61 protein-coding genes, 1 pseudogene and 1 riboswitch (2 of these 63 cut by a window edge) are annotated in these 57,671 nt (G+C 39.3%); of the genes and pseudogenes, 22 read left to right on the top strand and 40 right to left on the bottom strand.

Going from position 1 to position 57,671, the window contains the following annotated elements:
- Nucleotides 1-299, bottom strand: the 5' end (the start) of a protein-coding gene (locus KW850_RS17560) for a 2-hydroxyacid dehydrogenase family protein (RefSeq protein ID WP_218348918.1). It extends 685 nt beyond the left edge of the window; the window shows 299 of its 984 coding nt (coding positions 1-299); its start codon is at nt 297-299; its stop codon lies off the left edge, out of view.
- Between the two features lie 230 nt (nt 300-529).
- Here KW850_RS17560 and KW850_RS17555 point away from each other — a divergent pair, with 230 nt between their 5' ends.
- Complete coding sequence (locus KW850_RS17555) at nt 530-616, top strand: YjcZ family sporulation protein (protein WP_218349015.1); 87 nt, start codon at nt 530-532, stop codon at nt 614-616.
- 114 nt (nt 617-730) lie between these two features.
- Here the strand turns inward: KW850_RS17555 and KW850_RS17550 are convergent, their stop codons facing one another.
- The 3 genes from KW850_RS17550 to mgrA form a co-directional block, all read right to left on the bottom strand.
- Complete coding sequence (locus tag KW850_RS17550; RefSeq protein WP_218348916.1) at nt 731-1,135, bottom strand: disulfide oxidoreductase; 405 nt, start codon at nt 1,133-1,135, stop codon at nt 731-733.
- A gap of 2 nt (nt 1,136-1,137) precedes the next feature.
- A complete protein-coding gene (locus KW850_RS17545; protein WP_218348914.1) occupies nt 1,138-1,842 on the bottom strand; it encodes a DsbA family protein in 705 nt (234 codons plus the stop codon).
- 139 nt (nt 1,843-1,981) lie between these two features.
- Nucleotides 1,982-2,974 (bottom strand): L-glyceraldehyde 3-phosphate reductase, encoded by a 993-nt coding sequence (mgrA, locus tag KW850_RS17540; RefSeq protein WP_218348912.1) that lies wholly within the window; start codon nt 2,972-2,974, stop codon nt 1,982-1,984.
- Nucleotides 2,975-3,263: 289 nt separating this feature from the next.
- On the opposite strand from mgrA, the gene KW850_RS17535 reads away from it, so the two are divergent.
- The 9 genes from KW850_RS17535 (at nt 3,264) to KW850_RS17495 (ending at nt 15,225) form a co-directional block, all read left to right on the top strand.
- Nucleotides 3,264-4,316, top strand: coding sequence for a lactonase family protein (locus KW850_RS17535; protein ID WP_218348907.1), 1,053 nt, complete (start codon nt 3,264-3,266; stop codon nt 4,314-4,316).
- Nucleotides 4,317-4,438: 122 nt separating this feature from the next.
- The gene (locus KW850_RS17530) at nt 4,439-5,143 is read left to right on the top strand and encodes a DUF421 domain-containing protein (RefSeq protein ID WP_218348906.1); all 705 of its coding nucleotides are present in this window, start codon (nt 4,439-4,441) and stop codon (nt 5,141-5,143) included.
- Between the two features lie 91 nt (nt 5,144-5,234).
- Nucleotides 5,235-5,349, top strand: a riboswitch (SAM riboswitch).
- 82 nt (nt 5,350-5,431) lie between these two features.
- Nucleotides 5,432-6,544 carry a methionine biosynthesis PLP-dependent protein gene (locus KW850_RS17525; protein ID WP_218348904.1) on the top strand — a complete coding sequence of 371 codons (1,113 nt, stop codon included), beginning with the start codon at nt 5,432-5,434 and terminating at the stop codon, nt 6,542-6,544.
- Nucleotides 6,544-7,737, top strand: a complete 1,194-nt coding sequence (gene metC, locus KW850_RS17520; protein WP_218348902.1) for a cystathionine beta-lyase — start codon at nt 6,544-6,546, stop codon at nt 7,735-7,737. Before KW850_RS17525 ends, metC begins: the two co-directional genes overlap by 1 nt.
- The gene (locus tag KW850_RS17515) at nt 7,734-9,599 is read left to right on the top strand and encodes a bifunctional homocysteine S-methyltransferase/methylenetetrahydrofolate reductase (RefSeq protein WP_218348900.1); all 1,866 of its coding nucleotides are present in this window, start codon (nt 7,734-7,736) and stop codon (nt 9,597-9,599) included. Before metC ends, KW850_RS17515 begins: the two co-directional genes overlap by 4 nt.
- Nucleotides 9,577-13,026: a methionine synthase gene (metH, locus tag KW850_RS17510; RefSeq protein WP_218348897.1), complete on the top strand. Its 3,450-nt coding sequence runs from the start codon at nt 9,577-9,579 to the stop codon at nt 13,024-13,026. Before KW850_RS17515 ends, metH begins: the two co-directional genes overlap by 23 nt.
- Before the next feature lie 238 nt (nt 13,027-13,264).
- On the top strand, nt 13,265-13,687 hold the full coding sequence (locus KW850_RS17505) for a MarR family winged helix-turn-helix transcriptional regulator (RefSeq protein ID WP_218348896.1): 423 nt from the start codon (nt 13,265-13,267) through the stop codon (nt 13,685-13,687).
- Between the two features lie 5 nt (nt 13,688-13,692).
- Nucleotides 13,693-14,904 (top strand): MFS transporter, encoded by a 1,212-nt coding sequence (locus tag KW850_RS17500; RefSeq protein ID WP_218348894.1) that lies wholly within the window; start codon nt 13,693-13,695, stop codon nt 14,902-14,904.
- A gap of 117 nt (nt 14,905-15,021) precedes the next feature.
- Entirely contained in the window at nt 15,022-15,225 is a 204-nt protein-coding gene (locus tag KW850_RS17495) for a hypothetical protein (RefSeq protein WP_218348892.1), read from the top strand.
- Here the strand turns inward: KW850_RS17495 and KW850_RS17490 are convergent.
- From KW850_RS17490 to pxpB, 9 genes are all read right to left on the bottom strand, one after another.
- Nucleotides 15,222-15,686: a hypothetical protein gene (locus tag KW850_RS17490; RefSeq protein ID WP_218348890.1), complete on the bottom strand. Its 465-nt coding sequence runs from the start codon at nt 15,684-15,686 to the stop codon at nt 15,222-15,224. The genes KW850_RS17495 and KW850_RS17490 overlap by 4 nt on opposite strands.
- Before the next feature lie 17 nt (nt 15,687-15,703).
- Complete coding sequence (locus tag KW850_RS17485; protein WP_218348889.1) at nt 15,704-16,684, bottom strand: ABC transporter ATP-binding protein; 981 nt, start codon at nt 16,682-16,684, stop codon at nt 15,704-15,706.
- Nucleotides 16,677-17,681 carry an ABC transporter ATP-binding protein gene (locus KW850_RS17480; protein ID WP_218348888.1) on the bottom strand — a complete coding sequence of 335 codons (1,005 nt, stop codon included), beginning with the start codon at nt 17,679-17,681 and terminating at the stop codon, nt 16,677-16,679. Before KW850_RS17480 ends, KW850_RS17485 begins: the two co-directional genes overlap by 8 nt.
- 18 nt (nt 17,682-17,699) lie before the next feature.
- The gene (locus KW850_RS17475) at nt 17,700-18,554 is read right to left on the bottom strand and encodes an ABC transporter permease (protein ID WP_218348886.1); all 855 of its coding nucleotides are present in this window, start codon (nt 18,552-18,554) and stop codon (nt 17,700-17,702) included.
- Between the two features lie 3 nt (nt 18,555-18,557).
- The gene (locus KW850_RS17470) at nt 18,558-19,514 is read right to left on the bottom strand and encodes an ABC transporter permease (protein ID WP_218348884.1); all 957 of its coding nucleotides are present in this window, start codon (nt 19,512-19,514) and stop codon (nt 18,558-18,560) included.
- Between the two features lie 143 nt (nt 19,515-19,657).
- Nucleotides 19,658-21,235 carry an ABC transporter substrate-binding protein gene (locus KW850_RS17465; RefSeq protein ID WP_218348882.1) on the bottom strand — a complete coding sequence of 526 codons (1,578 nt, stop codon included), beginning with the start codon at nt 21,233-21,235 and terminating at the stop codon, nt 19,658-19,660.
- A 211-nt stretch (nt 21,236-21,446) separates the two neighbouring features.
- Nucleotides 21,447-22,391: a 5-oxoprolinase subunit C family protein gene (locus KW850_RS17460; RefSeq protein WP_218348880.1), complete on the bottom strand. Its 945-nt coding sequence runs from the start codon at nt 22,389-22,391 to the stop codon at nt 21,447-21,449.
- Nucleotides 22,391-23,155 carry a LamB/YcsF family protein gene (locus KW850_RS17455; protein ID WP_218348878.1) on the bottom strand — a complete coding sequence of 255 codons (765 nt, stop codon included), beginning with the start codon at nt 23,153-23,155 and terminating at the stop codon, nt 22,391-22,393. Before KW850_RS17455 ends, KW850_RS17460 begins: the two co-directional genes overlap by 1 nt.
- The gene (gene pxpB / locus KW850_RS17450) at nt 23,152-23,886 is read right to left on the bottom strand and encodes a 5-oxoprolinase subunit PxpB (protein WP_218348877.1); all 735 of its coding nucleotides are present in this window, start codon (nt 23,884-23,886) and stop codon (nt 23,152-23,154) included. The genes KW850_RS17455 and pxpB overlap by 4 nt, the downstream gene beginning before the upstream one ends.
- 166 nt (nt 23,887-24,052) lie before the next feature.
- Between pxpB and KW850_RS17445 the strand changes: the two genes are divergently transcribed.
- The 4 genes from KW850_RS17445 to KW850_RS17430 all read left to right on the top strand — a co-directional run bounded on the left by KW850_RS17445 (nt 24,053) and on the right by KW850_RS17430 (nt 28,098).
- Nucleotides 24,053-24,616, top strand: coding sequence for an NAD(P)/FAD-dependent oxidoreductase (locus KW850_RS17445; protein WP_218348876.1), 564 nt, complete (start codon nt 24,053-24,055; stop codon nt 24,614-24,616).
- Nucleotides 24,617-24,642: 26 nt separating this feature from the next.
- Nucleotides 24,643-25,026 carry a VOC family protein gene (locus tag KW850_RS17440; protein WP_218348874.1) on the top strand — a complete coding sequence of 128 codons (384 nt, stop codon included), beginning with the start codon at nt 24,643-24,645 and terminating at the stop codon, nt 25,024-25,026.
- Nucleotides 25,027-25,249: 223 nt separating this feature from the next.
- Nucleotides 25,250-26,761 (top strand): MDR family MFS transporter, encoded by a 1,512-nt coding sequence (locus tag KW850_RS17435; RefSeq protein ID WP_218348872.1) that lies wholly within the window; start codon nt 25,250-25,252, stop codon nt 26,759-26,761.
- A 362-nt stretch (nt 26,762-27,123) separates the two neighbouring features.
- A complete protein-coding gene (locus KW850_RS17430; RefSeq protein ID WP_218348871.1) occupies nt 27,124-28,098 on the top strand; it encodes a nuclease-related domain-containing protein in 975 nt (324 codons plus the stop codon).
- Between the two features lie 256 nt (nt 28,099-28,354).
- Here KW850_RS17430 and KW850_RS17425 read toward each other — a convergent pair whose 3' ends face one another.
- From KW850_RS17425 to KW850_RS17390, 8 genes are all read right to left on the bottom strand, one after another.
- Nucleotides 28,355-28,753 (bottom strand): cytosolic protein, encoded by a 399-nt coding sequence (locus tag KW850_RS17425; protein ID WP_218348870.1) that lies wholly within the window; start codon nt 28,751-28,753, stop codon nt 28,355-28,357.
- A 102-nt stretch (nt 28,754-28,855) separates the two neighbouring features.
- Entirely contained in the window at nt 28,856-29,023 is a 168-nt protein-coding gene (locus KW850_RS17420) for a hypothetical protein (RefSeq protein WP_218348868.1), read from the bottom strand.
- A 105-nt stretch (nt 29,024-29,128) separates the two neighbouring features.
- Nucleotides 29,129-29,281, bottom strand: a complete 153-nt coding sequence (locus KW850_RS17415; RefSeq protein WP_218348866.1) for a hypothetical protein — start codon at nt 29,279-29,281, stop codon at nt 29,129-29,131.
- Between the two features lie 19 nt (nt 29,282-29,300).
- Nucleotides 29,301-30,521, bottom strand: coding sequence for a tetratricopeptide repeat protein (locus tag KW850_RS17410; RefSeq protein ID WP_218348864.1), 1,221 nt, complete (start codon nt 30,519-30,521; stop codon nt 29,301-29,303).
- Nucleotides 30,522-30,665: 144 nt separating this feature from the next.
- Complete coding sequence (locus KW850_RS17405; protein ID WP_218348863.1) at nt 30,666-31,928, bottom strand: S8 family peptidase; 1,263 nt, start codon at nt 31,926-31,928, stop codon at nt 30,666-30,668.
- 160 nt (nt 31,929-32,088) lie between these two features.
- Nucleotides 32,089-33,027 (bottom strand): magnesium transporter CorA family protein, encoded by a 939-nt coding sequence (locus KW850_RS17400; RefSeq protein ID WP_218348861.1) that lies wholly within the window; start codon nt 33,025-33,027, stop codon nt 32,089-32,091.
- A gap of 229 nt (nt 33,028-33,256) precedes the next feature.
- On the bottom strand, nt 33,257-34,153 hold the full coding sequence (locus tag KW850_RS17395) for a cation diffusion facilitator family transporter (protein ID WP_218348860.1): 897 nt from the start codon (nt 34,151-34,153) through the stop codon (nt 33,257-33,259).
- Nucleotides 34,154-34,270: 117 nt separating this feature from the next.
- On the bottom strand, nt 34,271-34,408 hold the full coding sequence (locus tag KW850_RS17390) for a hypothetical protein (protein ID WP_218348859.1): 138 nt from the start codon (nt 34,406-34,408) through the stop codon (nt 34,271-34,273).
- A gap of 100 nt (nt 34,409-34,508) precedes the next feature.
- Between KW850_RS17390 and KW850_RS17385 the strand changes: the two genes are divergently transcribed.
- Nucleotides 34,509-34,715: a YozQ family protein gene (locus tag KW850_RS17385; RefSeq protein ID WP_218348857.1), complete on the top strand. Its 207-nt coding sequence runs from the start codon at nt 34,509-34,511 to the stop codon at nt 34,713-34,715.
- Between the two features lie 54 nt (nt 34,716-34,769).
- Here the strand turns inward: KW850_RS17385 and KW850_RS17380 are convergent, their stop codons facing one another.
- A complete protein-coding gene (locus tag KW850_RS17380) occupies nt 34,770-35,525 on the bottom strand; it encodes a yteA family sporulation protein (protein ID WP_218348851.1) in 756 nt (251 codons plus the stop codon).
- A 235-nt stretch (nt 35,526-35,760) separates the two neighbouring features.
- Between KW850_RS17380 and KW850_RS17375 the strand changes: the two genes are divergently transcribed.
- Together KW850_RS17375 and KW850_RS17370 are read left to right on the top strand one after the other, a co-directional pair.
- Entirely contained in the window at nt 35,761-35,922 is a 162-nt protein-coding gene (locus KW850_RS17375; RefSeq protein ID WP_218348850.1) for a hypothetical protein, read from the top strand.
- A 16-nt stretch (nt 35,923-35,938) separates the two neighbouring features.
- The gene (locus tag KW850_RS17370; RefSeq protein ID WP_218348849.1) at nt 35,939-37,294 is read left to right on the top strand and encodes an amino acid permease; all 1,356 of its coding nucleotides are present in this window, start codon (nt 35,939-35,941) and stop codon (nt 37,292-37,294) included.
- Nucleotides 37,295-37,327: 33 nt separating this feature from the next.
- On the opposite strand, the gene KW850_RS17365 is transcribed toward KW850_RS17370, so the two are convergent.
- The 4 genes from KW850_RS17365 to KW850_RS17350 all read right to left on the bottom strand — a co-directional run bounded on the left by KW850_RS17365 (nt 37,328) and on the right by KW850_RS17350 (nt 41,204).
- Nucleotides 37,328-37,954 (bottom strand): LysE family transporter, encoded by a 627-nt coding sequence (locus KW850_RS17365; protein ID WP_218348848.1) that lies wholly within the window; start codon nt 37,952-37,954, stop codon nt 37,328-37,330.
- Between the two features lie 112 nt (nt 37,955-38,066).
- Nucleotides 38,067-38,501: a GtrA family protein gene (locus tag KW850_RS17360; RefSeq protein ID WP_256358309.1), complete on the bottom strand. Its 435-nt coding sequence runs from the start codon at nt 38,499-38,501 to the stop codon at nt 38,067-38,069.
- Nucleotides 38,467-39,507 carry a glycosyltransferase family 2 protein gene (locus tag KW850_RS17355; RefSeq protein ID WP_218348845.1) on the bottom strand — a complete coding sequence of 347 codons (1,041 nt, stop codon included), beginning with the start codon at nt 39,505-39,507 and terminating at the stop codon, nt 38,467-38,469. The genes KW850_RS17360 and KW850_RS17355 overlap by 35 nt, the downstream gene beginning before the upstream one ends.
- A gap of 20 nt (nt 39,508-39,527) precedes the next feature.
- Nucleotides 39,528-41,204 (bottom strand): DUF6044 family protein, encoded by a 1,677-nt coding sequence (locus tag KW850_RS17350; RefSeq protein ID WP_374226346.1) that lies wholly within the window; start codon nt 41,202-41,204, stop codon nt 39,528-39,530.
- Nucleotides 41,205-41,462: 258 nt separating this feature from the next.
- Here KW850_RS17350 and KW850_RS17345 point away from each other — a divergent pair, with 258 nt between their 5' ends.
- Together KW850_RS17345 and KW850_RS17340 are read left to right on the top strand one after the other, a co-directional pair.
- A complete protein-coding gene (locus KW850_RS17345; RefSeq protein ID WP_218348843.1) occupies nt 41,463-42,731 on the top strand; it encodes an MFS transporter in 1,269 nt (422 codons plus the stop codon).
- A 17-nt stretch (nt 42,732-42,748) separates the two neighbouring features.
- Nucleotides 42,749-43,336, top strand: a complete 588-nt coding sequence (locus tag KW850_RS17340; protein WP_218348841.1) for a winged helix-turn-helix domain-containing protein — start codon at nt 42,749-42,751, stop codon at nt 43,334-43,336.
- Between the two features lie 89 nt (nt 43,337-43,425).
- On the opposite strand, the gene KW850_RS17335 is transcribed toward KW850_RS17340, so the two are convergent.
- Nucleotides 43,426-43,587, bottom strand: a complete 162-nt coding sequence (locus KW850_RS17335) for an aspartyl-phosphate phosphatase Spo0E family protein (RefSeq protein ID WP_218348839.1) — start codon at nt 43,585-43,587, stop codon at nt 43,426-43,428.
- 206 nt (nt 43,588-43,793) lie between these two features.
- On the opposite strand from KW850_RS17335, the gene KW850_RS17330 reads away from it, so the two are divergent.
- On the top strand, nt 43,794-44,816 hold the full coding sequence (locus KW850_RS17330) for a potassium channel family protein (protein ID WP_374226347.1): 1,023 nt from the start codon (nt 43,794-43,796) through the stop codon (nt 44,814-44,816).
- 70 nt (nt 44,817-44,886) lie between these two features.
- Here KW850_RS17330 and KW850_RS17325 read toward each other — a convergent pair whose 3' ends face one another.
- The 6 genes from KW850_RS17325 to yugI form a co-directional block, all read right to left on the bottom strand.
- Nucleotides 44,887-45,294: a YugN-like family protein gene (locus KW850_RS17325; RefSeq protein WP_218348836.1), complete on the bottom strand. Its 408-nt coding sequence runs from the start codon at nt 45,292-45,294 to the stop codon at nt 44,887-44,889.
- Nucleotides 45,295-46,078: 784 nt separating this feature from the next.
- Nucleotides 46,079-47,425, bottom strand: a complete 1,347-nt coding sequence (locus KW850_RS17320; protein ID WP_218348835.1) for a glucose-6-phosphate isomerase — start codon at nt 47,423-47,425, stop codon at nt 46,079-46,081.
- A 110-nt stretch (nt 47,426-47,535) separates the two neighbouring features.
- Entirely contained in the window at nt 47,536-48,699 is a 1,164-nt protein-coding gene (locus KW850_RS17315) for an iron-containing alcohol dehydrogenase (protein ID WP_218348834.1), read from the bottom strand.
- A gap of 117 nt (nt 48,700-48,816) precedes the next feature.
- The gene (locus KW850_RS17310; protein WP_218348833.1) at nt 48,817-50,100 is read right to left on the bottom strand and encodes a Glu/Leu/Phe/Val family dehydrogenase; all 1,284 of its coding nucleotides are present in this window, start codon (nt 50,098-50,100) and stop codon (nt 48,817-48,819) included.
- A gap of 186 nt (nt 50,101-50,286) precedes the next feature.
- Entirely contained in the window at nt 50,287-51,492 is a 1,206-nt protein-coding gene (locus tag KW850_RS17305) for an ornithine--oxo-acid transaminase (protein WP_218348832.1), read from the bottom strand.
- Nucleotides 51,493-51,702: 210 nt separating this feature from the next.
- Entirely contained in the window at nt 51,703-52,089 is a 387-nt protein-coding gene (yugI, locus tag KW850_RS17300) for a S1 domain-containing post-transcriptional regulator GSP13 (RefSeq protein ID WP_218348831.1), read from the bottom strand.
- Between the two features lie 336 nt (nt 52,090-52,425).
- Between yugI and KW850_RS17295 the strand changes: the two are divergent.
- Nucleotides 52,426-52,620, top strand: a pseudogene (locus tag KW850_RS17295) (helix-turn-helix domain-containing protein); the annotation flags it as partial.
- A gap of 162 nt (nt 52,621-52,782) precedes the next feature.
- On the opposite strand, the gene KW850_RS17290 reads toward KW850_RS17295, so the two are convergent.
- The 7 genes from KW850_RS17290 to KW850_RS17260 form a co-directional block, all read right to left on the bottom strand.
- The gene (locus KW850_RS17290; protein ID WP_218348828.1) at nt 52,783-53,046 is read right to left on the bottom strand and encodes a DUF1871 family protein; all 264 of its coding nucleotides are present in this window, start codon (nt 53,044-53,046) and stop codon (nt 52,783-52,785) included.
- A 50-nt stretch (nt 53,047-53,096) separates the two neighbouring features.
- Nucleotides 53,097-53,474: a PH domain-containing protein gene (locus KW850_RS17285; protein WP_218348826.1), complete on the bottom strand. Its 378-nt coding sequence runs from the start codon at nt 53,472-53,474 to the stop codon at nt 53,097-53,099.
- 381 nt (nt 53,475-53,855) lie between these two features.
- Nucleotides 53,856-55,055, bottom strand: coding sequence for an alanyl-tRNA editing protein (locus tag KW850_RS17280; protein ID WP_218348824.1), 1,200 nt, complete (start codon nt 55,053-55,055; stop codon nt 53,856-53,858).
- A gap of 141 nt (nt 55,056-55,196) precedes the next feature.
- Complete coding sequence (locus KW850_RS17275; protein ID WP_218348823.1) at nt 55,197-55,616, bottom strand: polyadenylate binding domain-containing protein; 420 nt, start codon at nt 55,614-55,616, stop codon at nt 55,197-55,199.
- Nucleotides 55,617-55,781: 165 nt separating this feature from the next.
- Nucleotides 55,782-56,330: a superoxide dismutase family protein gene (locus tag KW850_RS17270; RefSeq protein WP_218348821.1), complete on the bottom strand. Its 549-nt coding sequence runs from the start codon at nt 56,328-56,330 to the stop codon at nt 55,782-55,784.
- A 96-nt stretch (nt 56,331-56,426) separates the two neighbouring features.
- Nucleotides 56,427-56,636, bottom strand: coding sequence for a hypothetical protein (locus KW850_RS17265; protein ID WP_218348820.1), 210 nt, complete (start codon nt 56,634-56,636; stop codon nt 56,427-56,429).
- A gap of 74 nt (nt 56,637-56,710) precedes the next feature.
- Complete coding sequence (locus KW850_RS17260) at nt 56,711-57,454, bottom strand: peptidylprolyl isomerase (protein WP_218348819.1); 744 nt, start codon at nt 57,452-57,454, stop codon at nt 56,711-56,713.
- 167 nt (nt 57,455-57,621) lie between these two features.
- Between KW850_RS17260 and kapB the strand changes: the two genes are divergently transcribed.
- Nucleotides 57,622-57,671, top strand: the start of a protein-coding gene (gene kapB / locus KW850_RS17255) for a kinase-associated lipoprotein KapB (protein WP_218348818.1). Its footprint extends 337 nt past the window's final position; only the first 50 of its 387 coding nucleotides appear in the window; it begins with the start codon at nt 57,622-57,624; the stop codon falls past the right edge of the window.

Below are 57,671 nucleotides of genomic sequence, written 5' to 3'. Positions count from 1 at the left end.
GTTGATGCGATTGGTGTATTGGTGGTTGGAATTCCTTTAGATGCTGCATGTTCAAAATCAATATTATTAAAACCAGCTCCATAGTTTGCAATGATTTTTAAATGAGGGGCCTGGTCAATTACTTCTTTTGATACTGGGGTAGATAATAAGCTTAGAAGAGCATCCTTATCTTGGATTCGCTCTTTTAATTCAGTTTCAGTAATCAATTTCACTCCTGTAAATACTTCCACCTCGTGATCTTCTAATAACATCTCTAATCCCTTTTGCGGGATCTCACCTGCTACTAAAATTTTTGCCATTGCCTAACACCTCTTCAAGTAAAATGACTGTCTTTTCCATTAATCCAAATAACTGTATTTTATTATACTATAATAATATGTTCTATAAAATTATTTATTTATTAAAATTCTTCAAACCGTCTTTCCAATAATAATTTGACCTATATTTTTTCTTTTAGTCAACGTTTGTCCGTTTCATCTCACCCCCTTCAAGCATACATTGTAATAATTCAGAAGAGGAGGTGATTTTTATGGGACATGGAAGTAGCAGCAGCTTCGCGTTAGTTGTTGTGTTGTTTATTTTATTGATCATTGTTGGAGCATCCTTTATGTTCTAATTGGTAATCTACTAAATTTACCAATAATTAACATTGGTAGATTTAACAAAGGCTTTCAACAGAAAAGAGCGGTAAACCTATTGGTTTCACCGCTCTTTATAATTGATAAATTCTTTACTTTTTGTCACGCGAGATTATGATTAAGCAGACAGTAATAATCGTAAATGCAATAAAAGCTAATAACGGAATGGTAACAAAACCAAGCCAGTTAATGTAATCCTTGGAACAGGGTACACCCGTTGTACACATTTCAAACTGCTGTAAATACGGAATTTTTTGTAATAACGTATGGTATCCAGCAATTAAGAGGCCAATAATGGATAATGGTAGCGCATATTTATAGATGCCTTTATCATTCCGGTAAACCGCCACTCCCAGGATAATGGCTAGTGGATACATGAATATTCGTTGGTACCAACAAAGTGTACATGGAATGTAGTGCATAACCTCACTAAAATATAGACTACCTAGTGTGGCAATGATGGCAGCAATCCAGGCGAGAAGTAAGGATTTATTCATACTTATTCACCCTTTGCGGCTTTTTCTACCATGTCTTTTAAGTCATCAATAGTTTGTCCATCAAACTTTTCCCCATTAACGAAGATGGTTGGGGTTCCTGTAACACCTAGTTTTTCAGCGTAATCCATATCTTTGTTCCACGCATTATCAGACTTCTTTGCTTGGAAGTTTTTCACAACCTTATCGACGTCACTACCGCTAGCAACTTCCTTCAATGTATCTACGAGGAATTCTTCAGTAAACAAATCTATTTTTTCATACTTGGTGTCTACTGGCTGCTTTTCATATAAAAGTTCATGGAATTTCCAAAACGTTTCATTGCCAAGCTCTTGGAATACTGATTCTGCAAATTTAGCAGATCGTGTAGAGTCCACGTTAATAAACGAATCATTCATAAAGTAAAATTTTGCTTTCCCAGTATCAACTAGTTCTTTCTCGATAATTGGTACTACATCATTAGCAAAGTTTTTGCAATTCGGGCATTTATAATCACCGAATTCAATGATCGAAACAGGAGCTGATTCCTTACCTTTGTATGGCTGATTGCTATAATCAATTTTTATTGCTGTAGTTTTATCTTCTTGTTTGGAATGATTGCCTAAAAAAATGAATCCTAAAATAAAAACCGCAACCAATCCAATCATCCAAAAAGTAAAGGCAGATGATGATTTTGCTTCTTTTTTCCTATTGTTATTATTTTTTGCCATGATAGTCTCCTTTTTATAGATGCGCGTTTTCGTAGATAGTATAAATATCACTTATCCGCCTGAATAATGCAAATAAAAGAACCTCCATTATATAAGAAAAATGCCATTTTTAAAATGGCATTTTTAAACTTTATCTACACTAGCTATTAAGAATATCCTCAATCCTTGCTAATTCTTGATCAGAAAAATCAAGGTTATTCACTGCAGCAACATTTTCCTCAATTTGACTCACTCTGCTTGCACCAATTAGGACAGAAGTAACCATTCCTTTGCGTAAAACCCAGGCAAGAGCCATTTGAGAGAGACTTTGTCCGCGCTCAACTGCTATTTCATTTAACTTTTGAACACGCTCCACAACCTCAGTTGTTACATGATCCTTACTTAGGAACCCAGTTGGTTTTGCTGCACGAGAATCTGCTGGGATCCCTGTTAGGTATTTATTGGTTAATAAACCTTGTGCTAATGGACTAAAGGCAATCGAACCTACACCGTTTTCCTGCAGAACGTCCTGCAAGCCGTCCTCAATCCAGCGGTTAAACATGGAATATTTTGGCTGGTGGATCAACAATGGTGTACCTAGCTCATTTAAGATTTTAATTGCTTCAGCTGTTTGCTCAGCACTATAATTGGAGATCCCAACATACAACGCTTTACCTTGACGAACAATTGAATCTAATGCTCCCATGGTTTCCTCAAGCGGTGTATTTGGATCTGGACGGTGAGAATAGAAAATATCGACATAATCAAGTCCCAATCGTTTTAGACTCTGATCTAGACTTGAAACCAAGTATTTTCTTGAACCCCAATCTCCATACGGTCCTGGCCACATGTAGTAGCCAGCTTTGGTAGAAATAATCATTTCATCTCGGTAGGGAGCAAAGTCTGTCTTTAAGATTCTACCGAACATTTCTTCAGCAGACCCCGCTGGCGGGCCATAATTGTTGGCCAAATCAAAATGAGTAATTCCTAAATCAAACGCCCTTCTCAGCATTGCCCGGCCATTTTCATAGGTGTCGACTCCGCCAAAGTTATGCCATAGTCCAAGTGAAACGGCTGGTAGTATTAACCCTGAACGTCCACTGCGATTATATTTCATTGATTCATAACGATTTTCTGCTGCTTCATAAACCATGTATTCTTCGCCTCTTTTCATGAATTTATAATAGATTGAGTTCCAATTATAAGACTTGCCTTTTTTTCATTGATTTCTTCAATCCCATCATAGTTTTAACCACGTTGAGTTACAACTTTTTTATACTATCATTTCATCAAATGTCTAGAAATTTATTTAAAAACAAGAAACATTTTAAGATGCTTTATTTTTTGCTTCTATCTTAGCAGAAGTCGTTATAATAAATAATCTTCCCATCTTTTGTTAAAATAGAAAGGAACTAATTTTGAATACAAGGAGCTAATTCATTATGACCAAATTTTTTGGCTACATAGGAACGTACACAAAAGGAGACAGTAAAGGGGTTTACTCGTTTTCTTTTGACACTGATTCCGCAAAAATATCGGATATTAAAGCCGTGGCAAACTTAGAAAATCCTACATATGTAACCATTAGTAAGGACAATCAGTATCTTTACGCGGTAATGAAAGAAGGAGACGAGGGCGGTGTCGCAGCGTATTCGATTAATAAAACGTCAGGAGAACTAACACCGATTAACAAACAGCTATTACCAGGATCATCCCCTTGTCATGTTAGTTTAGATTCAACCAGGAAGTATTTATTCAGTTCAAATTACCACAAGGGCTCGGTTGAATCCTATTTACTAAATCCAACTACAGGGGCACTTAATCCCCCCGTTTCAATTATGAAACACGAGGGGGCCGGACCAGATCCTAGACAAGAAAAACCACATACTCATTTTGCAGGGGTCACACCAGACGAAAAGTACGTTGCAGTAGTTGAGTTAGGAATCGACTGTTTGATTACCTATCAAATTGGCGATGATGGCTCTCTTGAAGAGGTTAGCCGCTTACCATTAAAAGGCGGCAGCGGACCAAGACATCTTACTTACCATCCAACCAAAAACCTTGCTTACATCATGACCGAGTTTAGTTCCGAAGTGATTGTTTTAACCTACCACCCAGAAAATGGCCATTTCACAGAGAGACAATATATTTCTACTCTTCCTGACGATTTTAACGAGAATAACCAAGGAAGTGCGATTCATATTTCTTCTGATGGACGGTTTGTATACGCTGGTAACCGCGGCCATAACAGTATTGCAGTGTTCCGTGTTGATCAAGAAACCGGCGAACTAAGCTTTGTTGAGCGTACATCTACTGAAGGTGACTGGCCGAGAGACTTTATGTTAGACCCAACCGAGAAATTCATCATTGCTTCCAATCAAGAGTCCAGCAATATTGTGTTGTTTTCACGGGATCTGAATACCGGAAAACTTACATTATTACTGTCGGATATCGAAGTGCCGCATCCCGTTTGTATCAAATTCTTACATGTGTAATATCAAGACAGGATTAGCGATGAGCTTATCCTGTTTTTGTTTTTTTACCGAACAAAGGTAGAAAATTGATGAACTGTGCCAATACTAAGTGAGATGTTTTTTATGAAAAGGATGTGTCTTCATTGGATTTTTTTCATAGCCAAGAAACACTTAGTTCTATTGAGTGGATATTAAGATCTATTATTGCGTTCTTCTTTTTGCTGATTGTTGCAAAAGTCATGGGCCAACGTGCTATTTCCCAATTAAGATTATTAGATTTTGTTATCACATTAGTCCTCGGTAATATCATTGCTCATCCATTATCAGATCAACGGCTTGGAATGAAGGGTTCGATGATTTCAACCATTGTATTGGTGGTCTTGTACACAGCAAGTTTATTCATCAGCCTAAAATCGAACCGTATTGAAAAGTTCTTGGATCCAGCACCATATCCGCTTATAAAAAATGGTGAAATCAACTATAAAGGCTTAAAGAAAGCGAGAATTTCTATTGATCATTTATTAGCAGAGTTACGCAAAGAAAAAGTAGAAGATCTGAAAAAAGTCGCTTTGGCATTGTGGGAATCAGATGGCAAGATCTCAATATTTTTGGATCCACAATATGTGGCTTTGACACCGGCAAATTATCAAATGACCGTAGAGCCATTTGATCTCCCCAAAACGGTGATACGAGAGGGCAAGATAGATTATTCTGCCCTAAAAGAAATAAACGTAATGGAAGACTGGCTTGTTAATACACTTGTCAACTTTCATAAGGTTGAAATAAGTAACGTATTGCTCTGCACAATCGACAGCCAAAATAACATCCAAGTTTTTTTATTTAAATAAGAAAGGTATCAACTGATCATGTTGACATAAAAAAACTATTGACTCCACCTATACAGTTGTAGTAAATTTTATAAATAATCTAAATATTGTTTTCTTATCAAGAGAGGTTGAGGGAATGGCCCTGCGACACCTCAGCAACCATCAATGGCTCGCCATTGAAAAGGTGCTAAGTCCTGCAAATTATTTTCTAATTTGCGAGATAAGAAGAATGACGCTTTGGTCGTACTTACAAAAGTCTTCTTCTTATAGAAGGCTTTTTTTATTTTTATAAAACAAGGAGAGTGCATTATGTACAAAATTGATACGAAACTTGCCCAAATTGGAAACCGCAGTGAAACAACTACTGGAACCGTTAATCCGCCTGTATACTTTTCAACGGCCTTTCGCCATGAGGGAATTGGCCAATCAACTGGTTTTGATTATATCCGAACAGGGAATCCAACCCGCCAACTTCTAGAAAAAACAATTGCGGATTTAGAAGGCGGAGATCAAGGTTTTGCCTGTAGCTCTGGTATGTCAGCTATTTTAACGATTCTTTCATTATTTGAATCCGGTGATGAATGGCTTGTTAGCGAAGATTTATATGGAGGAACCTACCGTCTATTAGAAAAAGGCTATCAAAAATGGGGCTTGAAGAGTCAATATGTCAATACCTGTTGTCCGGTAGAAATTGAAAAGAAAATTACTTCGCAAACGAAAGCTATTTTCCTAGAGACACCCACTAATCCTTTAATGCAGGAATCCGATATTGCCGCTGTATCAAAGATTGCCAAGGAACATGGCCTTTTGCTAATTGTCGACAACACATTCTATACACCACTATTACAGCAGCCAATAGCTCTAGGTGCTGATATTGTCATTCACAGTGCAACAAAATACCTTGGAGGCCATAATGATGTCCTAGCCGGGCTCGTTGTGGCAAAAGGAAAAGAACTTTGTGAAGCATTGGCCTTCCATCATAACGGTGCCGGAGCGGTCTTAAGTCCATTTGATTCTTGGCTATTAATGCGCGGAATGAAAACATTGTCACTACGAATGGAACGCCATGAAAAAAATGCAAAGGCGATTGTCGAATTCCTTGCTCAGCATGATGCCGTAACAGATGTCCTTTACCCGGGACGTGGTGGAATGGTTTCTTTTAGAATAAAAGACGAAGCTTGGGTGAATCCATTTTTACAGAATTTAAATTTAATCAGTTTTGCAGAAAGCTTAGGTGGAACAGAAAGCTTCATTACTTATCCAGCAACGCAAACACATATGGATATCCCAGAAGAGATTCGCATTCAAGCAGGCGTTTGCAATCGTTTATTACGTTTTTCCGTTGGACTTGAGGATTCACAAGACATAATTGAAGATTTGGAAAAAGCTTTTGCCCATGTCCAAGAAGGAGTGATTGCATAATGGCACACGATGAATATACGTTTGAAACCAGGCTCCTTCATAATAAGCACAAAATTGATCCCACAACTGGAGCCGTTAGTGTACCCATTCAGCATGCATCTACCTTCCACCAATCTGATTTCGATCAGTTTGGCAAGTACGATTATGGCCGGAGTTTAAATCCGACAAGAGAAGCACTTGAAGATGTCATTGCAGAACTCGAAGGCGGATTAAAAGGATTTGCCTTTTCATCTGGTATGGCTGCGATTTCAACATCCTTCCTCTTGCTTTCTGCAGGTGATCATATTGTAATAACCGAGGATGTCTATGGGGGTACATTTCGGATGGTTACTCAGGTCCTCACTCGGCTCGGAATCGAACATACCTTTGTCGATATGACTAATCTAGAGGAAGTAAAACAAGCGATTCAGCCGAATACGAAGGCGTTTTATGTGGAAACTCCTTCGAATCCTTTAATGAAAGTAACGGACATACATGCGATAAGCAATCTCGCTAAGGAGACGGGCGCACTAACCTTTGTTGATAACACATTCCTCACACCTTCCCACCAAAAGCCATTGGAGTTAGGAGCAGATGTTGTCCTGCATAGTGCTACGAAATTCCTATCCGGTCATAGTGATGTGGTTGCTGGACTTGCTGTCGTTAATGACGAAGACTTGGCGAAAAGATTAGGCTTTTTACAAAATGGGTTTGGGGCCATCTTAGGTGTTCAAGATGCATGGCTCGTTTTAAGAGGGATCAAGACGCTTCACGTTCGATTGGAACAATCACAAAAATCAGCTATTAAACTTGCGGAATATTTAGATGCTCACCCGCTTGTTGATAAGGTTCATTATCCGGGGCTCGAAAGTCACCCGCAATATCAAATTCAGAAAGAGCAAGCAGCTGGTCCTGGAGCAGTCTTATCATTTGAATTGGCGAATGAAGATGCGCTTCGAACCTTTCTTGCAAACGTAAAAATACCTGTATTTGCTGTCAGCCTCGGAGCAGTTGAATCCATTCTTTCCTATCCATCGAAAATGTCCCATGCGGCAATGCCTCAAGAGGAGAGAGAAAAGCGTGGGATTACAAATAGCCTAGTTCGCTTATCGGTTGGGCTCGAAAATCCGGATGATTTGATTAAGGATTTTTCACAGGCACTTGAGCAAGTTCGCGATAAACATTTGGTATTACATCAAGGAGAATCATCATGAGCTTTTTAGAAAAATTACAAAATCAAATCTTAATTGCAGATGGTGCAATGGGTACTCTCTTGTATTCCTACGGTAAGGATAGCTGTTTGGAGGAATTGAATCTTTCCCAGCCAAACCACATCCAATCGATCCATAAAACCTATATTGATGCGGGAGCAGATGTTATTCAAACCAATACCTATGCGGCAAACTACCTAAAGCTGCAGCGGTATGGTTTAGAGGATTCCGTAAAGGAAATTAACAGTGAAGCCGTCCGATTAGCTAAAAAGGCAGCTTCTCAAACTAATACGTACGTCCTTGGAACTATTGGAGGCAATCGAGGAATAAAACCCGATTCCATTTCTATAGAAGAATTAAAACGAAGTTTTCGTGAACAATTGTATTGTCTCCTCCTAGAAGGAGTAGATGGCCTATTGCTTGAAACCTTTTACGATCTTGAAGAACTCGAGACCATTCTAACCATTGCCAGAAAGGAAACAAAACTGCCAATCATCGCTCAGGTCTCCCATCAGGAACCAGGATTTTTACAAGATCGTACACCTGTCAATGACGCCTTAAAACGACTGGAAGCGCTCGGGGCTGATGTAGTAGGACTTAATTGCCGTCTAGGTCCCCATCATATGCTATTAGCCTTGGAACAAATCGAATTACCTGAACATGCTTTCTTATCTGCTTATCCAAACGCTAGTCTCCCTGCTTATACGGACGGTAAATTTCATTACGAGGGAGATGCTGATTATTTTCGAAATTCAGCAAGAGCTTTCCGGAACCAAGGTGTTCGGTTACTTGGGGGCTGCTGCGGTACAACGCCAGACCACATTAAAGCCTTTGCTGCTGAATTAAAGAATAGTTTCCCAATTACTGAAAAAATAGTAAAATTAAAACCAAAGAGCATCATTGTTGATCGCCTTACTCCACAAAGGGAGTTCGCTCCCCTTCAGGAAATTGTGAAGGAAAGACCCTCGGTGATCGTAGAATTAGACCCACCTAGAAAACTAGACACGACAAAGTTCTTCGAAGGAGCCAAAGCCCTAAAAGAAGCAGGTATTGACTCCATTACTTTAGCGGATAATTCTCTTGCTACGGTGCGGATATCCAATGAATCTTTAGGATATTTGGTAAAAGAGAAATTAGGAATGCGGCCGCTGATTCATATTGCCTGCCGTGACCGCAATATTATTGGCTTACAGTCCCATTTAATGGGTCTTCATACGCTTGGGATGAATGATGTCTTAGCGATCACTGGTGACCCTGCAAGAGTAGGCGATTTTCCGGGAGCTTCTTCTGTTTACGATGTGTCTTCTTTTGAATTAATCCAGATGATTAAGCAATTGAATGAAGGTTTATCTTTTTCCGGAAAAGATTTGGGACAAAAAACCGCTTTTAGCATTGCCGCTGCCTTCAACCCAAATGTCCGTTCAGTTGAAAAAGCTGTAAAGAGGTTGGAGAAAAAGATACAATACGGAGCAGATTACTTTATCTCCCAGCCTGTTTTTTCGGAGGAAAAATTAATCGAAGTCTATGAAAATACCAAACATCTTGATGCACCAATTTATATTGGCCTTATGCCGCTGACAAGCAGTAAAAATGCCGAGTTCCTTCATAATGAAGTGCCGGGGATCAAAATTGCTGATTCCATTCGAAACCGAATGGCAAGCTTAAACGACAATCCCCTTCAAGCCGCACGGGAAGGAATTGAAATTACAAAATCATTAATAGATACCGCACTTGATTTATTTAACGGTATTTATTTGATTACACCATTTTTACGCTATGAACTAACAGCTGAGCTGGCTCTATACACGCGCCAGCGTGCAAGTGAAGTGAGGGGGAACAACATTGCTGAAAACATCATTTACTGATCAGTTAAAGAAACGAATCCTCGTTATGGACGGAGCAATGGGAACGATGCTTCAACGAGTAAACCTTACCGCTGACGATTTTGGCGGCGAAGAATATGATGGCTGTAACGAACACCTTAATTTAACGGCTCCCTCTGTTATTGCTAATATTCACCGTGAATATTTAGAAGCTGGAGCAGACATTATCGAAACCAATACGTTTGGAGCTACAAGCATTGTCCTTGATGAGTATGGTCTCGGCTACAAAGCCTATGAAATCAATAAAATCGCTGCGATGATCGCAATAGGCGAAGTCCAAAAGGTTTATACCGACGGATGGCCACGTTTTGTAGCTGGTTCTATGGGTCCGACAACGAAAACACTAAGTGTGACGGGCGGAACAACCTTTGATGCACTTGCGGCCAGCTACGAGGAACAAGCGCTTGGCTTAATTGACGGTGGCGTCGACCTTCTTCTACTTGAAACGAGCCAGGATATGTTGAATGTAAAAGCTGGTTTCTCAGGCATTCAAAGTGCTTTTTCAAAAACTGGAACCACACTTCCAATAGTGATATCCGGAACCATTGAACCAATGGGCACAACTCTTGCCGGACAGTCCATCGAATCGTTCTATATTTCCGTTGAGCATATGAATCCCGTGGCTGTTGGACTTAACTGTGCTACGGGTCCAGAATTTATGCAAGACCATATACGTTCCCTTTCCGATCTTGCAACAACAGCAGTAAGTTGTTATCCGAATGCTGGTTTGCCTGATGAAGAAGGGCACTATCATGAATCACCAGAAATTCTTGCGAAAAAGCTTTCTGATTTTGCGGCTCATGGTTGGCTAAATATTGTTGGCGGATGTTGCGGGACAACTCCTGATCATATTAGCGCAATATCTGAAGCCATGAAAAACTTTAAACCACGAGAAACCAAGCAATCCACTGTTCATATGGTTTCAGGTATTGAGCCATTTGTTTACGATGATCCGACTTTAAGGCCGATTATGGTTGGCGAACGCACGAACGTTATTGGATCGCGCAAATTCAAACGTTTAATAACTGAAGGAAAATTTGAAGAAGCTTCTGAAATTGCCCGAGCACAGGTTAAGGGTGGAGCACATGTAATCGATATTTGTCTTGCAGACCCAGACCGCGAAGAGATTATCGATATGGAAAATTTCATTCAAGAAGTGGTTAAGAAAGTCAAGGTGCCACTTGTCATTGATTCAACTGACGAGAAAGTCATTGAAAAGGCACTCAAATATTCGCAAGGTAAAGCGATTATTAATTCAATTAACCTAGAGGATGGCGAAGAAAGATTTGAAGCAATCGTTCCTTTAATTCACCGATACGGTGGTGCCGTAGTAGTAGGAACTATTGATGAAGAGGGTATGGGCGTTACAGCAGAGCAAAAATTAACCATTGCCAAACGTTCCTATGACCTATTAGTAAACAAATATAAGCTTAAACCACAAGATCTTATTTTTGACCCGCTGGTTTTTCCAGTTGGTACAGGGGATGAACAATATATAGGCTCTGCTAAGGCAACGGTCGAGGGAATTAAATTAATCAAAGAACATCTACCGGAAACCCAAACTATTCTCGGAATAAGTAACGTGTCTTTCGGTCTTCCTCCTGTCGGAAGAGAAGTTTTAAATTCTGTGTTTCTTTACCATTGTACTCATGCCGGGCTTGATTATGCGATCGTTAATACTGAAAAACTAGAGAGGTTTGCTTCCATATCCAAAGAAGAAGTCCAGTTAGCAGAAGCCCTTTTATTTGATACGACAGATGAAACCTTAGCTACCTTTACTGAATTTTATCGAGGTAAAAAGAAAGAAGCGAAAGTAACTGTTCCAAATATGAGTCTTGAAGAACGACTCGCTTATTATGTGGTTGAGGGTACAAAAGAAGGCTTGCTGCCGGATTTGGATCTAGCACTTGAAACCTATCCTGCTCCACTTGATATTATTAACGGACCTTTAATGAATGGCATGAAGGAAGTGGGCCGTTTATTTAATGATAATCAATTAATTGTTGCCGAAGTTCTGCAAAGCGCAGAGGTAATGAAAGCGTCAGTGTCTCATTTAGAGCCTCATATGGAAAAAGGCGATGTTTCTGCTTCGAAAGGAAAAGTCATTTTGGCTACCGTAAAAGGCGATGTCCATGATATTGGTAAGAATCTAGTCGATATTATTCTTAGCAATAATGGCTATAACGTGATCGACCTAGGGATAAAAGTGAACCCAACCGATTTAGTTCAAGCCATTCAGAAAGAAAAACCAGATATGGTTGGTTTATCCGGATTGCTGGTTAAATCGGCACAGCAAATGGTATTAACAGCACAGGACATGAAAGCAGCAGGAATTTCATTGCCTATTTTGGTTGGAGGAGCTGCCCTTTCCCGAAAGTTTACCGATACAAAAATAGCTAAGGAATACGATGGACTCGTCCTCTACGCAAAGGATGCGATGACAGGCTTATCCATTGCTAATCAACTTGGATCACCTGAGGAACATCAAAAACTTCTTAATGATAAAATGGAAAAGTTGGCATCTTTAGACGTTCCAAGAGAGTTACCAAGCCGTTCGGCTGTGTCTGTGGCAGTAAAACCAAGGTCTACCGTTTCTACAGAAGTTCCTGTTTTTACTCCAATGGATACGAAGAGACATATTTTAAGATCATACTCCCTTTCCCATATTGAACCGTATATCAATATGCAAATGCTGATTGGGCACCATCTAGGTGTAAAGGGTAAACTATCTAAATTGCTCGCCGAGAAGAATGAAAAAGCGTTAAAGGTAAAAGAAGTGGTGGATCAATTGGTAGAAGACGCTCGCATTAACAAATGGATTACTCCAGCTGCCGCTTATCAGTTTTTCCCTGCTCAATCGGATGGAAACAAAGTGATTATATTTGATCCTGAAAATCCAGACCAGGTGATTGAAACGTTTGATTTCCCGCGTCAGGAATCAGCACCATTTCTTTGTTTAGCTGATTTTGTTAAATCGATTGACAGTGGCGTGAAAGATTATGTAGGTTTCTTTACCGTGACAGCTGGAAAAGGAATCCGTCAAAAAGCAGACCAATTCAAAGCTGAAGGACGTTTTCTAGAGAGCCATGCTCTTCAATCATTGGCACTGGAAACAGCGGAAGGCTTTGCGGAATTAATTCACCGGCAAATGCGCGATCGTTGGGGATTTCCAGATCCACTCGATTTTACCATGCAGGACCGTTTTGCCGCCCACTATCAGGGACAGCGTTTCTCCTTCGGATACCCAGCCTGCCCTGATTTAGAGGATCAGAAAAAGCTATTTAAGTTGATCCAGCCGGAAGAAATCGGAATTCAACTAACAGAGGGCTGTATGATGGAACCGGAAGCCTCGGTTTCGGCGATGGTGTTTGCCCATCCAGAAGCTAGATATTTTAATGTGTTAAGATAAGGATTTTTAAAATAAATCCGCGGAATTCGGCTGTTTTGGATTCCGCGGATTTTTTTTATTCCGCCCGTTTCCATGATAATTCCCCGGACTCTCGACTAAAATTCCACCAAATATTAAAGTATTACGTGAGTATAGCATCAGCCCCCCATTCGGGAATCTTACTTGACATTTTCCAATAAAACCACTATAGTTACCTAGGTAACTAATTTTAGAAAGAAGTTTGAGGTGTGCTACATAAATGAATAGCCACGAATTATTCCATACGCTCCATCAGCTTTCACGCCATCTGACCAATACACTTAATGAAGCATTGAAGCCTTTAGGTTTATACGGATCACAGTGGGCCGTCATTTACGTCTTAAAAACGAAAGGCACCTTAACCCAAAAGGAACTTTGTGATTATTTATTCGTTGAGGCTCCCCCCATGACACGCACGATTCAACGGCTGGTCAAACAAGGCTACGTACGGCAGGTCACAGGCAAAGACAAACGTGAGAAACTTATTGAGTTAACAGATCTGGCCTTAACGTTATTCCCCGAGTGGGAAAGCACTGTCTTTGAAACAAATCAGTCATTACTAAAGCACCTTCCAGAGACAACCCAGGAGGAGCTATTTCATTTACAAAATAGCTGGTTGCAACAGCTTTTATTAAAGGAGTAGATCAAATGAATAAACCTAAATTATGGACGAGGAGTTTTATCAGCATTTCTTTAAGTAACTTCTTTCTGTTTTTAACCTTTTATGTTTTACTCGTCACACTTCCTATTTATGCGATACAGGAATTTCACAGCAATGCATCTGAAGCAGGATTAATGACAACCGTGTTTTTGATTTCGGCGATTATCTCCCGCCCTCTTGCTGGTCAATGGCTTGAAAAAACAAGTCATAAAAAGGTACTGCTTACGGCACTGATTATTTTCTCAGGCGCCTCACTGTTATATTTTTTCCCAAAAACAATCATTGGATTTTTGGTCATTCGTTTGTTACATGGTGTTGGTTTTGGGATGGCGACTACAGCTGCAGGGGCGATCGTGGCGGACCTCATTCCGATCTCACGCCGCGGTGAAGGAATGGGTTATTTTATTATGTCGACGAATATGGCGATGGTGTTAGGACCCTTTATCGGCTTAACGGCAATCCAGCAGTGGGGCCCGGAAACACTGTTCATCATTAGTGTCATAGTCGCGATTGGGGCCTTGATTACCGGGTTAAGCGTAAAGATTAAAGAAACAGAGGACGCTGACCATCCGGTTGTACATTCTTCCTTTTCATTTCGAAACTTTTTCGAGGCTTCCGCCGTTCCAATCGCGATTGTCGGCTGCTTTCTAGCAATTGTCTATTCCGCCCTTCTTTCTTTCGTTTCAGTCTATGCAACGGAAATAAACCTTACAGAGGTTTCCTCTCTTTTCTTTGTGGTCTACGCAATTGTTTTATTAATTTCCAGACCATTTACTGGAAAGTGGTTAGACCTTTATGGTCCCAACGTGATTGTCTATCCATCCATCGTATTGTTTGCCATTGGAATGTTTTTCTTAAGTCAAAGCCACGGTGTGGTCAGCTTTCTTCTTTCAGCAGGAATGATTGGTTTAGGCTGGGGAACGCTTTTTCCAACCTTTCAAACAATCGCCATTCAAGATGCTGCCCCTCGAAAACGAGGATTAGCTACTGCTACTTTCCTATCAATCTATGATATTGGCATTGCCTTGGGTTCATTTGTAGTAGGCTTAGCGGCGGCAAAAATGAATTATAGCTCTCTCTATTTCTTATGTTCCTTCTATGTTCTAATTGGGATTGTTCTCTATTATTTTCTTCATGCCCGAAAACAAGCATCGATTAAAGAACAGAACCAAACAGAGTTAACTAACGTTAACTCTTAACAATTCCTCTCCCTTTAAATATGGATACCTTTTCCACCCATTTTAAAGGGGGAGTGTACGATTTGATATGTATTGTTATATAATGGAACTCTAACGATGATTAGAGGAGTGATAGGAATGGCAAAATCTAAAGCCAAAAAGTTACGCGAAAAACTGACCCGTGAAGGTCGAATGAATCCAGCAGAAAAACGAAGCCCATTTGTCTTTACAGACATGAGATCAAGGACAACAAAAACGAAAAAGGACCATTTATACCAATTTAAACATAAGAACCATCAATCCCGGGACGGAAATGATGGTTCTTTTTATTTTGTCTGTTAATTTAACTTGAAATTCGGTTTATATGTTAGCTCAATTTTAAGCAAATACATGTCATGATCCTTGTCTTCTTCTTGCAAGACGACCGTCCAGTTTTTCGCTATCATGTTTCGGAGTGTCTGAAGATTATCGGCAGTCATTTTAACAGTATCTAGAAACTCTCCAGTATCAACGAAATCCTCGCCTTCCTTCATTCCAAACTTAATGGCTAACAAGGTTTTAAGTGCACCCTTTGTCAAAAAAGAAATTTCATACCCCTCCTTGATTGCCTGGTGACATTTCTCTTTATTCAAGTGATAAAAGTCGACCAGCGCTTGCCAAGAAGGAATCCCTTCCCCCAAACTCTCAAGTAATTCTTCATTTCCCTCATTCAAAAGGGCAACGATAGTTGGATTATTAAATCCTTTTGCTTTCATCATTTCAAGCATAAGAGCATAATTTAACGCTAACTTTACCTTTTCCATTTTATCCGTCCGCCTTTTTAATATAAGTGACAAGCAACGAGATGCTCACCATCTACTTCTCTTAGCTGTGGGTCCACTTCTGCACAGATTGGTTTAGCAAATGGACAGCGCGATCGAAAACGGCAGCCAGTTTCCATCTCAATTGGGCTTGGAAGCTCCCCTGTTATTATTTCTCGCATGCTATTCTGCGCCTTGATTGGATCCGGTATTGGAATCGCAGACAATAAAGCTTGCGTATATGGATGCAACGGTTTATCGTATAGCTCCTCACTCTTGGATATCTCAACCATTTTACCGAGATACATGACACCAATCCGATCAGAGATGTGGCGGACCATGGATAAATCATGTGCCACGAATAAATAAGTTAGGTTCATCTCAATCTGCAAATCTTCTAACATATTAATTACTTGTGCTTGTATGGAAACATCCAGTGCAGAAATAGCCTCATCACATAGAATGAAATCAGGATTTATCGCTAACGCCCGGGCAATACCAATTCTTTGACGCTGACCGCCACTAAATTCGTGCGGAAATTTTTCTAAATCGTCCTTTTTCAGGCCCACCTTTTCAAGCATATCAATAATAACTTCTCTTCTTTCATTTTTCGAAAGAGAGGTATGAATTTCCAGCGGTTCATCGATGATTTCTTCCACATTCATATAGGGGTTAAGTGAGGAGTACGGATCCTGAAAAATCATCTGCATTCTTTTTCGATACGGATGAAGTTCTTTACTCTTTAATTTCGCAATATCCTTACCATCAAAAAGGATTTCTCCCTCCGTCGGATCATACAAGCGATTAAGAGTTCTCCCCAATGTTGACTTACCGCACCCCGATTCTCCGACTAGACCAAATGTTTCCCCTTTATAAATATGAAAAGAGACATCATCTACAGCCTTCACAACTGGTTTGCTTTTGCTGAACATAGAAGTTTTTAATGGGAAGTATTTCTTTAGATTTTTTACTTCAATGAGTTTTTCCTGTGTCTCAGTCATCTAGTTGATCTCCTTCCCCTACTAAGAAGCACATACTTTTCTGCGTTGCTGAGAAATTTTTGTATTCTGGTATCTCCATGAAACATTTATCCATAGCATACTCGCATCGTTCGGCAAAGGGACAACCGCTCTTTATACTTTGAAGCGATGGTGCTGCACCTTTTATGGGTTTTAATCTCGTTTTTTCTCCGTCCACTCTTGGAATGGAATTCAATAACGCTTTTGTATATGGATGTTTGGGTGAATAAAATATTTCATGGGCGAGCCCCTCTTCCATCACCATTCCTGCATACATAACTAAAATGCGGCTGCATATGGTCGCCACAACTCCAAGATCATGTGTAATGAACACAACCGACATATCGTTTTCTTGTTGCAGCTTTTTTAACAGTTCTAGAATTTGTGCTTGGATGGTGACGTCAAGGGCAGTCGTTGGTTCATCTGCAATTAATAGCTTGGGATTACAAGCTAACGCCATAGCAATTAATACCCTTTGTCTCATTCCACCTGAAAATTCATGGGGGTATTGATTAACTCTTGTTTCAGGTGAAGGAATTCCTACCATTCTCAACAGTTCAACAGCCTCGAGCTTAGCTTCTCTCTTGTTCATACCTCTAACTCTTATTAGTAATTCAACAAGATGATCTCCTGCTTTTTTTAATGGATTAAGAGCTGTCATTGGATCTTGAAAAATCATCGCGATATCGCGACCCCTTATGGCCCTTTTTTCTTTTTTAGATAGGCTTTCGAAATTCTTCCCATCTAATATGATTTCTCCTGCATCGATTTTTGCATTACTAGGGATAATACCTAGAATCGATTTAACCAAGATACTTTTTCCGCTCCCTGATTCACCGACAATCCCTAGTATTTCACCCTTTTGAACAGTAAAGTCTATGCCACGGACCACCTCCGTTTTCGAATTGCCGTTGTAAAAGCTTGTACGGAGGTTATTAACATCTAGTAAATTATTTTTATTCTTTTCGTTATTGCTCATTACAGCTAGGCCTCCTATTTATTTCCCACTCGTCTTTGGCTCGACAACAGCCCGAAGAATATCACCGAGTCTATTAAAAGAATAAACGGTTAGTACGATGAGAAGTCCAGGTAGTATTGCCATATAGGGTGCATTTCCTAAGTTTCCCTGTGCATTTTGAAGCATGCTCCCCCATGAAGATAATGGCTGTTGAATCCCGAGCCCAAGAAAGCTTAGGGCTGATTCCATTAATATTGCATTGGCAATACTTACTGTAGATGCCACGATGAATGTTGGAAAAACGGCTGGAATAATATGCTTCAAAATTACTTTTTTCAATGATTGTCCCGATGATTTAGCATATAAAACATATTCTCTTTCTTTTATCGAGAGGGTCTCAGCACGAACTAACCTAGCCGTGCTCATCCATGTAAAAAGACCAATAACAAGAATAATAGCTTTTAAACCTGGTGTAAGGTAAATACTTACAACTGTCACAAGAATCATCCATGGAATGGAAGAAATCACATCAACTGTTCTCATTAAAAAGTTATCGACCCGGCCGCCAAAATAGCCGCTTATTGTCCCTATTAATACTCCAATACTAGTAGAAATAAGCATTGCTAAAATCCCAACTGTGAGGGAAATTCGCCCACCGTATAAGGCTCTTGTTAGATAATCTCTGCCAAGCTCGTCGGTACCAAACCAATGCTTCGCACTTGGTCCTTCAAGAACACTTGTTACATCCACCTTATCCGGTGGATACGGAGACAAAAAGGCGAAGATAGATATGAATAAGATAAGAGTAAGGAAAATGAGGGCAATGGCCGCCGTTTTATTGCGTTTAAGTTCTTTTTTAAACTGTTGCGTTCTTCTATTTTTCTTTCCGGCCAACTTCTATTCCCCCATTCCCTTTATTCTTGGGTCGACAATACTATATAAAATGTCGGATACCAAATTCCCAATAATGACAAGACTTGCTGAAAGCAACATGATGGCCATGACCACTGGATAATCAAACCCTTGAATCGCTTTTACAAAATACGTCCCTATTCCCGGCCAACCAAAAACTGTTTCTGTTACGACTGCCCCGGTTACTAACATTGGAAGGCTCATCCCTACAATAGTAATGATAGGAAGCAGAACGTTTCTCAGTACATGTTTAAATAAAATCCATGTTGGATTTGCTCCATATGCCTGTTGAACCATGACATAATCTTCGGATAGCTGTCCAATTGTAGATGAACGGACATAACGAACTAGCTCCGGTATGAATGAAAGCATTAATACAGTACATGGTAGCACCATATGACTGAGAAGATCGATAAAAGATTCTTCGTTCCCAATGGTGTGCATTCCAAGGATTGGAAAAATATTTAGACGATGGCCAAAAATAAACACGAGTATCATCGCCATCCAAAAGCTAGGAATGGCTATCCCAAATGAACTTAGTCCATCAATGATTTTATCCGCTAATTTCCCCTTGTTAGCACCAGCAACTAGTCCAAGAAGAATGGAAAGAAACAAGGCAACGATGTAAGCGGGAAAAACTAGGAGAATAGTATTTGGTATTCTAGCTGTAAGATCATTTGTTATATTTTCATGCGTGACAATGGAATATCCCCATTCACCGCTTAAAATCCCTTTAACCCAATAAAAGTATTGCAAATAGGCAGGCTTGTCTAATCCATATCTGGCTTTGATCAGTTCGACGGTTTTCTTCGTCATGTTCGGTGTCGTCATTGCATCCACCGCATCATATGGAGCCAATTGTATAAGGGTAAAGCAAATGATTGAAATAATGAATAGTAAAGGGATTGCCTGTAAAATCCTTTTAAAAATATACTTTAACAAAAATAATTCCACTCCTTACGCTTCACTTATAGAGGGCGAGTCTACTGGAAACGAATTCTACTCTACCATTCTATTACTTTTGGGGTTAAAAAATAAAGATAAACAGCGGACTGTTTATCTTTATCTTCAAATGAGCCATATTATTAGTAAGATAGCTTCGACATATCCTCGAATGTGTAAACTGGTACTAGACCCGCTTCTTCAATGCCTTTGATTCTAGAATCAATTGCAAGAATTCGTTTGTTTTCTGTTAGTGGATAGAAGGCAGCATCCTCGATAATGAGTTTCTGAATTTCTTCATAAATAGCTTTACGCTTAGCTTCGTCTTTCTCTACACGGCCTTGATTAAATAATTCATCCACTTTTGTATTGCTGTAATGCATGTAGTTTGCTTCGCCATTCGATACAAACAAGGAATTAAAGGTGTCTGGGTCAATTCCCATGATGTAGCCGCTAAGATACATATCAAAGTCAGTTTGCACGCTTTGAAGTTTCTTGCTTAGCGCAGTAGCATCCATTCCTACCAACTCAACCGAAATCCCTGCAGCTTTTAAGTTTTGTTGAATGACAGCGGCTTGCTTTTGCTGGATTGGATTATTGGCAATAAACGCAAGTTTTAATTTTAGATTAGAAGCTCCTGCTTTTGAAAGTAAGTCTTTCGCTTTTTTTGTATCAAATTTATGTTTTTCTACTTTGTCAGTAAAATAGGTTGCTTTCTTTGGTAAGAAAGAATAGGCAGGCTTAGAATAATCGGTAGATACATAACTTGCTGTATTGATTTCATCACGATTTAATCCGAAAGCAATTGCCTGTCTTACCTCTTTTTTCTGTACTGCTTTTGAGCTTAAGTTAAAAGCTAAATAACCAATTCGACCCTCATCATATGGTTTTATGGTCACATTTGACCCTTTAAATTTGCTTGAATCTGAAGGCTGAATAGCTAAAGCATTAATTTCTCCTTTTTGGAGAGCCATTGTGGCTGTATTCGGATCCATAATAATACGGTAAACAACTTTTGCAATCTTTGGTGCACCTAAGAAATAATCATCATTCTTTTCAAAGGTAACACTTTCCCCAGCTTTATATTCTTTTAATTTATAAGGACCAGTACCTACCGGAGTAGCATTCTTTGTGCTATTCGCAATGTTTGTTTCCCCGTCGTAAACATGTTTCGGCATAATGAAAATATTACCTAATGCTTCCATTGCCCCCATGCTAACTGTTGGTAACGTGAATTTCACTGTATAGTCATCTACTTTTTCGACTTTAACTGGTTGATTATTAAATAATAGCTGGCTTCTTGCCCAGCCACCATTTTCTTCTTTTAACATTTGCTCATAAGTGAATACCACATCATCAGCAGTAAATGACTGGCCATCATGCCACTTTACGCCTTTTCTTAATTTTGCTGTATACGTTAAGAAATCTTTTGATGGTGTCATACTTTCCGCCAAGAAGTACTTAATATTATCTTTCCCGTTATACATATACAATGGAGAATAAAGAGTTTTAATTTCCATTAGACCATAACGGTCTCCGGTCGTGATTACGTTAACGGCGTTCCCTGGATCTCCGTCAATTCCGTAAATAAAGGTATCTGGTTTATTAGTTCCTTCATTTTTAGTGCTTGACTTATCTGTCGATTTTGAAGAACAGCCAGCAAGAACTAGAAAGATACTTAATAAGATGGCTACAAGAATATTTACATTGTTACGAACCAATTTGTCTTCCCCCTACACTAAATATTTATTTTAAAGAGAATTAGATTAGTAGCAGTTTAATGTAATGCTTTTAATTCCTACTAATCTTATCTGTATTACAAGTAACCATTTTACATGATAGCCTTATAATAGTAAATAATAAATCCACACAGTACAGTCCATTAACTTCAGTATACAAACGATTCGACACAGGATTGTAAAAAAGCACTTATTATTTAGCAGCAACCTTCAATAGCTTAATAAACTTCAGTCTCTCTAAATACAATCTTTGTGCTTCCTCAAGTGAAACCTCAGTGAAGCTAATAGTGGTGTCAGGTACCGCTTGAGCAAGCAGCGGAATATCGACTGAAATAACGGTACCTATTCTTGTGTAACCGCCGGTTGTTTGCCGGTCTGCCATGAGAATGATGGGCTGTCCGTTAGCAGATACCTGGATTCCACCGAGAGGAATGGGATCTGAGATGATATCCGGACTTAGTGTGTGCTCCAGTTTCTGCCCCCTTAGTTGGTAGCCCATTCGATTAGACTGTGGTGTCACGACATATTTTTCGAAAAGAAATTGCTCGATGCTCTTTTCAGTAAACATTTGTTGATGGGGACCAAGAATAACCCTGACAGTAAGCTGTTTATTAAATTGCGGAATTAACTCTGGATGCAATGACTTCCACGGCTTCTTAATTACCGGGTTACCGTATAAAAGATCACCTTTTTGCAATGGACGTCCTTCATACCCTCCAAAGCCTCCATTTAAAGAGGTGGCTTTGCTTTTTAAGACAACAGGAACATCGATTCCACCCTTCATGGCAAGATAGGCCCTGGCACCTTGCTTATATGAACCTATAGAAAGGATCTCCCCTTTTTTTAAAAGAAAACTCTTCCACATAGGAGCTTCGCGGTTACCTATCTCCGGAGAAAAATTCCCGCCACAAATGGCTATGACCATGTCACTAACAGCTTCTAAAACAGGTCCTAAAAAGGATGCTTCTAGTACGGCCTCCCCTGGATCATTCCCTACAAGTATATTAGCCAACTGCATTGAGTAAGGGTCCATTGCCCCTGAAGGACTGATTCCGAATTGTTGATATCCATATCTCCCTAAATCTTGGACGGTTGTTTGCAATCCCGGTTTGATGACTCTAAAAACAGGCATTTTCATTACTTGCGCCAGCTCTTTCCAATTGAAATTTTTTCTCGGATGAGGGCATGCTTTAATTCTGTTACGAACTCCAATGCCTTTGGACTATCCCCATGAACACAAATCGTATCTGCTTTAATCATAATATCCGTCCCATCAACAGCAGTCACTTTCCCTTCCTTAATCATCCGGATAACTCTGTTAATCGCAACGTGTGTGTCATGGATCAACGCATTCTCTTTCGACCTTAAAGTTAAGGTTCCATCAGGCTGGTAAGTCCGATCCGCAAAAACCTCGTGTGCAACAAACAGTCCTTTTTCTTCCCCTGCCTTCACCAATTCACTTCCTGATAACCCAAATAAAACTAGCGTAGGATCGAAATCAACAATTGCTTCTGCAATTGCTTTGGCAATTTGTAGATTCTTAGCGGCCATATTATACAAAGCACCGTGTGGCTTCACATGTGAAAGGGTGGTTCCGTTCACCTTACAGACTGCTGCTAACGAGCCAATTTGATAGATAACTAGGTTGTAAATCTCGCGCGGTGAGAGGTACATTTCCCTTCTTCCGAAACCAGGAATGTCTGGTAAGCCAGGATGTGCTCCAATTTGCACTCGATATTTTTTCGCCAGCCTTACCGTTTCGAACATGACATTATGATCACCCGCATGATAACCACAGGCAATATTGGCGGAAGAAATGTATTTTAATACTTCTTGATCATTGCCGATGGAATATACACCATAACTCTCACCAAGATCACTGTTTAAATCAACGATATTCATCTGTCAACGTCAACCTCCCTTTTTACATATTGAGACAGTTTGTATTTATTTTCCTCTACTAACTTCTTTATCCGTTGATATTCATCCCCATTAATTGGGAAAAACTTAATATAGTCTCCTGCAGAAAATAAACAAGGGTTTGGTTTTTCAATCTCGAAAAGCTTAACAGGTGTAATCCCAATAATCCGCCATCCAGAAGGTACCTCTGATGGATATATACCTGTTTGTTCTCCCCCAATTCCGACTGTGCCCGCTGGCACTCTTGGACGAGGATGTTCAAGCCTTGGGACCGCTAACTGTGGCGAAAGTCCGCCGAGATAGGGAAAACCAGGAACAAAGCCAACCATATAAATTAAGTATTCCTTATCAGTATGCAGTGAAATAACTTCTTCCTCACTGAGTTTGTGATACTGTGCAATAAAAGGCAGATCCAGACCTGTTTCTCCACCATAATAAACGGGAATCTCATAAACAATAGGTTGACGCGGTTTTGCGGCAGCAGATGTGTGATAAAGCTTTTCTACTGTCTCTACTAATTTATTGTAGCTAATAATTTCAGGCCGATAATAGATGGCGATCGTATTATAGGCAGGTACCCATTCAATGATACCGGGGATGTTCGAGCAATGAAGCATAGAAGTAAAGTATTGAACTCGCTCATGAATCATTTCATTGATTCCATCCCCAAAACAAATTCGAATTGCTAAATCACCTAATGGCTGAATATCCATTCCTATCGATCTCCTATATCTTTTTTTGCTGCTTATTCTAGCGTAATTTGTTTATTATAAAAATTCAAATATTTTTCAAAATAAAGGGCAGTTGATTTTACTTATGTTTCTATTTGCGCTAATCTTATTTTGAAATCAAATTTTCTATATATTGGAGGTTACAATTATGTTTGATGTATTAATTGTTGGCGCTGGACCTACTGGCGCAAGTGCAGCCCTTTTTACTGCGAAAGCTGGAAAGAAAACTGTGGTTATCGATAATGATAAGAGTGTGACGAAGAGGGCATGGATTGAAAATCACTATGGGGTTGCAGAAATTACTGGACCAGATCTTGTTGAAACTGGGAAAAAACAAGCAAGCAAATTTGGTGCTGAAATTGTCCAAGCTTCTGTATCCACTATTAGCAAAACGGAAGCTGGATTTAAAGTTGAAACCGACCAAGGTGAATATGAAGCTAAACATGTTATCCTCGCTACAGGTATGTCTGTTGATCTAGCTGAATCTGCAGGTTTACAAACCAAGCCAGGTACAGAGCCAAGAATCAAGACTGTATTTAATGTTGATGCTGCTGGGAAAACAAATATTGACGGCATTTGGGCTGCGGGAACAGTTGCTGGTGTAAGTATGCACACCATTATTACGGCTGGCGATGGTGCTAAAGTCGCAATCAATGTAATCAGTGAAATAAATGGTGAACGCTATGTTGACCATGATGTTTTAAAAGCGTAACAGGGTACATATAAGGGGGAAACCAAATGGCTGTTAGGAAAATGGACCATGTTGGCGTAATGGTAAGCGAACTTGATGCCTCACTTCTTTTTTATCAAAAAGTGGTTGGGATGGAGTTAAAAGACCAATTTACGATTGCAAACGGTACAAGAACGTTAGCCTTCCTTGGGTTTAATGGGTCTGACGAAACAGAATTGGAATTAGTGACTGGTGGTAATCCTGATTTTCCAGCTGAAGGTAAAGTCAATCACGTTGCCTTCTTGGTGGACGATATTGAAGAGGAATTCGGCCGATTAAAGGGTGTCAATGTAGTTTTCTTTAGTGATGAGATTGTGACACTTCCGAACGGCTATCGAAATTTCTTTGTACTAGGCCCCGATGGTGAAAAGGTCGAGTTTTTCCAACGGTAAGCGTTCATAGGAAACTAAACGAAGGGACTCAGCGGCTGAGTCCCTTTTCTTCCCTTTATGACTGCAAGACGGCTTTTATGTAAAAATTTACAGTCTAAATCCTTCCTATTAAATTGGTTTAGTTTGATTATCAATAGCATTGTTAATTCTTTCTAACGATTTTAAAATTCATCGAAGGAGCGTTTACTTTACAAATTATTTTACTTGAGTAAGGGGAAATTTTATGATCAAAAAAGACACGAATCTTAAACCGGTTGTAGCAGGTTTATTGTTAGCAATTTTAATGGCAGCGATGGACAATACGATTGTAGCTACGGCGATGGCTACTATTGTGGCAGATCTAGGCGGGTTTGATAAATTTATTTGGGTTACCTCAGCCTATATGGTTGCGGTAATGGCAGGAATGCCTATTTTCGGTAAACTTTCCGATATGTACGGACGGAAACGTTTTTTTATGTTTGGATTAATCGTCTTCCTGATTGGCTCGGCATTATGTGGTGTAGCCCAAAATATCATCCAGCTTAGCATTTATCGAGCGATTCAGGGAATCGGCGGCGGGGCTCTGATGCCAATTGCCTTTACCATCGTTTTTGATATTTTCCCACCCGAAAACCGTGGGAAAATGACCGGTTTACTTGGAGCTGTCTTTGGGGCCTCAAGTGTATTAGGACCATTACTTGGTGCATACATTACCGATTATATTAGTTGGCATTGGGTTTTCTATGTAAACGTACCAATTGGAATTGTGTCGATCTTTTTAATTGTTCGTTATTATCATGAATCATTAGAGCATTCCAAGCAAAAAGTTGATTGGCTTGGGGCGATTACACTGGTCATTTCGGTTGTAAGCTTAATGTTTGGGCTTGAACTAGGCGGGAAAGAATACGCCTGGGACTCAACTCCAATCATCGGTTTATTTGCCAGTTTCTTCGTCTTTTTTGTAGCGTTTTTCATTGCTGAAATAAAGGCTGCTGAACCGATTTTACCACTTTGGCTGTTCAAAAGACGCTTGTTTGCCACCTCGCAAATCTTGTCATTTTTGTATGGAGGAACGTTTATTATTTTAACCGTATTTATACCTATCTTCGTTCAAGCGGTCTACGGTGGGTCGGCTAAGAATGCCGGATTGATTTTGACACCAATGATGCTTGGTTCTGTTGCTGGAAGTTCTGTCGGCGGGATTTTCTTAACGAAAACGTCCTACCGTAATTTGATGATTGTTTCGATTATTTCATATGTTCTAGGTATGTACTTCCTTGGCACGTTGACGGTTGATACGGCGCGCTGGCTGCTGACAATCTATATGATATTGGTCGGCTTTGGGGTTGGTTTTTCATTCTCCTTGCTGCCAACTGCTTCCATGCACAATTTGGAACCGCAATACCGCGGTACAGCCAACTCGACGAATTCCTTTTTACGGTCTTTTGGCATGACACTTGGAGTAACGATCTATGGCTCCCTGCAGAACAACTTGTTTACAGATAAATTGAAAGATGCGTTTCAAGGCATGCAAGGGGCAGGAAATTTTAAAATGGGGGATCCGCGCCAAATCTTCCAAGCAAGTGAACGCTCAAAAATTCCAGATTTTATTTTGGATAAAATTATACATGCAATGTCCGCTTCGATTACACATACCTTTTTACTAACCCTGATTCCGATTGGGATTGCAGCGATTACGATCTTATTCATGGGCAATGCCCGGGTCGTAGTGAGTAAGAAATCTGCAAAAGGATAATAAGCGGGGGCTCCCGTTTAGCTTCAACTTATATTATTACACTATTAAAAGCACTTGGGCTTACGTATCCCAAGTGCTTATTTTTGTTATTCTGCAAACTTACCGGCCATGTAGTCACGGTAAGCCTGTCTTAGCGAAAATGGGGATTCGCTCATTGAAAGCTGGAATTCGCTCATTTCCCTTGGTAATTCGCCCATTGAAGGACGAAATTCGCTCATTAAACACCCAAATTCGCCCATTGAAACTACACATCTACTGAAAAAATTATATCCCGAAAATATTTTACAAGAATCGATAAAATTCGGCAGGAATTTCAGTCCTTTTATTAGAATTTTATTTTTAAAACGAGAGGAGTGATGATTTTGGTAATTAAAGAAAGGACAAAGCCATTAATTTTGCTTATTTTAGAAGCTTTACTGCGGCGTCTTCCCTACAGTCACCAAAAGTATCAACAGATTGTAGAAGAACATGGAAGGCGGTTGGCCGGATACCTGGGTGAGAAATCGCTCGATTACTATTATCGTGAGCTTCCGTATCAAAAATATATGATCCTCCACGATTTAAACCTTCCAGATGGTGACTACAACTGCCAAATTGATACCCTACTTTTAACACCTGAATTTGCCTTAGCGATTGACGTGAAAAATATGGCTGGAAAGTTAATATTTGATACCGAAAATGAACAATTTATCCAAATCAATAATGGAACTGAAAAAGGATACCCCGATCCGATTGCTCAGGCCAAAAGGCATCAGCAATACTTGCAAAAACTTCTTGCTGCCCATCATTTCCCTCCTGTACCAGTCGAATATTTAGTGGTGATCAGTAATGGGCATACTTCCTATGCAATTACAGGAAGAAACTCCCACAAAGTTAAACCACGAGTTTGTAAGGCTGACGCCTTCTTAAACAAAATTACTTATTTAGAGAAACAATATTCGAAGCCGTTGCTGACCGCCAAAGACCTCCGAAAGTTTTGCCGTCTCCTCGTGAAATTGAATACCCTGCCGACGAGCTATGTATTGAAAAAATACGGAATTCAAAGATCTGAACTAATAACAGGTGTCCACTGCCCTTCCAACTCTAATCATTCCCTAATTCGTAAAAACCAAAATTGGTACTGCCCTTCCTGCAATACTTTTTCAAAGGATGCACATATTAATGCACTGAAGGATTATTTTCTACTGTTTGACTCGACTATTACTAATAAGCAGTTTCGGGAATTTGCTCACTTGAAGTCTCGGGATGTTGCGAAAAGAATACTGTTATCTTGTGACCTTCAATGCATGGGGAAATACAGATCCTGGTCCTATGCCCCAAGGAAGTTCCCATGGTGAGTTTTAATTTCTATTTTTTATAGGGTAAAACTGCATTCGCCCATAAGGTTCTATAATTCGCCCATTAAACTTCGATATTCGCCCATTGAACATAAAAATTCGCTCATTTCATGCTGAAAATTCGCCCATTAATTCACCAAATACTCCGTCAGAATTACACATATGAGAAAAAAAGCGCCCAAACCAATAAAGGACACCTAAATTAGGTGTCCTCAACCATTCATTTCACATAAACCGACCCAAATCTGACTGCTTTTTACGCTTCTAAGTCCTTTCCTTCTGCGACGATATGGAACAAGAGATGGGCTAAGTGGTGAATCGGTCCGTATTCTTCTTGGTCTTCATCGTCTGGTTCTTCATTAAATTCCATGTCATTTAAGAACAATGCCATAAATTCGTAGAAGTCCTTCAATTGGAAGGAGTAGCAGCCGACAGGATCTTCATTGTCTTCTTCATAATGCAAAACCATGTATGAGAGGTCTCCGTCCACATCTTCTCCATCAAAAAACACAAAAAAACCAATGTTTGTGTCGAGCTCGAATAAGTGCCTTGTTCCACCTTCTGTTGCTTTCGTAAAATCGTCCTGGCTAAGTTTTTGAATTTGCATGCTATCGACATTATCTTCTTGATGGAATCCGACTACAAATGATTTCATGATTTCCTCCTTAAAACTTTTCCGTAATAAAAAACACATGCTTTTAGCATGCCCTACTTCCTGCTGGTTTCATTCCTTCTATTCTCAAAATAAAAAACGGCATTAATCACATTGCTTATCTTCTCCATCAAAATGCTCATTTAGGTATGTATTTTCACTTGGAGCAAAATTAACCGACTGTAAACTCATTTTTGGCTCAATTCCATAAAGGTCTTGGGTAGATTTACTTTCAATTTCCCTCAGAGCTTGCTTCTTAACTGCTTTTTTCATACTAATCACCTTTCATAATCATATTTTCCTAGTATTGTCTGCGTAATTATTGATTAACATTCAAATCTTCAAAAAAAAATCCCTGATAGGTTCAGGGATTTACAATCAGCCAATCGGTGGTTGAATCGGATGATTGTTCACATTATCATCAATTGAACTGGCCAGAGTATACACTGACGGTGACACTTTCACATCTTTTGTTGTGGTGAAAAGTGTAATCAGTGAAATTGAAAACAATAGGATAACAAACTTTTTCATGAAAAATGCCTCCTTATTCTTAGATTATTTTATTTAAATATTTTACTGCATCGATAACCATACCCTTTTGACTGTAATATTCTGCAAGCATTTTATAAAAATGGGTTAAGTCATCACTATGTTCGTTTTCCTCTTCAAAGTAAGGAATGACTTTTGCCTCCAAATATTTGAAAGCTTTTACAGGTGATGATAGGAGAAGAAGATAAAAGTCAGCTAAGATGCGATATTTTTTTACGGATAGTTCTTTTGACAACAAGTTCACTTCTTGGAAACAAAGCTTCGCTTTCTCTAATGATTTATGAGAATGGTGAAGCTCCCCGATCGCATATAAAGTAACTAGGTAGTGCTGGTTTTTGTTTGGCTGCAGGGCCAAACTTTTTTCATAATAGTAGAGCGCTTCCTTTGCATTCTTCATTTTAAATTGCAAATGGCCCATATTGTGATAGATTTGGGGAAGTAGTTTTTCTTTTCTTAGTAATTCTGCATTACGGATTAAATGTTGAAAACACTCTTGTGCTTCTTCGTAAATATTGGAATGGGTAAAATTAATGCCTAGCAGCATAAGGGTATGAAGAATTCTAATGAAGTTGTGCTGATTCATGAATATGTGAAGTGCCATTTTTCCAAAATGGATAGCATGTCCTGATTGCTCTAGTGAACTTTTTACCAGTGAACGATGGTAAAGAAATTCCCCGCTCGTCGTTTCTTTATTGTTTTCTGTATGTAAGGCATCGAGGATATCATCTGCTTGTTGATATTGACCCTTCCACATTAAGAATATCGCATTATAGTAGCGAAATAAATAGTCTTCATGTTGGGAAAAATTTTTCTTTTGCTTATATAAAAGTGCTCGTTGCCCATCGGCCTCATCAATTTGTCCTTTAAAAATTAAGTATCGCAACTTGTATAGCTCGTAAATATAAATATAGTGAGAAAATGGGATCAGGTGTTCAATTTCCACAAGTTTTTGATAATTTTCTTCGATTTCATCACTTAGATAAAAGTTTATCTTCTCGTCTAACCTCTTTAGTAAACTTTTAATTTCTTCTTCCTTTTCCTCCATCTCTTCAAGGCCGATATTTAACCGCTTGAGTAAAAGAGCGATTGTCGCTTCGTTTGCTTCTTTTGAGTTATTCTCAATCTTACTTAAATGCGGGACAGAGCAAATTCCCTTTGAAAGCTCTGCTTGTGTTATTCCTCTTTGAGTTCGGTAGAATTTAATCAGGGCTCCATATTCCATATTGCCACCAGACTAACCTTTCTTTTTACCTTATTTTACATCAAACAGTGTTCTCCTGACATTATTTTTCTTATCATTTTAATAATTTCGACTTTATACACAAAAGGTCATCAAGGCACAATGGCCTGATAACCTTTAAAAGTATTACTGAGCCCTCGGAAAACCAAATCCTGATGCGTAATCATCGCCCGTTGCTGATCCTGATCCTCCCTTAATGTCATTATTCTTTGCACGATTTTGAAGTACTGACCGAAGCTGTAAATTCGACCAGGATGGATTGGCTGCCCAAATCTTTGCTGCAAGCCCTGATACATGCGGTGTCGCCATTGATGTTCCACTAATGGTGTTATACCCTCCGTCCTTCCATGTTGATTCAATCGCTCTTCCAGGTGCCGAAACTTCTACATCACGCTCTTTTATCACATAGTCACCATCGGTGCTTGGATTCCCTCGCGATGAAAAATCAGCTACACGATAGGTGCCATTTTCTATGACGTTTTCTAAAGCAGCAACTGCTATAACATTTTCTAGTGCCCCAGGATAGCCTATAGTGTTGCTAGTTGGACCATCATTACCGGCAGCTGCGACAACTAGTACACCTTTACTATAGGCATAATCAACAGCACTTGATATGAGCGAATCCTTTACGCTTGACCCAAGCGACATCGAAATAATCACATGGGATCCAGTCCTTGTTGTTTCATCAGCTGCTTTTCGAATGGCTGCAGCAATATCATCGGAATAACCGCTGCCCCGGTTGTTTAACACTTTATAGGACCAAAGTTTTGCTTCTGGTGCTACCCCGTAAATGCCCTGGCCATTGCTTCCGCCGTTGGCAAGAACTGTTCCGGAGACATGTGTTCCGTGACCATTGCCATCGGAGCAGCTTCCCTCAACCAAAGAAATCTTGCTTTGGGAAAAATCCTTACATTGTTCTACATTGCTAGTTAAATCTGCATGACTAACATTCACACCAGTATCCAGGACCGCTACCCTTATTCCGCTTCCACCCGAAGTTTTTGCTATCGCTGGATCATTATAAATGGCTTGAATACCCCAGGGAGTTTGATCACTAGGTACTGAACCAGTTGTGCCACCTGGTTTCGCTGCCAGATCTGGGATAGTGACCAGCTGCAATTCTGGTAATCTCTCAATGGTTAAATTCTTGTTGTTTAATAGTGCTTGATATTGATGTGCATTAACAGTGGTTGTAAAACCCTTGCTTTCAAAGTCCCAGCGGACCCCTAGGCTCACTTTCACTTTTGCCTTTTCATGGACTGGGCCTTGAATTAACACCCGATATGTTTCCTGATTGTTTGTTTGCTGTCCAAATGCTGCGGTTGCAAACATTGAAACACCCATTACAAGACTAAGTAATGCTGAACCAAGAATTCTCCTTTTTTTCATCAAGAAACTCCCCTCAACTTAATTACAGCCCTTACGCTGATATTTAAGCCTATTCAAAAAATCAAGGTTAAATATCAATTTGTACGCTGAATAAAGTTGGGAAAATTTTCAGAAAAATTGTAAAACTCATGAAAAAACCAGCCTTTAAATAGACTGGTTTCTAAAAATATTTCTTTTTCCAAAAAACAAAAGCTGTTAAACTCGTTAAAAATGCTGAGATTACTAGTGGTATCGCATAGGAATGGGTAGCATGCTGAAAGGGAATATCCACATTCATCCCGTAAAAACTCGCCACCATCGTTGGGAAGGATAGAATAATGGTAATCGAAGTTAAGAACTTCATTACGATGTTTAAGTTATTTGAAATAATGGATGCGAAGGCATTCATCATTCCTGTTAAAATCGAGCGATAGGTTTCGGCCATTTCAATCGCCTGTGTTTTTTCAATAATAACGTCTTCTAATAAGTCCTTGTCTTCTTCATACATTTTTAAATAGTTAAAACGAAGGATCTTATCGAGGACAACCTTGTTCGACTTTAACGAAGTCGTAAAGTAAACCAAACTTTTTTCTAATGCCAGAAAGGCGAACAACTCTTTATTTTTCAATGATTGATGAACGACATGTTCAATTTCATTAGTCTTCTTGTTAATTTGTTTTAAGTAACGTAGATAAAACGAAGAAATAACGAACAATATTTGCAACGCAAAACGGGTCTTTTTAAATGTAAAAAACTCTTTTACCCTGTTTTTTCGGAATTCCTCTAAAATTGGGGTATCTTTTAAGGAAACGGTAATGATACATTCATCTGTAAGAATAATGCCAATTGGAATCGTTTCATACCCAGCAAAACCATTTTCATCATGAACGATATAGGGAAAGTCGACAATGATATAGACTCGGCCATCATCTCGTTCAATCCTCGGACGTTCTTCATCATCGAGAGCATCCTTAATGATATCTACATCGACTTGAGCTTCCATTGATACCTTATTGATCTCATCTTGTGTTGGGGCATACATATTAACCCAGCACCCTTTTGAAATTACATCTACCTTTTCTAAAACTTTTGTCTCTGTACTTTTAAAAATTTCCAGCATGATTTAACCTCCTCACTCACTTTGTTCGAGGAAGCCAACAACCTTTTCTAGAGTTGATATTCTTGATATTCAATTCAATCCATTCAAAGATCACATTGACTTCCCCTCGCCTACTACTTGGGTCCGGGTCTACGGAATAACACAAAAATATCAACTCCCTCTAACTTTTTATATTTCCTATCTTATCATAAACCCAAATCCCCTAAAGTACAAAGGAGTTTTTTTGGATTTATTCATCTTCTGCAAAAAAGGGATTAAAATGAATTAAAACTTCTTGAATGTTATCGTTTTTATCCATAAGTTTTTGTTTAATCGCTTTTGCCAGGTCGTGCCCCTGCTTAATGGTTTTATAGTGATCAATCGAAATCCGTAAATCCACCACTACATAATGCCCAAGCTCTCTTGCCCTAATCCGGTCAATTCGCTTTACTTCGTTAAATCCCTTTACAATGGCAATGTATTCCTGAAGTGTTTCTGTATTAATGTTACGTTCAAGTAGGATATCAAAAGCCTCGGTTAACATTTCTTTTGCAATTTTAAAAATTAAATAAGCGACAAAAATACTGGCTGCCTTATCACCGTATAGTAAGAAATGAATATCAAAGCGGCTGCCGGCAACGGAAAGGATCACCCCGATGGCTGCCGCAATGGAGGCCACAATATCTGCCTTATGATCAAATGCTATCGCCTCTATGGCCTTACTGTTATGTTGTTTTGCTACCTTTAACGAACTTCGATATAAAATTATCTTCGTTACAAATGAGAATAGGGCAATCCACATTGCCAGTAAACTTGGTGATTCGACTTCGTGAAAGAAACCGCTAATGCCTTCATAAACCACATAAATGGCGACAAGAAAAAGCAAGATCCCGATAATTCCAGAAACAATGACTTCTGCTTTTCCATGCCCATAGGGATGTTCATTATCGGCTGGTTTATTAGCGATTTTTATTACTAGCAGGACAATCACGGAGGCAAAGACATCTGCTGCTGAATGGATCCCATCCGCGAACACCGCGTCACTATTGCCAACCCAACCAATGATTATTTTCCCTAATGTAAGAAAAATGTTACTGATTACACTAATCCAGGCCACTTTTTTAGCCAGAGTTTCTCTCATTTCCATAAGTAAACCACCTTTAAAAATACCTCTAGAAATCATAGCAAACGTAACCTAGATGGGTCTAGAGAAAAAGTCTTGCCCGCTTCAAGTTATGTTGACGGTGTGCAAAATATGTAAAACTTATCCTTCATGGCCATCAATTTCTTCTTTAACCATTTCAACTTCTTCTATTACAGAAATTTTATTAATTTGGTCATGGAGGAAGTGAAAAGCCTTATCTAATTCTTCCTGAGATGGAAACTCATTTTTCTTGTTCATTATGATACCTCCTTCCTGAGATTTATTTTTTATTAGGAGTAATCCTGTTCAAAAAAGAAAAAAATACCCTTGTATCAAACAATGAAAGGGTGGATTACAGATGGACAATAAGAATCAGAAAGCAAATCCAAAGAAAGAAGTGGCTGGCAGTTTCTATCATCCAAGCTATTATCAAGAAACCGATGACCTATCTGCCGGGATTGCAACTACGCATGAGCAAGCTAGCGATACGTATACAGAAGGCGAAATTGGTGCAGTGATTGATAATGCAAACGGGGAAGATATCCCCATTCCACACGATAAATAATTAAATCAGAGAAAACAGCTCTCACTCGAAAGCTGTTTTCTTTTTTTGTCCTCATTATTTATCATCATCAACATAAGGATCATGTTCAAACGCTGGTAAATCCCCAAAACTAGTCATGATTCCTTCCTCATCGAGGGAATCTTCATAATGCTCATGCTTCGGATTTGGATAGACCTTAATGTTATTTCCATACATGTCATTGCCGACAAAATTTTCATAATCCTCGACATAGCCAAGATTTTCATCGGCTTCGGTGTAAATTTCATTATAATCATCCTGAGGAAAAGCTAAATCAGATGGCGTTTCGGATGTGCCCCACGCGGCCACAGTCTGCCAGGAATCCTCTGCATCGAATGCCACGTTCTCATCCTTTTCATCCATATCAAATTTACCAAATGGAGGCATGAGGACTCCTTCTTCAACCGGTCGTTTGTGGGAAGTAACCTGATCGGGGCTGTGCTCGATACAATAGGTTGTATTTGGTAATGCCTGTAAACGCTCTAGTGGAATTTCCTTTCCGCACACCTCACAGATTCCATACGTACCATTTTCCATTGCTTCTAATGCGTGATCTATATTTCTAATTTCAAATTGATAATGTTCATTTAAAGCAATATCTTTCTCACGCTCAAATAATTCTGTTCCTTCATCAGCTGGATGGTTATCATAGCTGGATAACTCCCCCATCGACTCATGAAAATGACCTCTTTCTAAACCAAAATGGTCATTTTGTTCTATATGTTCTTTTACCTCACTCTTTTCTTTTAACAATTGTAAACGTAACTCAGCTAACTGCTGTGTTGATAACATGTGATATACCCCTTTCAATGAAAAGCGCTATGTTTATTGCTCAATCTATTTCACCATTAAAATTTTGTTGTATTTATAGTTCCTTTATATTTTCATTTTTTTCACGGTTGATTATGTAATGAAAATTTAATTCCATCAAAAACCTTATCTTTTTGCAGTGAATTTTCACTGCATAAGAATTGTTCAGGCGAGTATCTTAAGAAATATCAAAAACTAGGTGAAAAGAGGAGATTTTATGGTAAATGAAAACTTTGACAAATTTAGACAAGAGCAAAAGGAGCATCGTGCGGAATATTTAGGCGGAAACAGAAACCAAAAGCCTGGGCTCAACGACCCAGAATATAATAATCAAGATAATACCGACAAATCGCCAGGGGCGACCGGACGAGATCTTTAATTAAAGGAGAATATTGATGAGTACATCCAAATCCGGCGGGGACGAGAAAAACAACATGAAATGGTGGCAGCTTTCCTTATTTGGAGTAGGCTGTACCATTGGAACAGGATTCTTCCTTGGCTCAGGAATTGCGATTAAGATGACAGGTCCATCTATTTTAGTTGCGTTTATGATGGCTGCCCTTGGTACGTATTTCGTTTATGATGCTTTATCCAAAATGACGTCCCAACAACCTTTACAGGGCGGGTTTAGATCATATGCAAAGAAAGCCTATGGCAGGTGGGCAGGTTTTAGCAGCGGCTGGGTCTACTGGTCCTCAGAGGTGCTAATCATGGGAAGCCAGATGACGGCGCTCTCGATTTTTTCCCGTTTTTGGCTGCCAAAAGTACCATTATGGATATTTGCGACTATTTATGCGGTTTTAGGGTTAGCAGTGATTTTAATCGGTGTAAAAGTATTAAACAAGCTCGAAAACATTCTAGCAATTTTAAAAATCTCAGCGATAGTAATGTTTATCGTAATAGCCCTCTTAGCTATTTTTGGTGTGATAGACGGCGATCGTGCCATTCAGTATCCGAATAGCCGGAAGGATATTATTCCCCATGGCATGAAAGGCTTATGGCCGTCTGTTATTTTTGCTTTTTATGCCTTTGGTGGGATTGAGATTTTAGGGTTAATGGCAACAAAATTGAAGGATCCAAAAGAGGCGCCAAAAGCGGGGAAGGTGATGCTGTTTACCCTGATGGTCATCTATATTGTCTCGATTGGACTGGCAGTCATTATTGTCCCTTGGAATCAGTTTAACACGAAGGAAAGTACCTTCGTTGTCGCCTTAAATGCTTACCATCTTGCTTTTGTTCCACACATTTTTAATGCAACACTCATTATTGCAGGTTTTTCTACCATGACAGCCTCACTTTATGGTGTGACAAGCGTCCTTGTGACACTTGGTGAAGAGGGCGATGCGCCAGTAAGTTTTGCTAAGAAAGGTAAATTGAAGGTCCCCCTTGCCGCGCTAATTATCACCATGCTTGGTATTATGGCTTCTATTGTTTCAGCCCTGGTGCTGCCTAATAAAATTTACGAGTGGGTTACCACTGGTGCCGCATTAATGCTTCTTTATAATTGGCTTTTTATTCTGGCATCCTCTCGCAAAATCTTAGAGCTAAAACTGAAGGAAAAAATTATGTACTCAATTGGCGCCCTTTTTATTTTAATTGCCGTCAGCGGAACACTTTTTCACAAAACAAGCAGACCAGGCTTTTTTATTAGCTTGGCCTTTCTTGGCATCATTGGGCTGATTACCTTAATCATGCAGGTTAAATGGAAAAAGTCTAAGAAAAAAGTTCTTAGCCCTTGGCCAACAGCATAAGAAAAACCAGCGAGCTTTTTTGCTGGTTTTTTTTTACCGAAATAACAGATTAAATGCTTGCATTCCGAAATAAATTCCAAAACCAATTAAAGAAAGGCCAGACACGCAAGAAATCACTACAAGTACATGAGGAGTTAAAAACTTACGAAAACTGCTAGATACACTTGCCATTGCAATATCCCATATCAACAACCCGATGAAAATCGCACTGCTATAAAGGACTAATTGGCTTGGATTAGACGTTGCCGCCGTTTTCGCAAGAACTGACCCATAAATCCCTAGCCAAAAAAGGATCGTTAATGGATTAGAGATCGACATGAGAAATCCTGAAAAGAATGATTTTATCAGTGGTTCCTTCCCCCTGGAATGCTCTAAATGGATCTTTCCTGCATTCATAAAGGTTTCTATTCCTGTATACATCAGGACAAAACAGCCAAAAAACCAAAGAAACGTTTGCATAAATGCCGTTTCAAGAAACTGGACAACCCCTATATAAACAACAAGCATATAAACACCATCAGCAATGACAGCCCCTACCCCAATAAGCCACGAATTCATAAAGCCATTCCGTATGCCCCGGTCAATTTGTGCGGCATTAATTGGACCTATTGGCGCTGCCAGCGATAAACCTAATAGTATATAGCTCAAAAATACATTCATCCATATCTCTCCCTAATAAATGAGTAGAAGCTTGTCTATTCATTTTTATTCAGAGAAATAGGTTCGTACTACAAAAAAATAAAATGAGCAGCCTAGATTTTCAGGTAAATTATTACGCTGTTTTTATGTTTTTGAAGACAAAATACTTTTGTCCAAGATAATTGGCTATTGTATACAGAGTACTACCTAAAAGAACCGATGCATTTTCCTCAATAGACGTACTAAAAGGATGAAATTGATTGGTCCACTCAATCAATTTCTCACTACAGAAATAAGCTAAAAAATAACAAATAAAAATAGTAGCAAAAAACTTTGGCAGACCTTTATGGAAAGAAACATTACTTTTAAAAGTAAAGGTCCTATTTAATAAAAAGCTGAAACATGCCCCTATTACATTTCCTGTAAACGTGGATATCCAGTAGGAAATCCCCGCAACATTAAGAAAAAAGAACATACAAACTAAACCAATAAATGTGTTCATAATCCCCACAAGGATAAAGCGGACAAGTGGGTTAGTTGTTGGTTTCAGATATTTGTCTAAGCTCAAGATTATAAAACTCATCCTCTACTGTTTGATTAAGCAAATGGTTCCTTGGTTTTGGCAGATTAAAGGAATCAATATCAACAATATACTTTGGACGCTGTTTTGATTCTTTATAAATTTTCCCAATATATTCTCCGATCAATCCGATCGCAATTAACTGCAAGCCGCCAATAAGCCAAATCGAAGTAATCAGCGACGTCCAGCCTGTCTCGGTATTCCCAAAAAACTTTAGCGTTAAAAAATAGATTCCAAAGATTAGACTCAACCAAAAAGAAACCAATCCTATTACTAAAACAAAGCGTATAGGTGAAACAGAAAAGGAGGTAATCCCGTCAAAAGCAAAGGCAAGCATCTTTTTTAAAGGATATTTCGATTCACCCGCTTTCCTCTCTAGCCTGTCATAATAAACTACATCCGAGCGAAAGCCGAGGAGAGGAACAATGCCCCGTAAAAATAAATTTACTTCGCTAAATCGTTCTAACTCCTGCACTGCTCGTTTACTCATTAATCGGAAATCAGCATGATTATAAACGAGGTCAACCCCCATCTTTTCCATGAACTTATAAAATCCTTGGGCAGTACTTCGTTTAAAGAAAGTATCAGTGTCACGCCCCTTCCGAACACCATAAACAATTTCATAGCCTTCATGGAACTTTAGGATAAACTCACGGATTACTTTAATATCATCCTGTAAATCTGCATCGATGGATACAATGCAGTCAGACAGTTCCTTGGCTGTAAATAAACCTGCAAGTAATGCATTTTGGTGGCCTACGTTTTTGGATAACTTTAAGCCTCGAACAAATTCATTTCTTAATCCTTCTTTATATATCAATTCCCATGTTCGGTCCTGACTTCCGTCATCTACAAACAAGATTTTGCTTTGTGTAGAAACAAGACTATCGTTAATCAGCTCCTTCAACAATTGCTGAAGTTGAACAATGGTAACAGGTAAAACATCCACCTCGTTATAGCAAGGCACAACAATCGTAAGAACTGGTTCCATCATCTGTTTAAACCCCCCGCTGTCTACAAAGTCTTATATAAATAAATTTTCCAAGCTGATGTTTTCGATTCGAATACATTAACTAACAATAATCGGTTTTTCTTGGCATTATCGATAGGCAGGGCCGAAAAAATATAACGGCCGCCCATTTTTTTAAAGACATCCGTATTCAACTCTAAATTTTTCAAATGACGTTTAGAATCTTTTTTGATCATATAATGTTTTCCTAGTTGTGCGGTAAAAATGTAACAACGTCCACCCCATTTATCAAAATATTTGCGAACCTTTTTATTTTTTGCCAATTCCTTTTCAATTATTTTTCTAAACTGATGTTTATAGGTTAATGGATAAAAATTATTATAGGTATCCAGCGTGTCAAACCCGTTATATTGAGCGATGGATGGGTGGATGCCAATACTGGCAACACGATATTCTTCCTTTGGAAGTGCGATATACTCCTCTATTTCACGGAACATTTCCACCGCATAAAATTGTTTGACCGTGGGTTTTTCTCGATAAATGATTTCATCATTAAATAAACACAAAAAGAGAAGCTGCAAAACTGCATACCATTTTGCTGTTTTAGCAAATCCCTCCCCTTGTAAAGTAAGGACCTTTAATGCAAGAGCAAAGCCTGCATAAATTACCATCGGACGTAAAAAGTGATAGCGGGCGAAATTAAAAGTTGCCAAAAAATGGAATCGTTCGACTATAGGTGCCCATCCTTCATAAAACCAAAAGGCATACCAGATCGATAGCACAATATTTAGTGAGAATAAGAAAACAAATAGCCTTTCCTGCTTCCAAAGCTTTTTTCTGAAAACAATCCATATGGCGGTAAAGGTTGCAGGTAAAATAAACAGCGTATGAACCGTCATCACATGGGTGTGACCGAGCAGATAGTTTTTAAAGGTAAGCCTAACCGATCTCCAAAAAGGCAAGATTGGAAAATAATATTCATCCCTACTATTCGGTTCATCGATTAATAGAAATGAAAAAATGAGCCGATATTCAACACACATAAATATAACGGTCATATAAATAATGGCTGCTAAAAAGCGAAGATTCCATCCCTTCCCTCTTAAACCATCCGTTAACCAAAAGAACCCCATGGCCGTTAAAAAAAAGAAAAATCCTAAAACAATACTCGCATAAAAAGGCAAAAGGGTGAGAACCAAGTATTCCTTCCACCCCCCTTTTCCGTTGCGAATAGTAAGGAATGCCCAAAGTGCAAGCGGCATCCCCATGGTACTCAACATCCCTGACGGCCAAAATGGGGTCAAGGCAAAGGCAAGAGCAGTTCCAATTTGTAAGAATAACCACTTCTCACCGGGTAAAAAGTGTCTTTTTAAGAGCCAATACATTCCAAAAAAGGCTACTATTCTAGTCAGAGCCTGACTTAAGCCATAGGCAGTCATTGTTGGGAAAAGGGCGTACAGCCAGACAATGATACTGTATTCGGTTCCAAAGGCATTTCTCGATAATTGTCCATTTATGATTTGGGGAATGGTCGCATTAACTGGGCCGAACATTTCTCCACTTCTCGCTAAAACCTTATACCAAGCCAGGTTCGAATCCAGATTATCATGAACACGTATATGAGCATTTTCCTGGAGAATAAATAGAGGAGAAAGATAGACCGCTATTACAAGCAAAGCAAAGATGATGAATTTTAGCTCTTTTTTGGTTTCAATACACACTTTTCTTCACCTCATAGGTCAAGACTTAAAAGGGACAATTTGGTTTTAAACTTTGCATCTATGCAAAATATTATTCTCGTTTATACATAAATAAAGGCAATTCCTGAAAAAAGGCAATGCTTATATTTAAAGATTATATATCTCGACAAAACTAGACACTTTCCATTATTTACATAATACAAAAAAGCTGTTAAAATAAATTTAACCATTAAAAATAATTTTAACGATAAAATAAATTTTCAAGAGAGGTTGATAATAATGTTTAACGTTCTTAATAACCAGGCCTTTTTCCGTTTTTGGCTAGGTCAAATCATATCGCACCTTGGTGATGGTTTCACCCGAATTGCCATCGTTTATCTAGTGGCGACCTTGTCGAAAGATCCACTCACTATCGGACTGGTAATTTTTGCTCAACTTCTTCCAACTGCCTTTTTCGGGATTTTCTTTGGCCCGCTTGCCGATAAATATAATCGGAAATGGTTAATGGCCGGGGCTGATTTTTACCGGATGGTCATTGTTGCTTTGATGATTCCCTTCCATCATTCGGCTCCAGCCTTAATTATTTTAATCACCTTTCAAAGTCTTGGCTCTGCCCTTTTCGACCCGGCCCGCTCATCCTCAATACCAGACCTTGTTGGTGAGGAGAATATCCAGCCAGCCATTTCCCTCTCGCAATCTACTAGAGCCGCAATGGATATCATCGCTCCTTCTGTGGGTGCTTTATTAATGATGGCGAATAATTACACTGTCATTTTTGCCATTGATGCTGTGACCTTTGCCTTATCTGCATTTTTCATCCTCTCGCTGCGAAATCTTGGTAAAATAAATGTTGCAAAAGATGTTTCTACTGAGTCCTATTTCAATTCCATTCAATCTGGTGTAAAAGAAGTCATTGGAATGCCAGCATTACGATTTTTATTAATTCTCCTCATTCCAATTACTCTAGTTTGCGGGATCCTCAACACCAACCTTATCGCGGTTTTAACCAATGAATTTAAAGTTTCTGCCTTTCACTTTGGCTTTATTGAAGCCGCAACGGCAGTCGGTATGATTGTTGGGGCTAGTGTAGCCGCACCTTTTGCCATGAAAAAAGTGAAGCCAAGTAAGATATTTCTCACAGGGACTGCCTCAATTGGGCTTTGGATGATCTTAATTATCCCTTTAGATCGTTTTCATGTGCTTTATGGCATCCTTCCTGTCTATATATGGAGTATAATGGTAGGTATTCTAAACGCCTTCTTAAATGTTCCGCTTAACAGTTTATTTTTAAAAGTAACGCCAGCAGCCTTTAGGGGCAGAGGCTCTTCCTTATTAGGAATTACCGCTAGTACTGCTTCCATGATTGGAATTTTAGCAGGAGGCTGGTTATCGAAAGAAGTAGGTGTTTTATATGGGACTGCTCTATCCGGGGCACTTCTTACAATCGTAGCGCTATTAATGCCGTTGTTGAAGGGATATCGAAGCTTGTCTGACAATCGCAGCACAAAAATGGAGCCTGATTCAAAACAGCCAGTTGCAGCTAATTAACTCTGGAGGAACGTATCGTGAAAAAGATTGATGATATTGAAATAGCAAAAATGATGCTGGATGTAAGAAAACGAAGTATTTTAGACATTGCCAAAGAACCTGTTACCGTAGGAAAAATGGCAGAAGAACTGAAGGAAAAACCATCACGGCTATATTACCATGTGAAAAAACTAGAAGAAGCTGGACTTTTAGAGTTAGTGGAAACGCGCCAGCATGGAAATTTAATCGAAAAATATTATAAACGGAATGAATCAGCCGGGCATCGGTTTGAATTAGCTGAATCCTTGCTAAAAGAACATCACGGGACCGTCATGGAAGAAATCATGAAACTACTTCAACCTGGGTTAAAACTGCTGGAATCTGAGTTACAAAAAGGCATGCCTGACTTTGAAAAGCAAGTAAATTTAATGATTAGTTTACCGACATTAACCGGAAAAGAATGGAAAACGTCGCAAGGACGAATGATGAAAGCGATTCGGGAAGAAACAGCTGAACAAGAAAGTTTCGAGGATTCAAGCCTCCCACATCTAACTGAAGAAGAACTTAATAAAAAATCAAAATATGCCTATATCATGTTAAGCTACCGTGTGGAAGATGCACAATAAAGGGAAAACGCCCGTTTAGCTGCCTATGCGGTTCAGATATAAAAAACAACCTTCCGGATCAACGGAAGGTTTTATTGTGTGGACTTACATTATAGTTTTCCAAAATTATCATAGACATTTAATAGAGAATCGAGCTTCTGGCTGCATTGGACTACATTCGGATTAGAATAACCGTAACGATGCGCTAGTTCAACCATTTCAACCCTAGTTTTTTCAATATTTGATAATAGCGTGTTCAAACTAATCCCCATGATACCAACCCTCTTTCTATGTTGAAACTACATTAATGGTAATAACCATAATTTATAAGTTGTAAGCATGAAAAACAAGTCTCTTCGAGAAAAATATTAGTATCTTTTGTGAACATTGACGTATTGTTAAAATTATCAAACGGTCTATTAGATTGATTCATTTTCGTCAATAATAGGTATAATAGGTTCCGCACCAAATCTTAGTGATGGAGCTAAAAAGACACAAGAAAGAGGTGACGATTGTGCCGAACAGAGTATATATCAGTTTCTTGCGTTTGCCTCTCCTCGTTCGAATTCTATTAATCGCATTGCTTGTGTTTCTCTCTTTTGGAGTCTCGATTCATTTTTTAGAACCTACCACTTTCCCTACCATTTTTGATGGCATCTGGTGGGCTATTATTACTGCATCTACGGTAGGATATGGCGATTATGTCCCCCATTCCTTCTTAGGAAGGTTAACAGCATTATTCTTAATCCTGTTAGGTGTTGGCTTTGTTTCTTCCTATTTTGGAACATTAGCTGCAGCAGCCGTCACAAAACAAGATGCCCTTTCTGAAGGGAGAATTCCTTTTAAAGGTGCGGGGCATATCATCATTATCGGCTGGAATGAACGCTCAAAAGAGTTAATAAGTAAACTTACTACTTGCAACTATCCACAAATGGTTGTTTTAATTGATGAAACACTTGAAGCAAACCCTGTAAAATCAAGGTTTGTCCACTTTATTCAAGGGAAAGGTCATGTTGATGATACCATTGTCAAAAGTGATATCCATAATGCGGAGAAGGTGTTAATTACTGCGGATAGAGGAAACGATGAACTCCAAGCAGATATGAATAGCATTCTTACCTTACTCACCATTAAAGGAATCTATGCGCAAGTAAAATGCATCGTTGAAATCTTAACAGCAGAGCAAGTAATTAACGCCTATAGAGCCGGGGCAGATGAAGTGATTCAATCAAATAAACTAACAAGTGTATTTATGGTAAACAGTTTGCATTCGAATGGGGATGGACTGCTATCAAACATTGTCCATGAGCTGCAGGAAAGTAAATTGTCGTCTTACTTAGCTGAGGAAAAAGAGATTGGAAAACCCTTCAGCGATGTTTGCCATTTATTATTAAAGAAGGGCTACCTTTTAATTGGAATTCAAAGAGGGGAGGAAACATTCCTGAATCCATCCCACTCCTTGCCAATCGAAGAGAACGATCAATTATTAATTTTTAAATAATTGGCTCCGTTAATCGCTAGTGGTGATTTATGCAAAATTCAATCAATATTCACTTTAACAGAGCAAAAAGTTAATCCGTGAGGAGGAGCATTTCTAATTCTTGCACCAATACCTTCCCAGATTCTCGATATTTATCCGGAATGCTTGCATCCTTATCGACTGGCTCTTGAAATTGATTTAGGGTTCCTGAGAAGGTACCTGTGCTCCCTTCGTCATCAAGCCCTGCTTCATATATATGGGCCAAGAGGAATGGTCTTCCTAGCTTAACGGTACAATTGTTAGCATCTAACTGACCATCGATTGCTTGAAATGGCAGACGCATGAACTGGTAGCCATCCTCATCATTAAGTTTATAGTCAAAAGCACCATGATCATAATCCCAGTTTCCGCCAATCGTATATCCGATTGGTTTTAATTTTTGTTCAAGTTCAAATAAACCAAACTGCTTACCTTCTACTTTGGATGGTAACTCAATCATAAACATTAACCCCCTAATTCATCGATACAATTAGTTTCTCCAAATCCCTTCATTTCAATAAAAAAAAGAGAACTGATTCTCTTTAAAGGTAAGCGAGTCCGAACCTGAGGTCACTTCGGACAGGTTTCGGAAAGTCAATGGTAAGCGAGTCCGAACCTGAGGTCACTTCGGACAGGTTTCGGAAAATCAATGGTCATCGAGTCCGAACCTAAGGTCACTTCGGACAGGTTTCGAAAAATCAATGGGCATCGAGTCCGAACCTGAGGGTACTTCGGACAGGTTTCGGAAAATCAATGGGCATCGAGTCCGAGCCTGAGGTCACTTCGGACAGGTTTCGGAAAATCAATGATCATCGAGTCCGAACCTGAGGGTACTTCGGACAGGTTTCGGAAAATCAATGGTCATCAAGTCCGAACCTGAGGGTACTTCGGACAGGTTTCGGAAAATCAATGGTCATCGAGTCCGAACCTAAGGTCACTTCGGACAGGTTTCGAAAAATCAATGGGCATCGAGTCCGAACCTGAGGGTACTTCGGACCAGGTTTCGGAAAATCAATGGTCATTGAGTCCGAACCTGAGGTCACTTCGGACAGGTTTCGGAAAATAAATTGTTTTACTATATTTTTTACGTTTTAAAATGTTGTTATTTTAATAATAACTTTTGTTATCTCAACAAAAAAAGACCAATTAGGTGATAATTGGTCTGCAAATCAAGTATTTATTCTAATATTTTCTCTCCCAAAAGAGAAACCGTTATACAAATAATCAGTTCTCTTTTCTGGAAATTATAATCGTTTTTCTAATTCTGCTTTTTTCTCTTCATATCCTGGTTTCCCTAAAAGGGCAAACATATTTAATTTATATGCCTCAACACCAGGCTGATCAAATGGATTTACTCCAAGTAAATATCCGCTCATGGCACAGGCCTTTTCAAAGAAATAAACCAGGTACCCTAATGTATACTCGTCCATCGCTGGTATAGTAACAATTAGATTTGGAACGCCGCCATCTGTGTGTGCGAGCATGGTCCCTTGAAATGCCTTATTATTAACAAAGTCAACGGTTTGGCCAGCAAGGTAGTTTAAGCCATCTAGATCATTTTCAACAGCTTCAATTGTTAATTCGTGACGAGGGCTTTCAACCTTGATAATCGTTTCAAACAAATCACGGCGCCCTTCTTGAATATATTGTCCAAGCGAGTGAAGATCCGTTGAAAAATTGGCTGAGGAAGGATAAATACCTTTTTGGTCTTTTCCTTCACTTTCACCAAATAGCTGTTTCCACCATTCGGAGAAATATTGCAAGCCTGGCTCATAATTAATCAGCATTTCAATTGTTTTGCCTTTATTGTATAACACATTTCTCACGGCAGCATATTGATAAGCGGCATTATCTTCAAGTTCGGAATGGCCAAAGTCTGCTTGTGCTTCCTTTGCACCTTCCATGATTTTCTCAATGTTTGCTCCGCTCACTGCAATTGGAAGCAATCCGACTGCTGTAAGAACTGAATAACGTCCGCCAATGTCATCAGCAATCACAAATGTCTCATAACCTTCTTCTGTTGCTAAGGTCTTTAGCGCCCCTCTTGCTTTGTCCGTCGTCGCATAAATTCGTTTACGCGCCTCATCTTGACCGTATTTTTCTTCGAGAAGCTTCCGGAAAATACGGAAAGCAATAGCTGGTTCAGTAGTTGTTCCCGATTTAGAAATGACATTGATAGAAAAGTCCTTTCCATCAAGAAGGTCGATTAAATCTCTCATATAAGTAGAACTAATGTTATTACCAACAAAAATCACTTGAGGTGTGTTTCGTTTTTCTTTTGGAAGTACGTTGTAAAAACTATGCTGAAGCATTTCAATCGCCGCTCTTGCCCCAAGGTAAGATCCGCCGATCCCAATAACAAGAAGAACATCAGAATCAGCTTTGATTTTTTCAGCTGATTTTTGAATGCGTGAAAATTCTTCCTTGTCATAATTAGTTGGCAGGTCAATCCATCCTAAAAAGTCACTGCCCGCGCCTGTTTGCTCATGTAGGGAATGATGAGCAACTTTTACAGCATCACGTAGATATGTAAGTTCATGTTCTCCAAAAAAGGTTAAAGCTTTTGAGTAATCAAAACGAACGTGTGTCATGCATGATCCTCCATAATTTTATTTACATATTCCACTTTATCGAATGATGGGCTGATTATCAAGGAAGGTCTAATAGTGAAAGCGCACCCATTTTCGACAAATTTCTTTCATTATAGTGATGCACGATAAATGGCTAATACATCCTCACGATTTAACTTTTTAAAGTTTCCAAACACTCCGTTTTCCATCGCTCTATCAGCCATTAACTCTAGTTTCGAATCATCAATATCATAATCAGCTAACCGTGCCGGTGCTTCAATGCTATTCCAGAACTCACGTAATTTCTGAATTCCTTCGAGCCCTGTTTGTTCTGCACTCTTGCCTTCATCGTTTACTTTAAACACACGAACAGCAAGCTGCTTAAAGCGTTCCGGTTTCACCGCTAGATTGTGCCTCATCCAATGTGGGAATAGGATAGCTAACCCACCGCCATGAGGAATATCATAAACGGCTGATACCGCGTGTTCAAGATTATGTGTAGCCCAATCGCCGCGGTATCCCATATTCAAGATTCCATTGAGAGCCATCGTCCCGCAGTAAAGAATGGTTGCCCGGTGCTGGTAATTTTCTAGGTCAGAAAGCAGCTTAGGTGCCGTTTCCATCACCGTGATTAATAAAGACTCACACATGCGGTCTTGATAATCCGTATTTTCCTCTAGATGAAAATAATGTTCAAGAACATGTGACATCATATCGACTATTCCATAAATCGTTTGATTCTTTGGTACGGTAAATGTGTTAACGGGGTCTAAGATAGAAAATCTTGGGTAGGTAACTGCACTTCCCCAGCCGTATTTTTCATTTGTTTCCCAATTTGTAATAACGGAGCCTGCATTCATTTCAGACCCGGTTGCCGCAAGTGTTAACACAGTTCCAAAAGGAAGTGCATCTTTTGCAAATGCCTTTTTAATAACTAGATCCCAGGCATCCCCCTCATATTTTGCACCAGCAGCAATCAGCTTTGTACAATCAATGACACTTCCACCGCCAACCGCTAGCAAGAATTCTATTCCCTCTTGTTTACAGATTTCAATTCCTTTTCGTGCAGTAGTAATCCTTGGGTTTGGTTCCACTCCAGGAAGTTCAAAAACCTCTGCTCCGATTTCAGCTAATAAGTTGATCACCTTTTCATACAAACCGCTTCTTTTAATACTTCCGCCCCCATAGACTAGCAAAACCTTTTTACCATAACGGGGTACTTCTGTTTTTAATTGGTCCAACTGCCCTTTTCCAAAGATTAATTTGGTTGGATTCCAAAAAGTAAAATTTTCCATAAACATTCACCATCCTTTACCTAATACATTATTAGTTATTATGGTTCATTTTGCAAAAACTAGCTTAGTTCACCGTAAAAAAACTTCCTTACATCGTAATGATGCAAGGAAGTTTTTTTATACCCAGCCTCTAAATAATGATGCCTCTGCCATTTTTCTGACACCAATCATATATGCTGCTAAACGCATATTTACATTGTTTGTTTGTGCCAGCTCGTAAATATCATGGAACGATTTTATCAGTTTATTATGCAATTTCACTTCTACTTCCTCTTCACTCCAATAATAACCTTGCTTATTTTGAACCCATTCAAAATAGGAAACAGTCACACCGCCTGCTCCTGCCAAAACATCTGGAACGAGCAGTATTCCGCGGTCAGTGAGAATAGAAGTTGCCTCTAGCGACGTCGGCCCATTTGCAGCTTCCACGACAATTTTCGCCTTAATATTGTGGACATTCTGCACAGTAATTTGGTTGGAAATTGCTGCAGGAACCAACACATCACATTCCTGTTCGAGCAATTCCTGATTGGTAATGGTCCCCTCGAAAAGCGTCGTGATTGTACCAAAGCTGTCACGGCGGTCGAGCAGATAATTTATATTTAATCCATCTGGATTATAAAGGGCACCATAAACATCAGAAATTCCAACTACAATCGCTCCAGCATCATGCATAAACTTGGCAATATAACTGCCGGCGTTCCCAAATCCTTGAACAATCACACGGGCTCCTTTGATGTTAATGCCGCGTTTTTTGGCTGCCTCTTTAATACAAATGGTTACTCCCTTTGCTCCCGCCTTTTCACGGCCTTCAGAACCTCCTAACACAAGTGGTTTGCCTGTTATAAAGCCAGAAGAATCAAATTGGCGGAGACGGCTGTATTCATCCATCATCCACGCCATAATCTGAGAATTGGTGTACATATCGGGTGCAGGGATATCCTTCGTTGGTCCAACAATTTGACTTATCGCTCGCACATATCCTCGGCTTAATCGCTCAAGTTCACCAAAAGACATCGTTCGCGGGTTACAAAGAATCGCCCCTTTTCCCCCGCCAAAAGGTAAATCGGCAATTCCACACTTTAAACTCATCCACATCGATAATGCCTTCACATCATTCGCTGTCACTTGAGGATGAAAGCGGACCCCGCCCATGGTTGGTCCAATCGCATCATTATGCTGGGCCCTAAACCCGTTAAATATTTTGGTAGAACCATCATCCATCCGCACTGGAATTCTTACATCTGACATTCGTAATGGTTCTTTCAATAATTCGTACATTTCTTCGTTATAGCCCATCTTTTTTAATGCATCATGAATAACAATTTGTGTTGATGTGAGCAGGTCTAATTTCTCTATTCCCTTTTCACCACCACTATTTGTTACATCATATATCCCCATTTTTGCACCCCTGGTTTTTAACTATGGCTATTTTCGCATAGATTGTTGTTTTTCGTATAAGTTCATCAACCCGTAAACCTAGATGCTTCGTGGCATCTTTTCGTAAGAACATTTGCGAAGATTGCCTAGAAACTTAGTAAATGATCCTTATTAAGATCCAAAAGCACAAAGTTTACGAATAGTGCTTTAACTATTTCCAAGTACGTTGTTGATCCTCTCTATTGCCCAATCCAATTCTTCTTTAGTAATTACAAGCGGCGGTGCAAAACGAATAACTGTATCATGTGTTTCTTTACATAATAACCCTTGCTCCTTTAATTGCTCACAGTATTTGCGGGCAGGCTGCGTTAGTTCTACACCGATAAATAAGCCTCGACCACGAATATCTTTAATCATCGGATTGTTAATTTCTTTCAATTTGTTAATAAAATACTCACCAAGTTCTAGTGATTTTTCAGCAAGCTTTTCATCAACAATCACATCAAGTGCCGCAATGGAAACCGCACATGCCATCGGATTTCCTCCAAAGGTAGATCCATGCGATCCCGGATTAAACACACCTAGAATATCTTTGTTAGCAACTACACACGAAATAGGGAACACGCCTCCGCCAAGTGCTTTCCCGAGAATATACATGTCCGGTTCGATTCCTTCCCACTCGCTAGCAAACATTTTACCAGTCCGGGCCAAGCCAGCTTGGATTTCATCAGCAATAAACAGAATATTGTTTTCTTTACATAAATCAAAGGCAGCCTTCATGAAGCCTGCAGGCGGAATCACAATTCCTGCCTCTCCCTGAATCGGTTCAATTAAGAATGCAGCCGTATTGGGCGAAATTGCCGCTTTTAATGCCGCTAAATCACCATATGGGATCAGTTCAATCCCTGGGAGCATCGGACCAAACCCGCGTTTATATTCCTCGTCGGATGAAAGGGAAACAGCTGTCATAGTCCTGCCGTGAAAGTTTCCAACACAAGCAATAATTTCTGCTTGGTTCTCTGCCACACCCTTGACATCATAACTCCAGCGTCGTGCTGCTTTCACCGCCGTCTCCACTGCTTCTGCCCCAGTATTCATTGGAAGTACCATATCTTTTTTCGTCAACTGACAAACTTTTTCATACCATGGGCCAAGCTGGTCATTGTGGAAGGCTCGTGAAGTTAAGGTAACTTTATCTGCTTGGTCCTTTAATGCTTGAATAATTTTAGGGTGACGATGCCCTTGGTTTACAGCTGAATAGGCACTAAGCATGTCCATATATTTGTTACCTTCAGGATCCTCTACCCACACACCTTCTGCACGAGTAATCACAATTGGGAGCGGATGATAATTTTTTGCTCCATATTTCTCTGTCTTAGCAATTACTTCATTCGTATTTACATTGGTTGTCATAAAAACTCCTCCGTTTAGCGAAAAAATATGACCATATAGTTCTATTGTAGCCGAGCATGAAAAAAGAATGAACACCTCAGCAAAACTTTATAAATGGAAAAGGCTCTGTTTTTGTATATTTTGTGGAATTGTAAAATAAAAAAAGCCTAGCCCCATGCAAATTAACGCATTGGGTCTAGGCTTCTCTTGAAATTATTTTTTTATTAAATCTTATCGTTGTGACTGGTCAATCCATTCTTGCAGTTTATCTTTTAATGTGTTAAAACCTTGTTGGCCTTCCACTTCCGGAATAATCGCTGCCACTTGGCGTTTACGAGGCTTCTTTGCTTTTGGAGCAGCCTGTTGAACAGGAGCTTCCTCTGTGGCACGGATGGAAAGTCCAATTTTCCCTGCACCTTCATCTACTGATAAAACTTTAACCTTGATTTCGTCCCCTACTTTAAGGTGGTCATTAATATCTTTAACGTAACCATGTGTAATTTCAGAAATGTGGACAAGGCCTTGAGTATTATCGTCTAGCGCTACAAACGCTCCATATGGTTGAATTCCTGTTACCTTACCTGTTAAAATACTTCCAGTTTCGATCTTTTCTGACATGAAAACACTCCTAATTAAATAATTATTTTATCCCTTATATACGCATTATAATACTATATCACAAAGAATCCCTTAAATCAAAAAGGAATGAGAATAAACTTCCCTGCAAAAGGAATGATTTAGCAAAATTCTTGAGACTCATGCGGGCACTGAGCAGGTGAAACCCCTTAGTGAGGAAGACCGAGGAGGCGCCAAACGGGCGATCCCACGGAAAGGGAGTAAATTAATTCAAAAGTTAATTCTTAACAGATTGTTCAAGGAAAAGGAAAGAAAGATTTACCAAACGTGTTAAACTAATAGTGAGGAAATCTATTTTTAAAGGAGAGGTGAATCAGTTTGAATACAATCGGCCAAACCATTAAAAATGCCCGCGAAATGCTCAACATGTCTCAGGAGGAGCTGGCACAAAAGGTAAGAGTGGGAATCCAAACCATTGAAAAGTACGAATCTGGGGAACAAGTTCCAAGCACACAAACATTGTTAAAGTTATCTACTGTTTTAGATCTTCCTGCTGCAGAATTATTAGAACAGAAATAGTGATAAAAAAATAATTTGGTAAAAAAATCATTTTTTCTGTTCACAACTGTATAAAAGAAAGGAATACTGGTTAACCTTATATCATAAGGCTTTCTAGTATTCCCCCTTTTTGAAGTGGACATTCATTATTGGAATGTCCTTTTTTTGCTTGTACTATTAAATGGAACAAGCATCATTTGTTTTTATCATTAATAATTCTTTGGCTATTTTTAAACATTCTTCGATCGGTATGATTTTTTCAAATGAAAATTCATAAATGCTTTGAATTCTTTTCGCCAACTCATTAGAATCATCGAGTTCATGGATCGCTTGAATCGTATCAGCGATTTCTGTGTCATATCCACCATTCGTTAATCGGAATGGGTCCCACTCATTTAATATATCCACATATTGTAAATTCGTCTGCAATTCTTTTCTCATTGTCTTTAACCCCTAATTTATTGCATAATTTTAACCCATGCGTATTGAACTTATTTTAGCACATATTCCGCAAGAACACTTTGAAGTTCATAGATGTTCAAGTTCTTATTAAATTGCTTTTGAAGTGGCAATGCATTCCCAGATATCCAAATTTTCAATTCAGCATCTAAATCAAAGTTACCTGCGGTTTCAATACTGAAATGAGTAATGCTTTTATATGGAATAGAATGATACTCTACCTTTTTCCCCGTTAATCCCTGTTTATCCACTAGGATTAAGCGTTTATTGGTGAAAATAAACATATCACGAATTAACTTGTACGCTTTATCTATGTTTTCATTCGGTGAAAGGACTTTCCCGAATTCTCTCTGGACATCAGAGACATTCACTTCGGAGGCATTCCCCATTAAACCATCTAAAAAACCCATTGACTTCACCCTCTTATCCTAATAATTTGCTTCAAGCCCAATCTTCCCTTTTGTTATATAAGCACTTTTATATTGCCCTGGTGTAACTCCCGTATACTTTACTCAAAAAATCGCATGAATTATTATTTTTCATTTTCATCCACATTCACCTTAAAAAAATGTTAAAAATATCATTTTTTTAATATCATTGTAAATTCCTAGATTATAAAATTCAAGTATCAACCTTAAAGGGGGCTATAAACAAATGCAGAGAAAAAAGTGGTTTACCAAATTGATTAGAGATTGAAGTAACCACTCAACATCGAAGATAAAACATAGTTTCCGTAAAGAGCCTTAATTAAGCATAATAGGCCTCCTGGATTGGAGGCCTGTTTTTTTGAGCTAGCGTGTTTTTTCTAAAATCTGCTGAAGCATTTGCTCCCCAGACAGTAGTGCCTCACCGCCGCCCTGGGCAAAGGAATCATTTCCCCCGCCCTTTCCGTTAATAAGTGGAAGGACATTGGCGATGACTTTTTTCATGCTTTCTGTTCCAACCTGTCCACGCGCACAAACAAGCTGGAGCCGGTTATCATTTTCAGACACAAAGTAAACAATAGCGTTCTCTTCTTCAGTAGTAATGATCCGGGCCAGCTTCTGCAGTTCTTGAATGGATCGATTTTGAAACACTTCCCTGACGAGCTTATACTGCTCCTTATCATTCCCTCTTCCTAGTAAGTCTTTCGCCTCATAATGAAGGAGATTTTCCTGTGTTTGTTCAAGGGCTTTTTCTATTGCCTTGTTCGTTTCAAGAAGACGAAGGACTGCTTGCTCCATTTCTTTTTCAGGTGCATTGAGGAGTTTCGTTAATTCTAGAAGAACCTTTTGTTTTTGCCCCAGTTGTGTAACCACCCGGTTTCCACAAACAAATTGAACACGCACCTTTTTCTTTTGACGTTCCCAATCTAATACTTTTATCGCGCGTACCTCGAAAGTCCCCTTTGGATGGGTCCCGCCGCAACCATTATCATCAAAATTAGGAATAATCACTAGTCGGATATCCTCTTTAACTTTTGTCTCTTTACGGAGCTTATAATGAGACAGTTCATCTTCCGTCACCCATTTGGTCTCGATCGGCCTGTTTTCTAGGATGATTTGATTGGCAAGTTCCTCAGCCTCCTGTACTTGTTGCTGGCTAAGATTTTCCGTCTCTAAATCGATTGTGAGCAGCTCAGCACCTAAATGGAACCCGACCGTTTTGTACGTAAATAGGTGATCAAAAGCGGCAGATAAAATATGCTGGCCAGCATGTTGCTGCATGTGATCCAAGCGTCTTTTCCAATCGATCTTCCCGATGACTTCCTTTTCAACGTCATCTAACGGCCTGTCCAAATAATGACGAATTTCTCCATCGATTTCTTCGACATTTAGTACATTTCTATCAGCAAGCGTTCCCAAGTCGTGTGGCTGACCGCCGCCGGTAGGATAAAAGGCGGTTTGATTTAATACAACGTACCAGTTGCCAGCAGTATTTTGTTCTTGTTTTACCACCTTTGCTATAAATGTTCGTAAATATGGATCCTGATAATACAGTTTGTTCTCCATTTTGCTGCACACACTCCTATGTATTATTAACTAGTATATATACTTATTGTCGGGAAAAAGAGGGGATAAATCAAGGTATATGAAAACTGCCCCTTTATGAAAGGGACAGTTTTCAATGCAACAAATCCTAGTTGTTCATGGTTACTTCTTATCTTTTCGCTGGCCAAACGTTGGTGGTTTTTGTCCACTTTGCTGGGAACCACCCATGCCTTGTGGGAATCCAGTCTGTTGACCGCCCATCATAGGGGAATAGCCAGGCATTTGGTGGCCTCCCATTTGTGGATAACCCATATGTGGGTGGCCTCCCGTTTGCGGATAGCCTCCCATTTGTGGGTGGCCTCCCATTTGCGGATAGCCTCCCATTTGTGGGTGGCCTCCCATTTGCGGATAGCCTCCCATTTGTGGGTGGCCCCCCATTTGCGGATAGCCTCCCATTTGTGGGTAGCCTCCCATTTGCGGATAGCCTCCCATTTGCGGATAGCCTCCCATTTGCGGATAGCCTCCCATTTGCTGGTATCCAGGTTGTCCCGGATATCCTCCAAAGAATTGTCTTTTTTCCAAACTTATCGCCTCCTAAACCGTCTCCATGCTAGTGTATGTCCACTTTTAGGATAAGCTTAGATTCTTACCTAATTTTAAGAAAAAAATAAAAACCATCAACTATAACAATGAAAATCCTCACAACTAAAAAAAGCTATCACGTTTAGTTGATAGCCTTTCAAAATATTATTTCTCATCTTGTGCTTTCTTCTGACCAGCTTGTTTATTTTTTGTAATTTCACCACAGGCAATCCGTTTTCCAGAGTCTCCTGAAGGCTGTGTCATACCATCATCTTTTCTTTCATCAATCACGATCGTTGTTCCCTCTTTAGTAAACAATGATGTCTTTCCATCTTTTAAGGTTACATTGGGTGCCATTAAATCAGCTTTTACAGACCCATCATCATCAACAATTAAGTTAGGTAAATCCCCTGCATGGGCACCTTTAGGGTGGAGAAGCCCATGTTCCTTATTATCGGGATTAAAATGATTTCCTGCTGATTTAAAATCTGGGGCTTCACACTTTCCACTGTTATGGATATGAATGGCATGTTCCCCCGCGGTAAGGCCCTTTAAATCTACTGATAATTTTACGCCGCTAGCTTGCTCAGCTACCTTTACTTTACCGAGGGAATCCCCGACCGCGTTATACATCTCCACATCAAGCTTTCTGATATTCTTTTCAGTGCATCCTGTAAGAATGAGCAGTGGAATGATCAACCAGCTTTTCTTCATATGTATACCCCCACACTAGACAATTTGCCCTTAGTATGGTCAATCCCTCTCTCCTTTATCCAATCGAAGAATAAAAGAAAAAGGAACAGTATCGGGTTAACTGTTCCTTTGAGAGTGCTCTTGATTTTTCAATTGTTCTTCTAATTCTTTTGCCTTTCTAGCCTCCCGTTTCGAGACCAATACGATTAAACGCATCGTAAGAAAGGCACCGATTATGAAAATCAACAAGCTGATCGCAGCAGGTATATATTCTGATTTATCTTCTGGAAAGTATAAAAATAACGAAAGTACGGATGGCTGAAACATTTTTCTCTCCCTTTCTCTAAAGGACATGCTCTAAAAATTAATTATAGCAATAAAAAACATTTCATACCACTTGGTTATTCTTCTAACACCTTAATCTTCTTAATGATAACGTCTTTTTCGGGTTTATCTTGGGCACCAACAGGAGTGTCTGCAATTTTATCTACGACATCCATGCCTTCAATTACTTGGCCAAAAACAGTATGACGATGGTCGAGCCATGGTGTGCCACCGTTTTTATCATAAGCTTCAATAATATCTTTTGGATAGCCTGCTTTTTCCATTTGTTCTTTCATGGCTGGATCCAGTGACGAGCTTTGGACAATAAAAAACTGACTTCCATTCGTGTTGCTGCCCGAATTAGCCATCGATAAGGCACCACGGAGATTATACAGGTTTTTAGAAAATTCATCTTCAAAAGGCTGTCCGTAAATGCTCTCCCCGCCAGTCCCGTTACCACTCGGGTCACCACCCTGAATCATAAAATCTTTAATGACCCTGTGAAAAATCAATCCATCATAGTAACCTTTTTTACCATGTTCTACAAAGTTCTCAACAGCTTTCGGGGCATACTCTGGAAACAATTTGATCTTGATGTTTCCCATTGACGTTTCCATTTCAACAAGCTTTTCATTATCAAGCACTTCTGTTGAAAGCTGAGGATAGACGACATTAGTCACTTTTTGTTCCCCTTCCTTCTGTTCTGTTTTGGGCGCGGTGGTTTTAGGTGCAGATTCTTCTTTCTTCGTGCTTGTCCCACAGGCAGCCAAAACTAAAACAATTGTAAATAATGTTATGAAGAATTGCAGATTCTTTCTCATATATCTTTCCTCCAATTTTTTCACTTTAACCGAAATTTTATTTTTCACATTGTTTTTAATTTACTATGTTTCATATTAAAATGGAAGAGGAAAAGCGAGAGGCCTTTTTTAGGAGCCGCAGCTAGACTGTTTTAAATTATAAATCATTGTCGTGAGGGGTGTTGGTGATGTCAGAATTGCATATCGGTCAGATTGTTACTGCCATTTATAAAACGGG

The organism is Bacillus sp. sid0103, assembly GCF_019219025.1.
This window is presented reverse-complemented; position numbering and strand designations above follow the sequence as displayed.

Bases quoted from the DNA above. Each gene is read 5' to 3' on its own strand.
- KW850_RS17555 (WP_218349015.1), top strand. From the start codon at position 530: ATGGGACATGGAAGTAGCAGCAGCTTCGCGTTAGTTGTTGTGTTGTTT.
- KW850_RS17550 (WP_218348916.1), bottom strand. From the start codon at position 1,135: ATGAATAAATCCTTACTTCTCGCCTGGATTGCTGCCATCATTGCCACA.
- KW850_RS17545 (WP_218348914.1), bottom strand. From the start codon at position 1,842: ATGGCAAAAAATAATAACAATAGGAAAAAAGAAGCAAAATCATCATCT.
- mgrA (WP_218348912.1), bottom strand. From the start codon at position 2,974: ATGGTTTATGAAGCAGCAGAAAATCGTTATGAATCAATGAAATATAAT.
- KW850_RS17535 (WP_218348907.1), top strand. From the start codon at position 3,264: ATGACCAAATTTTTTGGCTACATAGGAACGTACACAAAAGGAGACAGT.
- KW850_RS17525 (WP_218348904.1), top strand. From the start codon at position 5,432: ATGTACAAAATTGATACGAAACTTGCCCAAATTGGAAACCGCAGTGAA.
- metC (WP_218348902.1), top strand. From the start codon at position 6,544: ATGGCACACGATGAATATACGTTTGAAACCAGGCTCCTTCATAATAAG.
- KW850_RS17515 (WP_218348900.1), top strand. From the start codon at position 7,734: ATGAGCTTTTTAGAAAAATTACAAAATCAAATCTTAATTGCAGATGGT.
- KW850_RS17505 (WP_218348896.1), top strand. From the start codon at position 13,265: ATGAATAGCCACGAATTATTCCATACGCTCCATCAGCTTTCACGCCAT.
- KW850_RS17500 (WP_218348894.1), top strand. From the start codon at position 13,693: ATGAATAAACCTAAATTATGGACGAGGAGTTTTATCAGCATTTCTTTA.
- KW850_RS17495 (WP_218348892.1), top strand. From the start codon at position 15,022: ATGGCAAAATCTAAAGCCAAAAAGTTACGCGAAAAACTGACCCGTGAA.
- KW850_RS17490 (WP_218348890.1), bottom strand. From the start codon at position 15,686: ATGGAAAAGGTAAAGTTAGCGTTAAATTATGCTCTTATGCTTGAAATG.
- KW850_RS17485 (WP_218348889.1), bottom strand. From the start codon at position 16,684: ATGACTGAGACACAGGAAAAACTCATTGAAGTAAAAAATCTAAAGAAA.
- KW850_RS17480 (WP_218348888.1), bottom strand. From the start codon at position 17,681: ATGAGCAATAACGAAAAGAATAAAAATAATTTACTAGATGTTAATAAC.
- KW850_RS17460 (WP_218348880.1), bottom strand. From the start codon at position 22,391: ATGAAAATGCCTGTTTTTAGAGTCATCAAACCGGGATTGCAAACAACC.
- KW850_RS17455 (WP_218348878.1), bottom strand. From the start codon at position 23,155: ATGAATATCGTTGATTTAAACAGTGATCTTGGTGAGAGTTATGGTGTA.
- pxpB (WP_218348877.1), bottom strand. From the start codon at position 23,886: ATGGATATTCAGCCATTAGGTGATTTAGCAATTCGAATTTGTTTTGGG.
- KW850_RS17445 (WP_218348876.1), top strand. From the start codon at position 24,053: ATGTTTGATGTATTAATTGTTGGCGCTGGACCTACTGGCGCAAGTGCA.
- KW850_RS17440 (WP_218348874.1), top strand. From the start codon at position 24,643: ATGGCTGTTAGGAAAATGGACCATGTTGGCGTAATGGTAAGCGAACTT.
- KW850_RS17435 (WP_218348872.1), top strand. From the start codon at position 25,250: ATGATCAAAAAAGACACGAATCTTAAACCGGTTGTAGCAGGTTTATTG.
- KW850_RS17425 (WP_218348870.1), bottom strand. From the start codon at position 28,753: ATGAAATCATTTGTAGTCGGATTCCATCAAGAAGATAATGTCGATAGC.
- KW850_RS17420 (WP_218348868.1), bottom strand. From the start codon at position 29,023: ATGAAAAAAGCAGTTAAGAAGCAAGCTCTGAGGGAAATTGAAAGTAAA.
- KW850_RS17415 (WP_218348866.1), bottom strand. From the start codon at position 29,281: ATGAAAAAGTTTGTTATCCTATTGTTTTCAATTTCACTGATTACACTT.
- KW850_RS17410 (WP_218348864.1), bottom strand. From the start codon at position 30,521: ATGGAATATGGAGCCCTGATTAAATTCTACCGAACTCAAAGAGGAATA.
- KW850_RS17405 (WP_218348863.1), bottom strand. From the start codon at position 31,928: ATGAAAAAAAGGAGAATTCTTGGTTCAGCATTACTTAGTCTTGTAATG.
- KW850_RS17400 (WP_218348861.1), bottom strand. From the start codon at position 33,027: ATGCTGGAAATTTTTAAAAGTACAGAGACAAAAGTTTTAGAAAAGGTA.
- KW850_RS17395 (WP_218348860.1), bottom strand. From the start codon at position 34,153: ATGGAAATGAGAGAAACTCTGGCTAAAAAAGTGGCCTGGATTAGTGTA.
- KW850_RS17390 (WP_218348859.1), bottom strand. From the start codon at position 34,408: ATGAACAAGAAAAATGAGTTTCCATCTCAGGAAGAATTAGATAAGGCT.
- KW850_RS17385 (WP_218348857.1), top strand. From the start codon at position 34,509: ATGGACAATAAGAATCAGAAAGCAAATCCAAAGAAAGAAGTGGCTGGC.
- KW850_RS17380 (WP_218348851.1), bottom strand. From the start codon at position 35,525: ATGTTATCAACACAGCAGTTAGCTGAGTTACGTTTACAATTGTTAAAA.
- KW850_RS17375 (WP_218348850.1), top strand. From the start codon at position 35,761: ATGGTAAATGAAAACTTTGACAAATTTAGACAAGAGCAAAAGGAGCAT.
- KW850_RS17370 (WP_218348849.1), top strand. From the start codon at position 35,939: ATGAGTACATCCAAATCCGGCGGGGACGAGAAAAACAACATGAAATGG.
- KW850_RS17365 (WP_218348848.1), bottom strand. From the start codon at position 37,954: ATGAATGTATTTTTGAGCTATATACTATTAGGTTTATCGCTGGCAGCG.
- KW850_RS17355 (WP_218348845.1), bottom strand. From the start codon at position 39,507: ATGATGGAACCAGTTCTTACGATTGTTGTGCCTTGCTATAACGAGGTG.
- KW850_RS17345 (WP_218348843.1), top strand. From the start codon at position 41,463: ATGTTTAACGTTCTTAATAACCAGGCCTTTTTCCGTTTTTGGCTAGGT.
- KW850_RS17335 (WP_218348839.1), bottom strand. From the start codon at position 43,587: ATGGGGATTAGTTTGAACACGCTATTATCAAATATTGAAAAAACTAGG.
- KW850_RS17330 (WP_374226347.1), top strand. From the start codon at position 43,794: ATGGAGCTAAAAAGACACAAGAAAGAGGTGACGATTGTGCCGAACAGA.
- KW850_RS17325 (WP_218348836.1), bottom strand. From the start codon at position 45,294: ATGATTGAGTTACCATCCAAAGTAGAAGGTAAGCAGTTTGGTTTATTT.
- KW850_RS17320 (WP_218348835.1), bottom strand. From the start codon at position 47,425: ATGACACACGTTCGTTTTGATTACTCAAAAGCTTTAACCTTTTTTGGA.
- KW850_RS17315 (WP_218348834.1), bottom strand. From the start codon at position 48,699: ATGGAAAATTTTACTTTTTGGAATCCAACCAAATTAATCTTTGGAAAA.
- KW850_RS17310 (WP_218348833.1), bottom strand. From the start codon at position 50,100: ATGGGGATATATGATGTAACAAATAGTGGTGGTGAAAAGGGAATAGAG.
- KW850_RS17305 (WP_218348832.1), bottom strand. From the start codon at position 51,492: ATGACAACCAATGTAAATACGAATGAAGTAATTGCTAAGACAGAGAAA.
- yugI (WP_218348831.1), bottom strand. From the start codon at position 52,089: ATGTCAGAAAAGATCGAAACTGGAAGTATTTTAACAGGTAAGGTAACA.
- KW850_RS17290 (WP_218348828.1), bottom strand. From the start codon at position 53,046: ATGAGAAAAGAATTGCAGACGAATTTACAATATGTGGATATATTAAAT.
- KW850_RS17285 (WP_218348826.1), bottom strand. From the start codon at position 53,474: ATGGGTTTTTTAGATGGTTTAATGGGGAATGCCTCCGAAGTGAATGTC.
- KW850_RS17280 (WP_218348824.1), bottom strand. From the start codon at position 55,055: ATGGAGAACAAACTGTATTATCAGGATCCATATTTACGAACATTTATA.
- KW850_RS17270 (WP_218348821.1), bottom strand. From the start codon at position 56,330: ATGAAGAAAAGCTGGTTGATCATTCCACTGCTCATTCTTACAGGATGC.
- KW850_RS17265 (WP_218348820.1), bottom strand. From the start codon at position 56,636: ATGTTTCAGCCATCCGTACTTTCGTTATTTTTATACTTTCCAGAAGAT.
- KW850_RS17260 (WP_218348819.1), bottom strand. From the start codon at position 57,454: ATGAGAAAGAATCTGCAATTCTTCATAACATTATTTACAATTGTTTTA.